General features: G+C 67.6%; 47 protein-coding genes (2 of these 47 running past the window's edge). 22 read left to right on the forward strand and 25 right to left on the reverse strand.

Annotation, left to right across the window (positions count from 1 at the left end; translation table 11 throughout):
- From AZKH_RS22605 to AZKH_RS22660, 12 genes are all read left to right on the forward strand, one after another.
- On the forward strand, positions 1-1,505 hold the 3' portion of the coding sequence (locus tag AZKH_RS22605) for a hypothetical protein (protein ID WP_015438133.1). Its footprint begins 937 nt before the window's first position; only the last 1,505 of its 2,442 coding nucleotides appear in the window; its start codon lies off the left edge, out of view; it ends in the stop codon at positions 1,503-1,505.
- A 12-nt stretch (positions 1,506-1,517) separates the two neighbouring features.
- A complete protein-coding gene (locus AZKH_RS22610; RefSeq protein WP_015438134.1) occupies positions 1,518-2,456 on the forward strand; it encodes a hypothetical protein in 939 nt (312 codons plus the stop codon).
- A 9-nt stretch (positions 2,457-2,465) separates the two neighbouring features.
- A complete protein-coding gene (locus tag AZKH_RS26455) occupies positions 2,466-4,982 on the forward strand; it encodes a hypothetical protein (RefSeq protein ID WP_015438135.1) in 2,517 nt (838 codons plus the stop codon).
- Between the two features lie 18 nt (positions 4,983-5,000).
- Positions 5,001-6,737: a hypothetical protein gene (locus AZKH_RS22620; RefSeq protein ID WP_015438136.1), complete on the forward strand. Its 1,737-nt coding sequence runs from the start codon at positions 5,001-5,003 to the stop codon at positions 6,735-6,737.
- Positions 6,734-8,635 (forward strand): hypothetical protein, encoded by a 1,902-nt coding sequence (locus AZKH_RS22625; RefSeq protein ID WP_015438137.1) that lies wholly within the window; start codon positions 6,734-6,736, stop codon positions 8,633-8,635. Before AZKH_RS22620 ends, AZKH_RS22625 begins: the two co-directional genes overlap by 4 nt.
- A 2-nt stretch (positions 8,636-8,637) precedes the next feature.
- Positions 8,638-10,278, forward strand: coding sequence for a hypothetical protein (locus AZKH_RS22630; protein WP_015438138.1), 1,641 nt, complete (start codon positions 8,638-8,640; stop codon positions 10,276-10,278).
- The gene (locus tag AZKH_RS22635; RefSeq protein ID WP_015438139.1) at positions 10,275-12,278 is read left to right on the forward strand and encodes an ATP-binding protein; all 2,004 of its coding nucleotides are present in this window, start codon (positions 10,275-10,277) and stop codon (positions 12,276-12,278) included. The genes AZKH_RS22630 and AZKH_RS22635 overlap by 4 nt, the downstream gene beginning before the upstream one ends.
- Positions 12,275-14,557: a DUF4157 domain-containing protein gene (locus AZKH_RS22640; RefSeq protein WP_015438140.1), complete on the forward strand. Its 2,283-nt coding sequence runs from the start codon at positions 12,275-12,277 to the stop codon at positions 14,555-14,557. The genes AZKH_RS22635 and AZKH_RS22640 overlap by 4 nt, the downstream gene beginning before the upstream one ends.
- Positions 14,538-17,969 carry a DUF4157 domain-containing protein gene (locus AZKH_RS22645; protein ID WP_015438141.1) on the forward strand — a complete coding sequence of 1,144 codons (3,432 nt, stop codon included), beginning with the start codon at positions 14,538-14,540 and terminating at the stop codon, positions 17,967-17,969. The genes AZKH_RS22640 and AZKH_RS22645 overlap by 20 nt, the downstream gene beginning before the upstream one ends.
- 214 nt (positions 17,970-18,183) lie before the next feature.
- Positions 18,184-18,690 (forward strand): hypothetical protein, encoded by a 507-nt coding sequence (locus AZKH_RS22650; RefSeq protein ID WP_015438142.1) that lies wholly within the window; start codon positions 18,184-18,186, stop codon positions 18,688-18,690.
- A gap of 43 nt (positions 18,691-18,733) precedes the next feature.
- Positions 18,734-19,450 (forward strand): hypothetical protein, encoded by a 717-nt coding sequence (locus AZKH_RS22655; RefSeq protein ID WP_015438143.1) that lies wholly within the window; start codon positions 18,734-18,736, stop codon positions 19,448-19,450.
- A gap of 116 nt (positions 19,451-19,566) precedes the next feature.
- Positions 19,567-20,118, forward strand: a complete 552-nt coding sequence (locus AZKH_RS22660) for a DUF4410 domain-containing protein (protein WP_015438144.1) — start codon at positions 19,567-19,569, stop codon at positions 20,116-20,118.
- A gap of 90 nt (positions 20,119-20,208) precedes the next feature.
- Here the strand turns inward: AZKH_RS22660 and AZKH_RS22665 are convergent, their stop codons facing one another.
- Positions 20,209-20,598 carry a cytochrome c5 family protein gene (locus AZKH_RS22665; RefSeq protein WP_015438145.1) on the reverse strand — a complete coding sequence of 130 codons (390 nt, stop codon included), beginning with the start codon at positions 20,596-20,598 and terminating at the stop codon, positions 20,209-20,211.
- 270 nt (positions 20,599-20,868) lie between these two features.
- Between AZKH_RS22665 and AZKH_RS22670 the strand changes: the two genes are divergently transcribed.
- Complete coding sequence (locus AZKH_RS22670; RefSeq protein WP_015438146.1) at positions 20,869-21,216, forward strand: gamma-glutamylcyclotransferase family protein; 348 nt, start codon at positions 20,869-20,871, stop codon at positions 21,214-21,216.
- A 127-nt stretch (positions 21,217-21,343) separates the two neighbouring features.
- On the opposite strand, the gene AZKH_RS22675 is transcribed toward AZKH_RS22670, so the two are convergent.
- Positions 21,344-21,595: a hypothetical protein gene (locus tag AZKH_RS22675; protein ID WP_015438147.1), complete on the reverse strand. Its 252-nt coding sequence runs from the start codon at positions 21,593-21,595 to the stop codon at positions 21,344-21,346.
- Between the two features lie 221 nt (positions 21,596-21,816).
- Here AZKH_RS22675 and AZKH_RS22680 point away from each other — a divergent pair, with 221 nt between their 5' ends.
- From AZKH_RS22680 to AZKH_RS22695, 4 genes are all read left to right on the forward strand, one after another.
- Entirely contained in the window at positions 21,817-23,190 is a 1,374-nt protein-coding gene (locus AZKH_RS22680) for a tryptophanase (RefSeq protein WP_015438148.1), read from the forward strand.
- Between the two features lie 108 nt (positions 23,191-23,298).
- On the forward strand, positions 23,299-24,663 hold the full coding sequence (locus AZKH_RS22685; protein ID WP_015438149.1) for a Fic family protein: 1,365 nt from the start codon (positions 23,299-23,301) through the stop codon (positions 24,661-24,663).
- A 61-nt stretch (positions 24,664-24,724) separates the two neighbouring features.
- Positions 24,725-25,642, forward strand: a complete 918-nt coding sequence (locus AZKH_RS22690) for an ROK family protein (protein ID WP_015438150.1) — start codon at positions 24,725-24,727, stop codon at positions 25,640-25,642.
- Complete coding sequence (locus AZKH_RS22695; protein ID WP_015438151.1) at positions 25,639-26,307, forward strand: MOSC domain-containing protein; 669 nt, start codon at positions 25,639-25,641, stop codon at positions 26,305-26,307. Before AZKH_RS22690 ends, AZKH_RS22695 begins: the two co-directional genes overlap by 4 nt.
- A gap of 9 nt (positions 26,308-26,316) precedes the next feature.
- Here the strand turns inward: AZKH_RS22695 and AZKH_RS22700 are convergent, their stop codons facing one another.
- The 10 genes from AZKH_RS22700 to AZKH_RS22745 all read right to left on the reverse strand — a co-directional run bounded on the left by AZKH_RS22700 (position 26,317) and on the right by AZKH_RS22745 (position 36,389).
- Positions 26,317-28,488, reverse strand: a complete 2,172-nt coding sequence (locus tag AZKH_RS22700; protein WP_041656501.1) for a primosomal protein N' — start codon at positions 28,486-28,488, stop codon at positions 26,317-26,319.
- 472 nt (positions 28,489-28,960) lie between these two features.
- Positions 28,961-30,031 carry a uroporphyrinogen decarboxylase gene (gene hemE / locus AZKH_RS22705; protein WP_015438153.1) on the reverse strand — a complete coding sequence of 357 codons (1,071 nt, stop codon included), beginning with the start codon at positions 30,029-30,031 and terminating at the stop codon, positions 28,961-28,963.
- A gap of 147 nt (positions 30,032-30,178) precedes the next feature.
- The gene (locus AZKH_RS22710; RefSeq protein ID WP_015438154.1) at positions 30,179-30,757 is read right to left on the reverse strand and encodes a HupE/UreJ family protein; all 579 of its coding nucleotides are present in this window, start codon (positions 30,755-30,757) and stop codon (positions 30,179-30,181) included.
- 153 nt (positions 30,758-30,910) lie between these two features.
- Positions 30,911-31,600, reverse strand: a complete 690-nt coding sequence (gene ureG, locus AZKH_RS22715; RefSeq protein ID WP_041656503.1) for an urease accessory protein UreG — start codon at positions 31,598-31,600, stop codon at positions 30,911-30,913.
- Positions 31,597-32,277 carry an urease accessory protein UreF gene (locus AZKH_RS22720; RefSeq protein WP_015438156.1) on the reverse strand — a complete coding sequence of 227 codons (681 nt, stop codon included), beginning with the start codon at positions 32,275-32,277 and terminating at the stop codon, positions 31,597-31,599. The genes ureG and AZKH_RS22720 overlap by 4 nt, the downstream gene beginning before the upstream one ends.
- A gap of 166 nt (positions 32,278-32,443) precedes the next feature.
- On the reverse strand, positions 32,444-32,971 hold the full coding sequence (gene ureE / locus AZKH_RS22725; RefSeq protein ID WP_015438157.1) for an urease accessory protein UreE: 528 nt from the start codon (positions 32,969-32,971) through the stop codon (positions 32,444-32,446).
- A gap of 10 nt (positions 32,972-32,981) precedes the next feature.
- Entirely contained in the window at positions 32,982-34,685 is a 1,704-nt protein-coding gene (ureC, locus tag AZKH_RS22730; RefSeq protein ID WP_015438158.1) for an urease subunit alpha, read from the reverse strand.
- Positions 34,685-34,990, reverse strand: a complete 306-nt coding sequence (locus AZKH_RS22735; protein ID WP_015438159.1) for an urease subunit beta — start codon at positions 34,988-34,990, stop codon at positions 34,685-34,687. Before AZKH_RS22735 ends, ureC begins: the two co-directional genes overlap by 1 nt.
- Positions 34,991-35,186: 196 nt before the next feature.
- Positions 35,187-35,489: an urease subunit gamma gene (gene ureA / locus AZKH_RS22740; RefSeq protein ID WP_015438160.1), complete on the reverse strand. Its 303-nt coding sequence runs from the start codon at positions 35,487-35,489 to the stop codon at positions 35,187-35,189.
- 27 nt (positions 35,490-35,516) lie between these two features.
- Positions 35,517-36,389 carry an urease accessory protein UreD gene (locus AZKH_RS22745; RefSeq protein WP_015438161.1) on the reverse strand — a complete coding sequence of 291 codons (873 nt, stop codon included), beginning with the start codon at positions 36,387-36,389 and terminating at the stop codon, positions 35,517-35,519.
- Positions 36,390-36,656: 267 nt separating this feature from the next.
- Between AZKH_RS22745 and AZKH_RS26460 the strand changes: the two genes are divergently transcribed.
- From AZKH_RS26460 to AZKH_RS22770, 5 genes are all read left to right on the forward strand, one after another.
- The gene (locus AZKH_RS26460; RefSeq protein ID WP_015438163.1) at positions 36,657-37,952 is read left to right on the forward strand and encodes a diguanylate cyclase; all 1,296 of its coding nucleotides are present in this window, start codon (positions 36,657-36,659) and stop codon (positions 37,950-37,952) included.
- Between the two features lie 66 nt (positions 37,953-38,018).
- Entirely contained in the window at positions 38,019-39,365 is a 1,347-nt protein-coding gene (locus tag AZKH_RS22755) for an outer membrane beta-barrel protein (protein WP_015438164.1), read from the forward strand.
- A 22-nt stretch (positions 39,366-39,387) separates the two neighbouring features.
- Positions 39,388-39,783, forward strand: a complete 396-nt coding sequence (locus tag AZKH_RS22760; protein WP_015438165.1) for a hypothetical protein — start codon at positions 39,388-39,390, stop codon at positions 39,781-39,783.
- 6 nt (positions 39,784-39,789) lie between these two features.
- A complete protein-coding gene (locus AZKH_RS22765; protein WP_015438166.1) occupies positions 39,790-41,760 on the forward strand; it encodes a methyl-accepting chemotaxis protein in 1,971 nt (656 codons plus the stop codon).
- A 104-nt stretch (positions 41,761-41,864) separates the two neighbouring features.
- Positions 41,865-42,767, forward strand: a complete 903-nt coding sequence (locus AZKH_RS22770; RefSeq protein ID WP_015438167.1) for a YihY/virulence factor BrkB family protein — start codon at positions 41,865-41,867, stop codon at positions 42,765-42,767.
- A gap of 32 nt (positions 42,768-42,799) precedes the next feature.
- Here AZKH_RS22770 and urtE read toward each other — a convergent pair whose 3' ends face one another.
- The 13 genes from urtE to mnmE form a co-directional block, all read right to left on the reverse strand.
- The gene (gene urtE, locus AZKH_RS22775; RefSeq protein ID WP_015438168.1) at positions 42,800-43,492 is read right to left on the reverse strand and encodes an urea ABC transporter ATP-binding subunit UrtE; all 693 of its coding nucleotides are present in this window, start codon (positions 43,490-43,492) and stop codon (positions 42,800-42,802) included.
- Positions 43,493-43,877: 385 nt separating this feature from the next.
- Positions 43,878-44,732: an urea ABC transporter ATP-binding protein UrtD gene (urtD, locus tag AZKH_RS22780; protein ID WP_015438169.1), complete on the reverse strand. Its 855-nt coding sequence runs from the start codon at positions 44,730-44,732 to the stop codon at positions 43,878-43,880.
- A complete protein-coding gene (urtC, locus tag AZKH_RS22785; RefSeq protein ID WP_015438170.1) occupies positions 44,729-45,955 on the reverse strand; it encodes an urea ABC transporter permease subunit UrtC in 1,227 nt (408 codons plus the stop codon). Before urtC ends, urtD begins: the two co-directional genes overlap by 4 nt.
- Before the next feature lie 7 nt (positions 45,956-45,962).
- Positions 45,963-47,576, reverse strand: a complete 1,614-nt coding sequence (urtB, locus tag AZKH_RS22790) for an urea ABC transporter permease subunit UrtB (protein WP_015438171.1) — start codon at positions 47,574-47,576, stop codon at positions 45,963-45,965.
- Between the two features lie 195 nt (positions 47,577-47,771).
- Positions 47,772-49,025 (reverse strand): urea ABC transporter substrate-binding protein, encoded by a 1,254-nt coding sequence (urtA, locus tag AZKH_RS22795; protein WP_015438172.1) that lies wholly within the window; start codon positions 49,023-49,025, stop codon positions 47,772-47,774.
- A 236-nt stretch (positions 49,026-49,261) separates the two neighbouring features.
- Positions 49,262-50,506 carry a sigma-54 dependent transcriptional regulator gene (locus AZKH_RS22800; protein ID WP_015438173.1) on the reverse strand — a complete coding sequence of 415 codons (1,245 nt, stop codon included), beginning with the start codon at positions 50,504-50,506 and terminating at the stop codon, positions 49,262-49,264.
- Between the two features lie 9 nt (positions 50,507-50,515).
- Positions 50,516-52,630 carry an ATP-binding protein gene (locus AZKH_RS22805; RefSeq protein ID WP_015438174.1) on the reverse strand — a complete coding sequence of 705 codons (2,115 nt, stop codon included), beginning with the start codon at positions 52,628-52,630 and terminating at the stop codon, positions 50,516-50,518.
- Positions 52,627-53,226, reverse strand: coding sequence for a DUF4390 domain-containing protein (locus AZKH_RS22810; protein WP_041656505.1), 600 nt, complete (start codon positions 53,224-53,226; stop codon positions 52,627-52,629). Before AZKH_RS22810 ends, AZKH_RS22805 begins: the two co-directional genes overlap by 4 nt.
- Complete coding sequence (gene rsmB, locus AZKH_RS22815; RefSeq protein ID WP_015438176.1) at positions 53,186-54,466, reverse strand: 16S rRNA (cytosine(967)-C(5))-methyltransferase RsmB; 1,281 nt, start codon at positions 54,464-54,466, stop codon at positions 53,186-53,188. Before rsmB ends, AZKH_RS22810 begins: the two co-directional genes overlap by 41 nt.
- An 84-nt stretch (positions 54,467-54,550) precedes the next feature.
- Entirely contained in the window at positions 54,551-55,414 is an 864-nt protein-coding gene (gene speE / locus AZKH_RS22820) for a polyamine aminopropyltransferase (RefSeq protein ID WP_015438177.1), read from the reverse strand.
- 112 nt (positions 55,415-55,526) lie between these two features.
- A complete protein-coding gene (locus AZKH_RS22825) occupies positions 55,527-56,300 on the reverse strand; it encodes a TSUP family transporter (RefSeq protein ID WP_015438178.1) in 774 nt (257 codons plus the stop codon).
- A gap of 75 nt (positions 56,301-56,375) precedes the next feature.
- Complete coding sequence (locus AZKH_RS22830; RefSeq protein ID WP_015438179.1) at positions 56,376-57,050, reverse strand: bacteriohemerythrin; 675 nt, start codon at positions 57,048-57,050, stop codon at positions 56,376-56,378.
- 205 nt (positions 57,051-57,255) lie between these two features.
- Positions 57,256-57,671: the final stretch of a tRNA uridine-5-carboxymethylaminomethyl(34) synthesis GTPase MnmE gene (mnmE, locus tag AZKH_RS22835; RefSeq protein WP_015438180.1), read on the reverse strand. The gene runs 940 nt beyond the window's last position; only the last 416 of its 1,356 coding nucleotides appear in the window; its start codon lies beyond the right edge, outside the window — the gene reads right to left on this strand; its stop codon occupies positions 57,256-57,258.

The raw sequence follows: 57,671 nt of genomic DNA on the forward strand, positions 1-57,671 counted from the left end.
CGCTCTTCGCCCTCCCCGAGTCCGAAGACGACCAGATCGCGGATCTCGTGCCCGAACGCTGGCCGCGCCGCTCCGAAGCCGCCGCTTTTTCCGCCGAAGTCTCCGCCGGCCTCCGCTTCGTCCGCCATCGCGACGGCCACCCGCGTACGCTGACCGAAGACGGCCCGATCCGCCTCTACCGGCTCGCGCAGGCCCGTTTCGCGCCGTCCGGCACGGTGACGCTCTCTGAAATCCTCGACTCGGCGATGCCCGACACGCTGTGGGACCGCCTCTATCTCGATGCTTGCCTCCCGCCCGGCTGCCGCATCGACCTTGCCGTGCAGGCGGGCGATGACCGCGAAGAACTGCCCGTCGAATGGATCGCGCAGCCGCCACCGGTGCGGACGCCGCGCCCGTCCGAACTCCCCTTCGCGCCCGGCCGCGCGCCGACGGACGACCCCCACGCGGGCCTCTACGAGCTGTTGATCCAGCGCGGCAACGGCGCGGTGCGCGAGGTGCGCGGACGCTATCTGCGCCTGCGCATCACGATGCACGGCGACGGCCGCCACAGCCCGGCGATCTTCGCGCTGCGCGTCTACTACCCGCGCTTCTCGTGGCAGACGCACTACCTGCCCGACCACTTCCAGCAGCAGGAACGCCCGCTGCCGCTGGAGGATGCCGACACGGTCGCCGCCAATGGCGCCGACCTGCGCGAACGCCTGCTCGCGAGCTTCGAAGGCGTGATGACGCCGCTCGAAGACCGCATCGCCGCCTCCGAGGTCCTGCTCGACCCGGCCGCAACGCCGGCTGCGCGCCTGCACTGGCTCGCCGGCCTGCTCGGCACGACACTGCCGCGCCACTGGCCCGACGCCCGCCGCCGCCGCTGGCTCGCCTCGCAGGGCGCGATGCAGCAGACGCACGGCAGCTATCGCGGCCTGCTCCTCGCGCTCGACATCCTCACCGACGGCGCCGTCGCGCGCGGCGCGGTGATCCCGGTCGAGCACTTCCGGCTGCGCCGCACGATGGCGACGATCCTCGGCATCGACATGGACGACCGCGACCATCCGCTGACGCTCGGCACCGGCCTCTCCGGCAACAGCATCGTCGGCGACAGCCTGATCCTCTCCGACGACCAGGCGCGCGAATTCCTCGCGCTGTTCGCGCCGGAAGTGGCCGAGCGCAGGGGCGAGGCGGCGGTCGTCGAGCGCTTCTTCGACGAGGCTTCGCGGCGCATGACGGTGATCCTGCACGGGCCGGCGAAAAACCTCGCCGCGGTCGTGCGCGACGCCCTGCCCGCGCTTGTGCCGGCCACCGTGCAATGGGCGATCCGCACCAGCGACCACCCCTTCGTGCTGGGCCTGTCGCCGCTCTTGGGCATCGACACCTGGCTGGAAACCCAGCCGCCACCGGGGCGCGTCGTGCTCGACCGCACGCGCCTCGGCCGCGGCGATCTGCTGCACAACCCGGTCGCCCTCGATCCCGAGCACGCCGTGCCGATCGACGCGACCGCCGGCGAAGGACACTAAAGGAGGAAGGGCATGAGCGAGCCCGACGACAACTGCGACGCAAGCCTCGCCGGCGACGGCCGCTTCGAGGAGGCGCTGAAGCGCGTGAGCTACGAGCCCGGCATGCTGCTGGGGCTGGAGGCGACGCGTGCCGAGCAGGACTACCATCGCCGCCGCGCGACGCGCCACGGTTACTGGCTGCACGGCGCAGGCACGGTGGCGGGGCTGCGCGTGAGCCTGCGCGCGGAAGACCCCGGCAACGACACCGACAACGTGCGCGTGCGCCTCGTCGTGAGCCCCGGCGTCGGCGTCGACGGCCTCGGGCGCGAGCTGAGCGTCGCCGAGCCCTACTGCGTCGACCTCGGCGCCTGGCTCACCGCCCAGCACGAGGACGAGGCGCTGTGGGGCGCGCTGATCCGCGACGGCTACGCCGAGGCCGACAACCTGCTGTGGCTCAAGGTCACGATGCGCTACCAGGACTGCAATAGCGGCCTGCAGCCGGTGCTCGCGACCGAGGTCAATGCCGGCACCGACCCGGTCCAACCCAGCCGCGTCGCCGACTGCGTGCTCTTCGAGCTCGTCGCCGAACGCCCCGCCGACGCACCTGCCGAGGAGCACCTCTTCGCGGCCCACGCGCGGATCAGACCGTACGGCGAGATCGAGGCGAATCTCGGCGAGCGCGAGCGCGCCCAGGTCGACGCTGCCACCGGCGCCGCGCGCAGCCAGCTCGAACTCGGCGCGCGCCTGCTGCATTCGCTCGGCGACGACAACCAGGCGCTGGTCGCCCGCCAGGCCTTCCTCACCGACCCGGCGCAGCTCGCGCGCACGCTGCTGGCGCGCATCGCGATCCGCCTCACGCCGCCCGCGCCCGAGCCGGACCTGATCGTCAATCCGCGCCGCATCGAGGTCGACAACCTCGTGCGCCCCTTCCTCTTCAACGCCGCGGCGCTCGCCCGGCTGATCCGCGCGTAAGGAGCCGCCATGGCCAACATCCGCTTCACCCCGCTCCGGATCGGCACGACCAACGCGGCCGGCGAACGCATCTCCAGCATCGACCCGCTGCTGTCGCGCACGAACTACTTCGACGGCCAGCTGCTGAAGGCCTCCGACCTCAACCGCGACCAGATCTACCTCGACGAGCGCCTGCTGGAGCTGGGCCAGGTCTTCGGCGCCGGCATCGTGCGCGGGCTCGACCTCAGCCTGCAGTCCGGCCACCTGCTGCAGGTCGCGCCGGGCATCGCGATCGCGCCGTCCGGGCGCGTACTGCAACTCGCGAACACGCCGCTGACGATCGACCTCCTCAACAGCGGCCTGATCGCGACGCTCAACGACGGCCGTTTCCGCAGCTACGCGCGCGGCCTCTACGCGCTCGCGCTGACGCATGCCGAGGTCGTCGACGGCGTCGCCGAAGCCTTCCCCAAGGACCTCGCCGCGCCGCGCGTCCCGCACGTCGCCGCGTGGGCCGAGGGCGTCGAGCTGCGCCTGATGCCGCTGCCGCTGCCGTTGCCGCGTCAGGACGAGATCGCGGTGCGCGCGACGCTCGCCCGCGAGTTGCTCTCCGGCGGCGAACGCCTCGCGCTGCCCTCCGACGACGCCGTCGCGCTGGGCCTGATCGCGGTCGAACGCGGCCGCGTCCTGTGGCTCGACCGCGGCCTGCTGCGCCGCCCGCAGCGCGCGCTGAACACCCCCAACGCGATCCAGCAGGATCTCGCGGCGCACTACCAGGAGCTGATGCAGGCCGTGCTCACGGCGCGCCAGAGCGCCGGCCTGCGCGGGGCCTTCGCCGCGAGCCAGTACTTCCGCGTGCTGCCGCCCTGGGGGCCGATCCCGCAGGATTGCATCGATCCGGTCGGCGGCCGCCAGCAGTTCTTCCCCAAGGATTACGAAGTCAGCATCGCGCCGGTGCGGCGCAGCGAACTCGAAGCGGTGCTCGCGGACTCCGCCCACCTCGCCCCGATCGACCTCGAACGCGACGCCGACTGCGACGTGATGGTGCTGGTGCCGATGAGCGACACCGCCTTCGCGCTGCGCGCCCGTCAGCTCGAGGCACCCGCCGAGGTCGTGCCGCGGTCCCTCGGCCGCCTCGCGCGGCTCGACCGCCTCGCGCTGCGCATCCTGCCGCAGCTGCCGATCCACCGTATCGACACCGATGCCGACGTCTGGCGCGCGATCTGGGCCGACGTGAATCCCGCCGAGCTGATGTTCGTGCGCCGCCCGCCGCGCACCGCGGAGACCGCCGTCAGCGCCGTCGTCCTCGCGCTCGGCATGACGCTGCCGCCGCCGGGCTCGGCGCTTCCGCCCGATGCCGCGCTGCTGGAAGAACAGCTCGACGCCGCGCTCGAAAACGTCGACGCGGCCGAAGAGGCGCGCGGCGCGCTGGAGGCCGAGATCGCGCGTCTCAAGGTCCGCATCGCCGAGCTCGAAAAGGCCGTTGCGGCCGGGGGCGGTGACCAGCGCCTCACCGATGCGCTCGCCGAAATCGAACGTCTCAAGCTCGCGCTCGCCGCGGCGCAGAAGGAAATCGAGACCCTTAAATCCGACGACCGCAACGCCGCGGTCCTCGCCAACGCGCTGGAGGCCGCCAGCGACCGCATCGACGCGCTGAAGGCCGAACTCGACGCCGCGCGCGCCGAGATCGAGCGCCTGAAGACCGCCGCCTCCCCGGTCGACGAGACCCTGAAGCAGCGCATCGAGGAACTCGCCGCGGCGCTCGACGCGGAACGCGCCAAATCCGCCACGCTGGAGCAGGACAAGGCGACGCTCACCGCCCAGCTCGACGCCGCGCGGCAGCGCATCGGCGAACTCGAAGCCGCACTCAAGGACGCGCTGGCGAAGCTCGAAACGGCCGGCGGCACCGACGCCGACCTGCAGGCCGCACGCGACGAGATCGCGAAGCTCAAGGCCGAACTCGACGCGGCGCGCGCCAGCCTCGAAACCACCCGCGCCGAACTCGCCGACACGCGCGCGAAGCTCGACGCCAGCCTTGCCCGCGAAGCCACTGCACTCGCGCGTGTCGCCGAGCTGCAAAATGCGCTCGCCGCGGCGAACAACGAGATCGCGACCCTGCGCGCCCGCGTCGCGGAACTCGAAATCCAGCTCGCGGACGCCAACGCCGCGATCGAGAAACTGAAGATCGAGGCCGCACAGGCGAGCAACCTCGCGATCGAGCTGACGCTGGAACGCCTCGCGCGCGCCCGCGGCGCGGACGATGCCGGCGTCAAGGCCGCCCGAGGCGCGGATTCGCTGATCGGAGGCGTTGAACCCGCGCGCATCGCCGCGGTGCAGATCGTCGGACTTGCCGACCGCCGCCTCGACCCCGCGCTGTGGCCCAGCACGCTCGCGATCGCGCGCGCCGGCCTCGCGGGCTTCGAAAAGATCCGCGACCGCCTCTTCGACGCCGCCGGCGCCATCGACTTGCCGAAGTTCTTCCTTGAGGAAGGGCAGAACTTCGGCCTGTCCGGCACGCAGCTCGAACTGTGGAAGCGGGTCGCGGGCTGACGAACCAGGGAGCACATCATGGCCACCCCGTCCTTCCTCTCGCCCAGCCTGCTGGCCGCGCTCGCGTTGCGCCCGGCGCTGACGCTGCTGCCGCGCGTGCCGGTCGACATCCGGCTGCACGAGCCGGAAAAGCGCCCCGACGACCCGCGCCGCCTCAACCTCTTCCCGGGCCGCGCGCTCGGCGAGCGCGAGTTCGAGCGCCTGCAGGCCTACGTCGACGACCGCGTCGCGCCACTGCTCGCGAGCCTCGAACCGGGCATCGTCGAAGGCCTGCCCTGCGCCTTCTTCGGCACCGGGGCCGACACCCGCGTCCGCGTCCAGCCTGGCCTCGCGGTCGGCGCCGCCGGCCAGTTGATCCGCCTCTTCTATCCGCTCGACCAGGCCTGGACCGACCTCGCCGCCCAGGCCGAGCGCGACCAGGACGCCCCGCTGCGCGACGGCCTCTTCCTCGTGACGATCCGCAGCGCCGTCGAGCCGATCGACGACCCGACCGACCAGGAGCCCTGCACCCGCACCGAGCCCGACCCGCTGCGCGAGCGCCGCATCGAGACCGTGAGCCTCCTCGGCCTGCAACGCATCGCCGGCAGCCCGCGGCTGATGGCGATGCCGCAACGGCAAGCCGCGAACCGCATCGGCGCCCGGCTGCTGCGCGAATCGCCCTTCCGAGCCGACAGCGGCGCCGTGCCGCTGGGCCTCGTCAAGGTCGTCGGGAAGCTCCCCGTGTGGTTCGACCCGCTCGCGGGGCGCCTCCTCGCCGAGCCGGACGCCGCCGCCCACACGCTGCTCGCCCACACCGTCGCGGCGCTCGAAGCCTGGCAGCGCGATCACCCCGCGCCGCTGCCGAACGTGCCGACCCAGACGCTGCCCGAACTCCTCGGCCTCGACTACCTGCCCGCTGCAGGCCCGCTCCCCGCCGCACTCCTGCGCGACCCTGCGGGCAAGACGCCCAGCCTCGCCTTCCTCCCCGCCGACCTGCAGGTCGAACTCGCGCCGGTCCCCGCAAACACGATCGAAGGCGTCGTCGCCGACGAGCTCTCGCGCGGCGCCGTGGACCTGATCCACGGCCTCGGCGAACGCATCCGCCTGCTGCTCGCGATCCCCGATCTCGACTACCGCCGCGACCTCTTCGACCTGCCGCAGCGCGACACGCAGCTCGAAGACGAACTCTTCCGCCGCGGCGAAGCGGCCGCGCGTACTTTCCAGACGTGGAAGCAGCAGTGGTTCGCGCTTTTCAACGGCCTCACGCCCGAGCAGCTGAAGGCCTTGCGCGCGCCGATGCCGCGCGCCATCGCGCCGCGCGACCCCGACCTCTACCGCGACGACCTCGTCACCGCCCGCCGCGCGACGCTGCCGGCAGCAACTGCCCCCGCCCTCGCGACCCACGCCGTCGCGCTGCCCGCTGCACCGCTGCCCGAGCCCTACGCGAGCCATGTCGCCGACCGCCATCCGCCCCCGCCGGACTACTCGCCGGTCGAAGACACGCAGCCCGGCGACCCCGGCCTCTTCCGCCAGCGCGAGGACCTGCGTGAGGACATCCGCCACCTCGAAGCCGCGCTCGACAAGAGCTTCCGCCTACTCGAAGAGGTGAACGACTTCCTCGGCCTGCAGCGCCAGCAACTCGACACGCTCACCGTATCGCTCAGCACGCTCGCCGGCGGCGTGCCCGGCGACGGCCTCGGCGCGAAGCTCGTGCGCTGGACGACGAAGGCGCAGTTCGTGCCGAAGGTCGCGACGACTCCGGAGAATCCGACATGAGCGACATCCTCAACCGCTTCACGGCCAACTCCGCGGAATTTAGCGAAGTGAAGCTCGCCGCCGCCACACCGGTGCTGGACGCAAGAGCCGGGGCGATTTCGGGCGCCGTGCAGATGGAGCCGACGATCTCCGCTGCGAGCCTCGCCGCGCTCGCAGGCTCCTTCCAGGTCGCCGCCGAACCGAGCGAGCCGCTGACCGAGCCCGTCTTCAGCAAGGCCACGACCGCCGCGAAAGGCATGCTGTCGCACGTCGACGTGATCCGCGACAGCTTCCTCAACGTCCGGCGCGACCTCCTCGACCTGCGCGACAAGGCCAATGCGCGCCAGAACCAGGCGAAATCGCTGATCGACCGCGTCTGCGACTTCCTCGACGACTACCTGAAGCCCGAGGAGCTGCGCCGCCTCGGCGCGATCGACGACGTGATGCAGGCGCCCGCCTTCCGCCTCTTCGTCGCACCCGACCTGCACAATGCCGACGGCCTGCTGCTGCGCCCGCGGCTCGACCTCGCGATCCCCCGCCCGGGCGACGACGCGGGCGACGGTCTCAAGCACAACGACGAATCCGCGCTCTTCTCCGCCGGCAAGGTCGTCGCCGACGACATCCGCAAGATCGAGGCCCTGCGCGGCGCGCTGACGACGCTGCGACGCCGCCACCAGCAGGCGCTCAATGACCTGCGCGCCCGGCTCGCCGCCCTCGAAGCCGACATCCCGGCCGGGATCCGCGAGCTCGACGTGCGCGAGCGCGCCCGCGTCGAAGCCCTCGACGACTATGCCGTCGCCCAGCGCCTCTTGGCCGAGCACTGGCGCGAGATCGAGGCCGCCTACGCCGAGCGCAAACGCGTCATCGAAAGCCACCGCGGCCTCTTCTACGTGAAGGTGCGCGAAACCCCACTTGGCCGCACATTGCCCGATCCACTGGACCTGCGCCCCGCATCTCCGGACGACCTCGTCCCCGGCTGCGCGAACCGCGAGACCTCGCTCCCGGCCGCGCTGGCGCCTTTCATCGAGGCCGTCTACGACATCCCCGCCGGCGACTGGGCCACGCTGCGCCCGCTCGGCCACCTGCTGCCCGGCCGCGCGATCCTCGCCGGCCTCGTCGACACGCGCCGCCAAAAACTCGCGCTGCGCCTGAACCGCAGCCCCACCGCCGATACCCCGGTGCTCGCATCGCTGATCCAGCAGAACCACGCCCTCGTGCGCGACCTCGCCGCCCGCCCCTTCAACGCCAGCGCGCTGTCCGAACTGCAACGCCAGGGCAGTGCGATCCTCGCGCTCGACGACCTTCTCGCGATCCCCTCGCCGCTGCTACGCGACCCGGCGCGTGCGCTGCACCAGCGCCTCGACGCCGCCGCGGGCTGCATCCTCGCCCGCCTGCGCACGATCGCCCCGTCGATCCGACTGCAATGGTCCGCCGCGGCCGAAGCCAACCGCCTCGCCGTCGAGACGCCCGAAGGCTGGCCCGGCCTTGCCGACGCCGAGGAGCGCGACTTCAACGGCATCCGCACCCTCGTCGAGCTCGTCGCCTGGTGGTTCCGCCAGATCGACACTGACGCCTCCGCCGGCAGCCGCACTGCGATGAGGAACCTCGTCCGCGCCTGCCTGCTGCTCGCCGCGAGCGACGATCCGCAGCAACTCGTGCAGGGCCGGCTGCAGACGATCCCCGGCCGCTTCCGCCTCGGCGACGCGCTGCGCCTGACACTCAACCGCGAAGCCGCCCCCGGCACGCTGCTGCAGCTCTTCGACGACAGCCAGCGCGTCATCGCGACGCTGCGCGTCGACGACCACGACGACCAGGGCACGGTCGCCTCCGTCGCGAGCATCCTCGACCCGCAGCTCGAACGGAATCCGGCAGCGATACTCAACACCGCGCTGCAGATCAGCGGGCTCAACCGGGGCTGACGATGAACACCGGCGACATCCGCGTCGGCCGCGTCCTGCTGCGCGGCACCGCGTCCGCGATCGACGCCGCACGCGCGACGCTCCCCGCCGCGCTTGCCCGCGCGCACTGGTCCGATGTCGCCGACGACGCGATCGTCGTCGTCCGCCGCGTCGCGGTCGCCGGCACTGCCGCCGAGCTGCCCGCGCGTGCGGCCGCGGCCACCGAGCACCTCGCCCGCCGCGCCGCCGACCCCTGGAGCTCCGCCGCCGACGCCGCCGACGCCGTGCGCTTCCGCAACGCGCTCGACTACCGCGCCTGCCTCGTCCGCGACCTCCTCGCCGGCACCGCGCACGGGCGCTGGCTGTGGCGCCATCGCACGGCCCTGCTCGCCCGCCCCGCGGCGGAAGCGCTCGCGGAGCTGCTCGGCGAGGATGCGTTGGCGCTGCCGGCCCTCCTCGAACGGCCCGCGCTGCGCGACAGCCTCCCGGCCCTGTGGCGCACCCTCGACGCCCCCGCCGCCCGCAGCGTCCTGCACGCCATCGGCACCACGACCGGCTGGCAAAGCGCCATCACAGGCGCGCTCGACCCGACCCCGCACGAACGGAGGGCGGGAGCGCGCAGCGCATCCCGCCGCCCGGCGCTTGAGGCCCCACCCAATACTCGGTCGACGGCCCGAGCGCCCGAACCAGTCGCGCCAACACAGACGGCGGACTCCGTGTTCCGCTCCGCTGCCCTACGCGCTGCACCCCTCCGCGACCTACCCTCGACCGACCCGCGCGTCGTCCTGCAGGCGGTGCTCGCGCTCTGGACCCACGCACCCGCCGCGTTGGCGAGCGCGAACGCCGCCGAGACCCTGCGCGCCGCCGCCGAGACCCTTCTCGCCCCGGCGGCCACGTCGACACCGAACAGACACCTCGATCGGCTCAGCCACGCAGGACGCGGCCATCACCCCGCCGACGCGCAAGCGCCCGACCCGACGCAAAACGCAGCCCTTCGGGCTCCTGCCACCGCGGTCAGCGCTCACCCGACGGTAGCTCCATACGATCCGTTCGCCAGTACCGACACACCCCCGGACAACACCCCGCCCGTCGCCCCCCGTGACGCGTCCGCGCCCCACCGTGTCTCCTCCGTCGCGGCCTCGTCCGCGACCCTTCCGCCCGCCGCGGACCATGACTTCCACACCCGCGGCGGCGGTTTCTTCTTCCTGCTCAACGTGCTGGACCTTCCCGCCCTGCGCGACTGGCGCGCCCGCCTCGACGAGCCTCAGGCCGGCTGGCGCGAACTCGTCCGCCTCGCGGCCACGCTGGGCTTCACCCCCGACGCGCCGCTCGCAGCCTTCCTCGCCGACGCCTGCGCTCTCGCGCCGGACGACGGCTCGCCCGACAAGCCCGCGACCACGCTCACACGCCTGCCCCGCGGCCCCGAATCCGGCATCGTGCTGCACACAACATTGCGCCACTACGGCGAAACCGCGCTGCGCGCCGCGCTCGCCGAGCGCCCGGCGCACGTGATCGCAACGCGCAGCCACGTCGACATCCATCTGCGCCTCGCCGACGTGGACCTCGACATCCGCCGCCCCGGCCTCGACCTCGACCCCGGCTGGCTGCCCTGGCTCGGACGCGTCGTGCACTTCCATTACGACAGCGGAGGTTTCACGTCATGAACACACCCGCCCCGCCGCTCGACGGCCCCCGCCTCTCGCGCGCCTTCGTCCACGCCGGCATCCTGCACTTCGCGAAGCTCAGCCTCGGCACGCGCTCCGCGGTGTTCGACGCGCTGGCGTCGAGCGGCGGCGCCGACGATCTCGCGACCCTGCTCGACACCCCGCGCGAAGACTGGCCGGCCGCCTGCCAGGCGCTCGCCCAGCTCGCCCCGCAATTCCGCGGCCCGCTCGGCCGCCTGCTTGCCGACCTCAAGCTGCAGCTCCACGAATGGTTCGCGCTCGCGCTCTGCGGCGAGAACGAATCGAGCTACCTGCTGAACCTCGCGGTCGCCGAGCTGCAATCCCCCGGCGCGGTCCGCCCCGGCCTGCACCTCGTCGCCGCCCTCGGCGAACCCCTGTTCGGCACGAACCTGCCCCCGCTCGCGCTGCCCAACCACCGCCTCGTCCGCGCCGGCATCCTCGAAGTCACCGGCGAGGGCCCGATGCCCACCCGCAGCCTGTCGATCGCGCCCGAGCTATGGGCCCTGCTCTGCGGCGACACCAGCGCGTGGCAACACACGTCGCCGCTGCCCGTCACCGACGCCGTGCTGCCGGAAAGCTACTGCGACCAACTCCCCTCGCTCGCCGGCATGCTGCGCGGCGGCATCACCCGGCACGTCGTGTTGCGCGGCTCACGCGGCGCCGGCCTCGAAGCCGCCGCCCGCCTCGCCACCGCCGTCGGCCGCCCGCCGCTGCAGATGGAAGCCGCGACCTGGGCGCGCAACCCCGCGCTCGCCCCCGCTTGCCGCTACGCCGGCTGGATGCCGGTGCTGACGCTGGACCTCGGCCCCGGCGAACGCCACACGCTGCCCGCCACTCCCGCGCTCGCCGTGCCGATGCTGATCGTCACCGGCCGCGACGGCGCGGTCGAAGGCCCGCTGCTGACCGAGATCGACCTGCCGCCGCTCTCCCCGCAGGAGCGCCACGCCGCCTGGCGGGCCGCCCTCGCCGCGAACGACGCGGGGCTCGCGGAAGCCGATCTCGGCCGCGAATTCGCCGACCACGCGCTCCTCGACGGCCCGACCGTGCACACCCTTGCCGAACGCGTGCGCCTCGACGCCCAGGTCCGCCGCGAAGCGCCCGGCCTCGCCCACCTGCGCCGCGCCCGTGCCGGCTTCGGCAGCGAACGCCTGCGCCAGCTCGCGCAGCCCGTGACGCGCGAAGTCGGGCCCGACGCGCTGGTGCTGCCGGACGAACTCGTCGAACGCTTCGGCGCCCTCGTCGCCCGCTGCCGCCAGCGCGAAAAACTGCGCGACGGCCTCGGCGCGAGCCTCGCCGAGCCCGCACCGGGCGTCCGGGCGCTCTTCGCCGGCGACAGCGGCGCCGGCAAGACCCTCGCCGCAAGCCGGCTGGCGACACTGCTCGGCGCCCCGCTCTTCCGCGTCGACCTCTCCGCGGTGATGAACAAGTACATCGGCGAATCGGAGAAAAATCTCGGGCGCCTCCTCGACGAAGCCGCCGCGCTCGACGTGCTCCTGCTGATCGACGAAGCCGACAGCCTCTTCGGCCGCCGCGGCGAAGGCAAGGAGACCGGCGAGCGCTACGCCAACATGCTCACCAACTTTTTGCTCACGCGGATCGAACAGCATCCGGGCATCGTGGTCCTAACCACCAATACCCGCGGCCGCATCGACGCGGCCTTCACCCGCCGCTTCGATACCATCATCGAGTTTCCACCGCCGGGCGTGGCAGAACGCTTGCGCATCTGGCAGTCGCACCTGGGTCAGCGCTCCCCCGACGCGGCCCTGTGCCGCCACCTCGCAAGCTACTGCACATTGCCCGGCGGCCATATCCGCAACGCCGTGCTGCAGGCCGCGGCCCTCGACCCCGCCGCACCGGACGACGGCGACGCCACCCGCCCGATCGCGCCCGAACAGCTCGTCGCCGCGCTGATCGAGGAATACCGCAAGATCGGCCGCACCCCGCCGCCGCAACTGATGCACGCGAGGAGCAGCGCGTGAGCAGCCTCGCCCCCGGCGGCACGCTGCGCCGCAAGCCCCCGCCCTCGCCCGCACCCGAAAAGAAGGCGGGCGATGCGCCAAAGCCGAAGGCCGGCGAAGCAAAACCCGACGGCGCCGCCAAACCCCAGGGCAAGGAGGGCGACAAGAACGCAGCCAGCGGCAAGGGTGCAAAGCCCCCCGGCTACTTGCAGGCCAAGCTCGCCGTCAGCCAGCCCCAGGACGCCGCCGAACAGGAAGCCGACAAGGTCGCCGGCGAAGTCCGCCGCGCGATGCGCTCGCCGGCGAACGTGTCGGCAAGCGAGCCGTCGAAGTGTCCGAGCTGCGGCGGCGCGGGCCCGCGCGGCAGCCTGGAGCCGGCAATCACGCCGCCGAAGAAGGAGGTGCTCGCACCGAAGCTGATGCGCGCCGCCGCAACCGAAGCCCCGCAATCCGTCGCACCCGGCGCCGGCCCCGCTGCGAAACCCGCGTCGAAGGCGCCCGACGCCCTCGCCGGCCAGGAAGTCCCGCCCGAAACCGAGCAGCGCATCGGCGCCCGCCGCGGCCAGGGCGCACCGCTCGCGCCGGACCTGCGCGCCCAGCTCGAAGCCAAGCTCGGCCGCGACCTCTCCGCAGTGCGCATCCACACCGATGCCGAAGCCGACGCGATGTGCGTCCAGATGCACGCACGCGCCTTCACCGTCGGCAACGACATCTACTTCTCGGCCGGCAGCTACGCCCCCGACAGCGACGCCGGCCTCGAACTCCTCGCCCACGAGCTCGCCCACGTCGGTCAGCAGGCCGAAGCCGGCGGCCCGCAAAGCGCCGCGCCCAAGCTGCAGCGCGACTTCTGGGACGACCTCTTCGGCGACAGCGGCGCGCCCGCCGACCCGATGGCCGGCTGCCGCAAGGAACTCGACGAATCCGAAAAATGGGCCAAGGCCGGCCCCTACCCGGCGGCGCCGCAGGGCATCATCGGCGCCGCGGGTTACGGCGGCTTCGACGCCCAGTACCGCCCCGACGCGGTCGAAGGCGAGGGCGTACTCGACATCAAGCAGGGGGTCGCCGCCGAATTCAAGGACACCCTCGTGCAGAACGCCGGCGTCGTCACCCCGCACCCGGACCTCCCGGCCACGCCGGAGATCACCGCACTCGCCAACCGCGTCAACGGAATCCCCGTCGCGATCGTGCGCAACGCGCTGCTGTCGCTCTACCAATGGACGCCCGCGGAACAGGCGCCCTGGCTTGCCAACCTGAAGTCGCTGATCGAATCCACGTGGAGCGGCAAGCACAGCTTCTTCCTCAACAAGCCGCGCTGGACCTGGCTGGGCGCCGACGTGAAGGTGGCCCTCGACATCGGCCAGCGCGCGAAAGCCGCCGGCGACCACATGACCGCGGAGATCTACAAGACGCCGCCCGGCGAGAGTCTGCGCACCTTCGACATCTCGCACGAAGTCGCTCCCGGCAGCACCACCGACCCGCGCGACCAGACGATGCGGCTCGCGAGCACGACCACGGGGCCGAAGGAATACGACCTGCTGCGCGAATCGGTCGAATTCGGCTTCAACTCGGATGCGCTGACAGGCACTGCGGTCGGGAAACTCAACGACTTCATCGCGCGATTCAATGGTGCGGTCGGCAACGCGGCGCACCAGGAAGTCCGCGTCGAGATCGTCGGCCACACGAGCGCTTCCGGCGACGAGAAATACAATCACGACCTGTCGGAGCGGCGTGCCAACGCCGTGCGCGACCACCTCGCCAACAACGGTTTCGCGAACACCGCCACGCGCGTGACCATCACGCCGCGCGGCGAAACGGAGGCCGACCAGACGCAGCCGAAACTCGCGACCGACCAGCGCGCGGACCTCATCGTCGACGGCGGTGAACGCATGATCACCGCCGCGCACGAGTGGGGGCATGCGTTCGGCGTGGACGACGAGTACGTCACCGGCGGCACCAACATCGGCGATCCGGTCGACCACGACGCGATGACCAAGGCAATGACCGACGCCAACGGCGTCCATCTGCCCGGCGCGATCAAGGAACACAACGGCGGCATCATGTCCTTCGGCACCGAGGTGCGCCCGCAGCACTACTCGACCTTCCACCACGCGCTCACGACCGTCACCGCGCAGTCGCCCTGGTCGCTGGGACTCCACAAGCCGAAGTGGCAGGTCGCGATGGAATGCGGTGCGCCTTCGCCGAAGGGCGACTGGCCCACGCCGACCCCGAGCCCGCCGACGCCCGCTACCCCACCGGCGAGCCCCGTGCCCGGCAGCGACAATGGAAGCGCTGTCGCCTAAATTCGCCCGCCGGCCGAGCGAACGGCCGGCGCCGGAAACGTCTCGCGCCGCCTCGCGCAATCCGGCGGCGCGCGCGCAGGGCAGCTCGCCAGCGGCAACACCCGCCCCGCCGCCGGCGCTGCCCGCCTATGCGCAACCGCCGGCACGCATCAGCCAACCCGGCGAAGGCATCGAACGCGAAGCCGAACAGCGCGCCAACGCCGTCGCCCCTCCGAGCACGCCCGACCCGACACCGCAGAGCGCACCCGGCGCAGCGGCGAGCGCCGCGCCTGGCGAGGCGGGCGGTACCGGCCCGACTCCCTCTGCCGCGCCCGCGACCCGCCCGGCGGCACCGGCGCCAAGCGCCTCCTCGCCGGCCAGCACGACGACGCCTTCGCCCTCCGCAGCAGGCGCCCCCGCATCGGCGCTACCCGCCTATGCGGCAAGCCGTGTCGACGACCGCCGGGGTCGCGGCGAACCGATCCCGAAGGACGCCCGCAGCGCGCTCGAAGGCCATTTCGGCCGCGACTTCGCCGACGTGCGCATCCACACCGACGCCGAAGCCGCCCGCCTGACCGCCGCCCTCGGCGCCCGCGCCTTCACGTCCGGCCGCGACATCTACATCGCCCCGGACGCCTACGCCCCCACCACCGCCGAAGGCCGTCACCTCCTCGCGCATGAGCTCACCCACGTCGTGCAGCAGGACGGCCAGGCCGCAGCGGTCCTCGCCCGCGCCGTCGACCCGACCCTCGACACCCGCTTCCACGAAACCGACCGCACGCCGGCGGCGCAGACCGCGCTCGAACGCCTCGAACTGCCGGCCGTCAAGGCGCGCCACCTGCCGCTTTACAACGGCCTCGCCTCCGCCAACAATCTCAAGCGCGTGCGCGGCTATGGTCGCGAAGGCGCCGACCAGCGCGCCGTGTGGAACGGCCTGCAAGTGCCCGCCGACGCCGTGCGCACGAAGCTCGGCGAACGCAACATCCCGGTCCCCGCCGACGCCAGCGGCCGCATCCGCCTGAAGCCCCATCGCGGTGCACGCCTCACGTCGAAGAGCCTGTCCGAGCTTCAGACGATGCTCCGCATCCCGAACTGGGACCGCAACGGCCGTGCGATCCCGCAGTTCCAGGTCGACCACATCGTCGAGCTGCAGGTCTCCGGCCAGATGGGCTCGGGTGTCGGCAACAGCGTGCAGAACATGGAGCTCCTCGACCAGCCGTCGAACTCCAGCTCCGGCGGCACGATCCGCAGCGGGATCTACAGAAAGGTCGACGCCTACCTCGACACCTTCGACCCCAAGCCCGACCGCGGCACCGTGCTCCGCCAGCACGACGTCGTCTTCACGAGCGCCGCCGCGACCGGCGCGGGCTCGGCGGCCGGCGCCTCCGCCTGGTGGACCAAGACTGAGATCGAGGAAGCCGAACCGCTACGCAGCGCGAGCCCGCCGAATCCGACCGAAGACGGCGTCGCCCAAGGCACGGCCGGCGAGTTCATCCTCACCTCCGGCCCCGGCGGCATCACCGTCGGCCGCTTCCGCCACAGCCCGGGCAGCGCGCCCGCGATCGGCACGACACAGGCGCGCGCGCTCGCGGGCCTGCGGATCACCGCGATCAACCTCACCGACACCGCCGGCACGCCCAGCGGCCCCGTCGGCTCGCTCGCCGCCGAATGGGACCTCCCCGCCGATTGGCAGCCCGAAACGCCCGCCGTCACGATCTCGCTCGCCGGCGACGGCGAATACCGCGGCTACCCGTCCGCGATGCCCGCACTCAACGTCACCTACCGCCACCTGAGCCCGGTCAGTTTCGCGAGCGTCTCGACCGAGGACGGCGAACTGTCCGCCGAAGGCACGCTGACGCCGTCGATCCCGATCTTCAACGCCCCGATCACCGTGCGCCTGCGCGGCCGCGACCTCAGCTTCTCGCTCGACTACGGCCCCGAGCAGATCAGCCTGCCGATCCCGCGCACGACGATCGACGACGCCTACGTCAGCGTCTTCTACTCCACCGCCCGCGGCTTCGGGCTCGGCGGTCAGGTGCTGTTCTCGATCGAAGGCGCCGGCAGCGGCGAACTCGCGGCCTCCGTCTCGACCGCCGGCGGCGTCCAGTTCGAAGGCGGCTTCACCTTCGAGCGCTCGCTCTTCGACCGCGCCCGCGTGCGCGCGTGGTGGCGCGACGGCGCGCTCGGCGCCGAAGGCACGATCGGCATCGACACGCCGGATAAGATCCGCGGCATCAAGAGCGCCACCGCGACCGTCAGCGTCACCGAAGGCGCGTGGAGCTTCACCGGCAGCGCCGAACTCTCGGTCCCCGGCGTCAAGGAAGCCGGCATCTCGATCACCCAGGGCGAAACCGGCCTGACGATCGCCGGCGACGTGGCCCTCGCCGCCAACCCCGCGATCCGCTCCGGCTCGATCCATGTCGAATGCAAGAAGGACGAAGGCGACTGGAAAGTCTCCGCCACCGGCACCGCGCAGCCCGCGATCCCCGGCGTCGACTCCGAGCTCACCGTCACCTACGACGACGGCGCCTTCGACGCGCGCTTTTCCGGCGCCTTCGCGCGCGGCATGCTCTCCGGCCAGATCACCGTCGGCGCCACCAACCGCAGCGTCGGCGAGGATGGCCAGCCCAGCGGCGACGCCGCCCCCAACGCCCCGATCATCGTCTACGGCAGCGGCTCCGCGACCGTGCAGATCGCGCCCTGGCTGCAAGGCACCGCCGGCATCCGCCTCGACCCCAACGGCGAGATCACGGTCTCCGGCGAAATCGCCCTGCCCAACCAGCTCGAAATCTTCTCCAAGCTCGAATACGACAAGCGCATTTTCGGCCTCGCGACCCAGATTCCGATCATCCCCGGCATCGTCGCCGAAGTCGGCGGCAATCTCAGCGCCAACGCCAGCATCGGCCCCGGTGCGATCGACCAGCTCCGGATCGGCATCGAATACAACCCCGCGCACGAGGAAAACACCCACGTCACCGGCGACGCCCACCTCAACGTCCCCGCCCAGGCGGGACTGCGCCTCGGCGCCCGCGCCGGCATCGGGCTGGGCATCACCGGCGCCAGCGCCACCGGCGGCCTCGAAATCGGCGGCACCCTCGGCATTTCCGGCGCGGCCGAAGCCGGCATCCACATCGACTGGATGCCCTCGCAAGGCCTCGCAATCGACGCCGAAGCCGCCCTGCACGCCCAGCCCACCTTCCGCTTCGACGTCTCCGGCTACGTCGCCGTCACCGCGCTGGGCGCCAGCCTCTACGACGAACGCTTCGAACTGGCCGCCGTCGAACTCGGCTCCGGCCTCGAATTCGGCGTCCGCTTCCCCATCACCTACCGCGAAGGCGAACCCTTCAACGTGTCGCTGGACGATCTGGAATTCGACGTGCCGGACGTCGATCCGGCGGCGCTCGTCGATCAGCTGGGGGCGCAGATTTTCTGAGCCTTCGAATTTCCTCTTCTCCAGCTCTCCAGCCCGCCCAGCCATTGAATCCCGCCGACATCCAACAGAGGCAATGGCGATATTTTGTCGCTATGCCAGTGGCGTGGCCGAATGTTACAATTCGTATCAATGACTTAACTGTCATGTCGCGTCGCGCGAAGTGCCCGGCAATGCGCTCCGTACGACGATCTGCCATCTGTCACGAGAATAACAAGTGAGAAGAGTCTTCCTGCTTTTTCTAGTCGCCAATCTGTTCGGCTGTGCGACTTACAAGCCTGTTCCCGAGGGATATACCGGGGCAGTCGCAAAGGTCACCGATAGCGGTTACTCCGAAAACGGATATTCCGAAGGCGGCTCAAAGGCACAACTCTTCGCGCTGACCGAAATCAATGACCACCGCATCATGAACAGTTTTTGGGCTTCTGCGAACGCGAGCCACGGCCAGGGGTTCGCGCTGACGATCGTAATTTCCGACCGCCAGGTTCCCGCTGAGCCAATGAAGGCAACATTGAGGGCCAGTCACACGACGGCGGCGCCGATCCATGCGATCGCAAGCCAGCTGGCCGGAACGTTCTACTCGGTAGAAGGAACCGTGGACTTTTCCCCGAAGCCCAACGGCAAGTACGTCGTCAAGGGTGAATTGAGGAAGGGAGGTTCCGCGGTCTGGATCGAAGATGCCGAGACAGGGGAGCCTGCTACGGAAAAGATCGTTGAGAAGTGAGCCCCAGCGACCTATGCCTCCTTCCCTCCATCAGGAACGTAACATGATCTCCGCCATCAGGCAGTTCTTCTTAATTGCAGCCATCCTTGTCGTGACCGGATGCGCCGGGCCTGTCAGAAAAATCGATACTTCTCCGGGCGCGCTGGCAGATGTGAAGACCGTCGCGGTCATTCGCGCCCCAGAACCCAAGACCTATACGGTGATGAATTTCGGGCATCCGGGAATCGCATTTGGTCTGGTGGGCGGTTTGGTGGCTGCCGCCGATCAAAGCAGCAAACAGGAGCGACTTACCAAGGCCATCAAAGAGAAGGCGCCGGCACAAACCGCAGACGCCTTGGCTGAAGGTATCGCGGGGCAACTTCAGCGCCGGGGATTTGATGCGAGAGTGGAAGACGGTCCTTGGGAAGAGAATGACGGCAAATTCAAGCTTGAGTTCGACAAAATCACTTCAAGCGCAGACGCGGTACTGGTGGTGACGCCGACGATGGTCGGATTCATCGCTACTGGTGTCACGAGCGACTATCTGCCGACCGTCACGGCCATTATCACGCTCCTTGGAAAGGACAGGAAGGAACAGCTCTACCGCGGCTTTCATGCTGCAGGTTGGCAGCCCAAGGCAGAGGGCTGGCGATATTCCCCGCCCACGGAAACGTTCGGCAACTTTGATGCCCTCATGGCAGATCCTACAAAGACAGGCCTTGCATTGGCCGGCGCGGCCAGGGAAATCGCATCAACAGTGGCAGACGACCTCAAGAGGTAACAGCACGCGCCGATTCTGTCATTCCATGCCATTCGCCTTCCGCAGCCTGCTCGGGCGGCAATGTGCCGACTGCTATAGCCGCCATCGGGCCTCACTCAATCTCTCTGCTATCAACCATGTTTAGATCGATTATTCGGGCTCTCATTTTCTTGTCGCTTGCCACGTTGCTGATTTCCTGCGGTTCCAGTCCAAGCAAGCAAGTCAGCGCAGAGGCAGCACCTCATCAGAAGAAATACAAGCTGGCCTATATCGCCAATGTTTCCGTCACCTTGCTTGACGACAATCCTGACGACAGGAGATTGAGGGATAAGAGGAATTTCGAAAGCAGAATCCCCTCACTCATCAAAGGAAAACTTCAGGAGGAGGGATTTACCGTCCTTCCTGAAAATCCGGAAACGGGGGACGGACTGATCGCGATCAACGTGAAGGTCACATACGACCCGGGCAACCGGGCCATCCGCTCGGTTGCCGGCATGTTCGGTGCTGGCAAAGGAACGATCGAGGCCTACATCGAAGGCATCGACCAGGCGACTGGAACCGTTGTCGCCAGTACGACAGAGACCAACACAAAGAGAATCGGCGGGTTCGGCGGGAATTTCTACGATATGGCGGAAGACACCGTGGAAGATGCTACGGATGACCTGACGCAAGACCTGTCTAATCTTTAATGTCAGGACAGACACGTCGGGGGAAAGGCTCAGCCCTTTCCCCCGACGTGCGTGCTCCCCTTCTTGCTGCGGCGAGCTGGCGCTAAAGCCTCACTCCGCCTTCGACACCATGTAGTCGACCGCCGCCTTCACTTCATCATCCGTCAATGCAGCACTGGCACCGCGCGCCGGCATCATGCCCTTCTGGCCGGTGAAACCTTCGAGCGCGTGCTTGTAGAGCACATCCTTGCCCTGCGCGATGCGCGGCCCCCAGTCGGCCTTGTCGCCCACTTTCGGGGCACCGCCGACGCCCGCTGCGTGACAGAGCGAGCAGACCTTGTTGAACACGCCACTGCCGGCCGAATTCGCCGCGGCAGGCGCTGCGGCGGCAGGCGCCGGCGCACTTGCAGCAGGAGCCGCTGCCGGCGCTGCGCTCTCCTTCTGCCCACAGGCGGCCAGCAAGACGGTCAACGAGGCGGCGACGATCACGGATGCTTTCATTGCAAGGAATCTCCTTTGTTGTGGCCAGGAGAGCAACTCCCCCGGAGTAGAGGGCCCGATCCTATCGCCACAAGCAGCCGCGATCATTGACCACGCTCAAGGACATATTTGCCCAAACACATTGTTTAGCAAATTGCTTTGCTCAAATTCATACAGTCTTCGCAGGCAGGTGTCGCCATGTTTGGTGATGCGCCTGGGAGCAGCTTGCGACCCCGTCCGCCTCCATGCACACTGGATACATTCTTCGCCGCTCACACAGGACATAAGCTCATGCCACTTCTCTTTTCCTACGGCACCCTGCAACAAGAGAACGTTCAACAGGCAACCTTCGGTAGATTGCTCTCCGGGAGGTCCGCCGAGTTGGTCGGGTACTCGCTTTCGATGATCGCCATTGACGATCCTGAAGTCGTAAAGACAAGCGGAAAGACTCACCACCCGATCGTCGGCTTCACCGGCGTCCAGCATGACCGAGTCGCCGGAACGGTGTTCGATGTCACGCAGACCGAACTCGAGCACGCCGACAAATATGAGGTTGCCGCCTACAAGCGCGTTCTCGCGCCGCTCACTTCGGGAGAAGAAGCCTGGGTGTACGTCGATGCACAAGTGCTGGCTCGATGACCCGGCACCGGCCGATCCACGAGCGGCGTCTTTACAGGCGACCGGAGTCGCAGTATCGCGACGGAGCGTCGCGCCGCGATGGAAAACCTGATGCAGGCCCAAGTGGTGAAGCTCGCGCGGCGGTGATTCACGTCGCCGCTTCCACCGCCACCGGCCGTCTATCGACGAGACTGGCGGCAAAGAACGCCTTCCACTGGCCGGGCGCCGCAGCCCAGAGCTGTTGTTCGCTGTCGGCGCGCGCACCTTCCTTGCGATAACCGCCCCATGCGACGAGTGCGCCGCAGGACGTGATCTCGAGCCTGTCCGCGTAGACGAAGACCGGTTCGCCGTCGCCCGTCACGCACCAGTAGTGGATGCCATAGTCGTTTGCTGAGCTCATGATTGCCTCCGTCGCGCAGCCAACCCCTGCGACAGGTCCGCCGCGCTTGCAGCCTCACTTCCTCTTCCAACAATAGGTCGGAAACGGGGGGCCGACCACCGTCTTTCTGCGCAATGCGTGCATTGCCGGAATATTCTCACGCGTTGCAAATAAGCGACACCACGCCGATTTTCGCGGTGCTAGCGTTGCCCCTCACAGGAACCAAGACGAGGAGCAAGGCGATGCCCAGAACCCAGATCGAACCCTTCCGCATCAAGAGCGTGGAGCCGATCCGCATGACGAGCCGCGCCGAACGGGTGCAGCTGCTCGACGAAGCCAGACTCAACGTCTTCCAGTTGCACGCGGACGACGTGCTCATCGACTGGCTGACCGACTCGGGGACCGGCGCCATGTCGTCGCGCCAGTGGAGCGCGATCATGCTGGGCGACGAGAGCTACGCGGGTGCCCGCAGCTTCTACCGCGTGCAGAACGTGGTCCGGCAGATCACGGGGATGGAGCATTTCGTGCCGACCCACCAGGGCCGGGCGGCCGAAAAGGTGCTGTTCATGGCGGCCTGCAAGAAGGGCGAGCTCGTCCCCAACAACTGCCACTTCGACACCACGCGCGCGAACCTGGAATACCTCGGCGTCGAGGCGCTCGACCTCGTGATTGCCGAAGGACTGCAGCCGAATCTCCTGCATCCGTTCAAGGGCAACATCGACCTCGCACGCGTCGAGGCCGTGCTCAAGGCCGAAGCCCACCGCATCCCCTTCGGCATGATCACCGTCACCAACAACACGGGCGGCGGCCAGCCGGTGTCGCTCGCCAATATCCGCGCCTATGCCAGGCTGCTCAAGCAGTACGGCAAACCGCTGATCATCGACATCTGCCGCTTCGCCGAAAACGCGATGTTCATCAAGATGCGCGAGCCCGGGTACGAGCACGCGCGCATCGCGGACATCGTGGCCGAAATGCTGTCCTACGCCGACGGCTGCACGATGAGCGCCAAGAAGGATGGCATGGTCAACATCGGCGGCTTCATTGCGCTGCGCGACGACCGCTGGCTCGACGACATCCGCAACAACCTGATCATGATGGAAGGCTTCCCGACCTACGGCGGCCTGGCGGGGCGCGACCTCGAGGCGATGGCGGTCGGGCTCGAGGAAGGGCTCGACGAGGACTACCTGCGCTACCGGCTGCGCACCGCCGAATACCTGGGCGAGAAGCTCGACGCGGCGGGCGTCGGCTTCGTCCGCCCGACCGGCGGGCATGCGGTGTATCTCGATGCGCGCACCGTGCTGCCCCACATGCCGGTCGAGCACTATCCGGCGTGGGCGCTCGGCAATGCCTTGTACCTCGAAGGCGGCATCCGGGGCGTGGAGGTCGGCTCGGTGATGTTCGGCAAGCGCCTCGACGACGGCACCGAAACTTTCCACAAGATGGAACTCCTGCGCCTCGCCTTCCCGCGCCGGATGTACACCCAGTCGCACTTCGACTACGCGGCCGAGGTGATCGCCGAGGTCAAGGCGAAAGCCGCCGAGATCCGCGGCGTGCGCATCACGAAGCAGCCGAAGTACTTGCGCCACTTCACGGCCGAATTCGCGTGGGTCGAGTGAGCTGGCTGGCGTCAAAGCCTACTAAATTAATATCAAATTAGTAGACATTGGCATTCATCTCCCCTACGCTGGCAATGACTACTAAACTACCCGCAAATTAGTAGACGGATGCACCTGCCACTCACCCCGCCGGACCTCACCGCCTTGCTCGCCGGCCTCGCACCGGCGGACCTCGCCGCGCTGTTCAACCGCCCGGAACCACCGTCTCCGCTGGTCGACGGGCGCTATCTGCACTGGGACGAACTGCGACATCGCGAACCGCCGGCCGGGCTCACGCACGAACACTGGTGGGTGCGCATCAAGCTTGCCCGCCAGGGGCTGTACAAGACGCTGCCGCTGCTCGACCGCGACGGCCAGCCTTTCGTCCTCGGCGTGCCCGAGCCGATCCAGATCCACCTGCACCACATCGACCGCGACGCCGCCGGCCAGATCGCGACCGCCAGCCCGATGCACGGCGAACATCGCGACCGCTACCTGATGCACTCGCTGATCGAGGAGGCGATCACGTCCAGCCAGCTCGAAGGCGCCTCGACGACCCGCCGCGTCGCCGAACAGATGCTGCGCGAGGGCCGCCGGCCGCGGGACGCGAGCGAGCGGATGATCTTCAACAACTTCCGCGCGATGGAGATGATCCGCGAGCGGCGAGACGAAGCGATCACGCCGGCGCAGGTGCTCGAACTGCACCGCATCGTCACCGAAAACACGCTCGATGACCCCGCCGACGCCGGCCGCCTGCGCCGCGACGACGAGGTCACGGTACGCGAGGTGCGCGACAACACCCTGCTCCACCAGCCGCCGCGCTGGCGGGAGCTGCCCGAGCGCCTCGAACGCCTGTGCGCCTTCGCGAACCAGGCCGAAGACGCGAGCCCTTACGTCCACCCCGTGCTGAGCGCGATCCTGCTGCACTTCATGCTCGGCTACGACCATCCCTTCGCCGACGGCAACGGACGCACCGCACGCGCCCTTTTCTACTGGGCGATGGCGCGCAGCCGCTACTGGCTGGTCGAATTCATCTCGATCTCGCATTTCCTGCGCCAGGCGCCGTCGAAATACGTCCGTGCCTACCTCCACACCGAGACCGACGACAACGACACCAGCTACTTCGCGATCCACCAGCTCGACACCATCCGCCACGCAATCGCCGCGCTGCACGACTACCTCGCCCGCACGTCGAGCGAGCAGCGCCAGACTGAACGGCTCCTCGCCGGATCGCTGCGCAGCCGCCTCAACCACCGCCAGATCGCCCTGCTCACTCACGCGCTGCGCCACCCGGGCGAGGAATACCGCATCGACAGCCACCAGCGCACGCACGGCGTCGTGTACCAGACCGCCCGCAGCGATCTGCTCGCGCTGGAGTCCTTGGGACTGCTGCAACGCTTCAAGGCGGGCAACGCGTATGTGTTCGCCGCAGTCGAGGACTTGCGCGAGCGCATCGCCGAACTCGCGGCAAGCTTCGAGCGGCCGGGCACGTGAAGCCGCTGCCCACCCCGCCTCAGGCATAATCGACATTCACTCGCACCGGCCCCGCGCTCCCATGTTTCGCATCGGCATCGACCTCGGCGGCACCAAGATCGAACTCGTCGCGCTGGACGCCGGCGGGCGGGAGTGCTTGCGGCGGCGGATCGCGACGCCGCAGGGCAACTATCCGGCGACCGTCGATACCCTCGTCGGCCTCGTCCATGAGGCGGAGGCGGCGCTGGATGCACGGGCCACGGTCGGCATCGGCACCCCAGGTTCGCGCTCACCGCTCACCGGGCACATGCGCAATGCGAACTCGACCTGCCTCAACGGCCGGCCGCTGGCCGAGGATCTCTCGGCGCGGCTCGGGCGCGAGGTGCGCACCGCCAACGACGCGAACTGCCTCGCCGTGTCGGAGGCGACCGACGGCGCCGGCGCGGGGGCGGACGTCGTGTTCGCCGTGATCCTCGGCACCGGGGTCGGCGGCGGCATCGTCGTGCGCGGACAGCTGCTGCAGGGCGCGAACGCAATCGCCGGGGAATGGGGCCACAATCCGCTGCCGCCGGCGCCGGACGACGACTGGCCGGCGCCCGGCTGCTACTGCGGCCGGCGCGGCTGCATCGAGACCTGGTTGTCGGGCCCGGGCATGAGCGCCGACCACCAGAAACACACCGGCCGCAGGATGAGCGCGGAAGCGATCGCGCAAGGGGCGGACGCGGGCGACGCGGGCTGCGAGGCGACGCTGCAGCGCTACGAGGCGCGGCTCGCGCGCGGACTCGCCGGCATCATCAACGTGCTCGACCCGGACGTGATCGTGCTCGGCGGCGGTCTCTCGCGGCTCGAACGGCTCTACCGCAACGTGCCGCAACGTTGGGCGCCGCACGTCTTTTCGGATTCCATCGTCACCCGGCTCGTGCCGAGCCTGCATGGAGACGCGTCGGGCGTGCGCGGCGCCGCCTGGCTGTGGCCGCAGGGCACGGAGAACTCCCTATGATTTCGCATCTCGACCAACTCTTCATCGGCGCCCTGCGCCCGCTGCCCCCGGAAGGGCAGATGACCGGCATATACAAGAGCCCCATCGACAGGCCCGTTGGCGTCGGCGCCGAGGGGCTCGTCGGCGACTTCCAGGGCGACCGGCGCGTCCATGGGGGCAGCGAGAAGGCGGTGCACCACTACCCCGCCGAGCATTACACGCGCCTCGCGCAGCGCTTTCCCCACCGCGCGGTCATGCTGCAGCCGGGCACGCTGGGCGAGAACCTGTCGACCCGCGGCTGGACCGAGGAGACGGTGTGCATCGGCGACGTGTTCCGCGTCGGCAGCGCGCTGCTGCAGCTGAGCCAGCCGCGCAGCCCGTGCTGGAAGATCGACCACCGGCTCGACGCCGAAGGGGCATCGCTGTTCGTCGCGCACGAGGGGATCACCGGCTGGTACTACCGCGTCCGCGAAGGGGGCGCGATCGCGCCCGGCGACGCGATCGAACTCGTCGAGCGCCCCAACCCGGATCTCAGCGTCGCGACTTACTGGCGCGCGACGCTGGAGCACCGTCCCGAACCCGCAAAGCTGCGCGCAATGGCCGCGGCAGCCGGGCTTGCGCCCGACAAGGCGCAGCGGCTCGCCGAGCGCGCCGCGTGGCTGGAGAGCCATCCCGCGGGCAGCTGAGGCTCGCGCTCACACCTCCAGCGGATCGACGTCCAGCTGCCAGCGCAGCTCGCGCCCGGTGCGTTGCGCGCGCAGGATCTCGATCCAGCGCCCGAGAAATCCCTGCAGCAGCGGACGTTCGTCGGCCTCGACGAGCAGTTGCGCCCGCTCGCGCCGCGCGAGCCGCGTCAGGCGCATCGGCACCGCGTCGAACACGCGGATGCCCGCCGGCGCCATGTCCTGCGCGAGACGGCGCGCGTGGGCGAGGAAGTCCATCGCGTCCTGCAGCATCGGTGCGTCGGCGCGCAGCATCGCTTGGTAGGTGAAGGGCGGAAAGCCCGCGGCCCGGCGCTCGTCGAGCGCGCTCGCCGCGAAGGCGTCGAAATCGTGCTTTACGAGGCAGCGGTACAGCGGATGCTCCGGGTACTCGGTCTGGATCAGCACTTCGCCCGGCAGGTGCGCCCGCCCTGCCCGTCCGCCGACCTGCATCAGCTGCTGGAAGAGGCGCTCGGGCGCGCGGAAGTCCGCTGCATGGAGCGAAGCGTCCGCACCGATCACACCGACCAGCGTGAGCTTGGGGAAATCGTGGCCCTTCGCCATCATCTGCGTGCCGACGAGGATGTCCGCCTCGCCGTTGGCGATCTGCGCGAGCATCTCCTCCCACTGGTTGCGGGTACGCGCGGAGTCGCGGTCGACGCGCAGCACGCGGGCGTCCGGGAAGAGCTCGGCAAGCCGCGCCTCGATGCGCTGCGTGCCGCGGCCGAAGGGCTGGATGTCCTGGTTGCCGCAAACGGGGCAGCTGCGCGGCACCTCGGTATCGCAGCCGCAGTGGTGGCAGCGCAGACGCCGGTCCGCGAGATGCACGACGAGGTTCGCTGAGCAGTGCGGGCAGCGGCTCACCCAGCCGCAGGACGGGCAGGACAGCACCGGCGCGTAGCCGCGGCGGTTGAGGAAGACGAGGCTCTGCTCGCCGCGGGCGACGCGTTCGCCGATCGCGGTCTTCAACTGCGGACTCAGGCCCTCGTCGAGTTTCATGCGGCGCGTGTCGATGCGGCGGACCTTGGGCAGCGTGCTCGCGACCGCGCGGGCATCGAGCCGCAGGCTGCGATAGCGCTCGGCGCGCGCGTGATGCCAGCTTTCGAGCGAGGGCGTCGCCGAGCCGAGCACGACCGGTACGCCGCGCTGCCTCGCCCGCCACACGGCGACGTCGCGTGCCGAGTAGCGCACGCCTTCCTGCTGCTTGTACGAGGCGTCGTGCTCCTCGTCGACGAGGATCAACCCGAGGCGCGGCAGCGGCGCGAACACCGAGAGCCGCGTGCCGAGCACGATGTCCGCCCGCCCTTCGAGGGCCTGCACGAAGCCGCGCGAACGCGCCCCTTCGGCGAGCCCCGAGTGCAGGCTCACGACGCAGGCGGCGGGAAAGCGGTTCGCGACGCGCGATTCGAGCTGCGGCGTCAGCGCGATCTCGGGCACCAGCATCAGCACCTGCTGTCCGGCCGCGAGTGCCCGCGCGGCAAGGCGCAAATAGACCTCGGTCTTCCCGCTGCCGGTGACGCCCTGCAGCAGCCAGGACACGAAGCCGGCGGGTTCGGCGGAAATGGTATCGACCGCCGCGCGCTGGCCTTCGGTCAGTTCGGGCTGGTTCGCCGCCGGCGTGGCCGGGCTCGCGGCGCGCACCGGCTCGATCCAGCCGCGGCGCAGCGCGTCCGCGAGGGCGCCACCGTCCGGCAGTTCGCGCGCAACGCTACGGCGGATCACGCCGGCATCGCGCAACTGTGCGAGCAGCGACAAGGCGCGGCTCGCGCGGCGCGTTTCGGCGAGCGCCGCATGGCCTTCCGGCGTGAGGTCGAGCAGCGGATCGCTTTCCCGGTCGCTGACCGCGTCGGCCCGGCGCAGCCCCGGCGGCAGCGCCAAGGCGATGACCTCGCCGGGCGGGGCGTGGTAGTAGCGGGCGACGAATCCGACCAGTTCCAACCAGTCCGCAGGCAGCGGCGCGACTTCGCGCTGGATGTGGCACACCGCTTTGAGGCGTGCGGGGGCGACATCCGAATCGGCCGGCAGGGCGACGATCACCCCACTCTTTTCACCCTTGCCGAAGGGTACCCGAACGCAGCGTCCGACATCTTCTTCGCATACGTCTTGTGACGTGTAATCAAAGAGTTGCGGCAACGGAACGGGGAGCGCGACGCGAACGATGGCCATCCGGGATTTCGACGTTTAACTGGAACCTGTTTTGTATCAGAAACTTAGCGATGTTTGTTAAGCCGATACCTGGGAAATTCGGTTAAATCTTTGCCGCAAAACCCTTCCGCTGCTTGTCCACAATTCCTGTGGATAACTTTGTTGATAGGGTGGGTGAAAAGTGCCAAACCCAGCGTGGGCACAGGCTTTCTGTCACATTGCCTTAACAATGGGCGAAAATTTTTTCCTTTTTTTTCAATGGCTTATTTATCTAGGTGAATAACCCCCACTCCCGTGCATCATGACACCCTCGGAACTGCTCGGTGTGCATAAGTCAAGCTGACAAAGCAAGTTTTTCTGCTTGACAAGACATCGTCAGTCAATCTCTTTGAACTCGGCTGCACCGGATCGGTGCCAATCCGGTCAGTGAAAAACAGAACCCCGGCGGGGCGCATCGCGCCGGCCGCCGGGGTTCGATGACGGGAAAGTCCGGTCAGTTGCCGCTGCGGATCTTGCGGCTGTGCTCGTGGACGGTGTCGACCAGCACGGAGACCGACTCGGGCGGCGTGAACTGCGAAATGCCATGGCCGAGGTTGAAGACGTGGCCGGGGTGGTTGCCGAAGGAATCGAGCACGCGCTTGGCTTCGCGGGCGATCGCTTCCGGCGGCGCGAACAGCACGTTCGGGTCGAGGTTGCCCTGCAGGGCGACCTTGTCACCGACGAGCTTGCGCGCGCGGCCGATGTCCATCGTCCAGTCGAGGCCGACGGCGTCGCAGCCGATGCCGGCGATGTTCTCGATCCACAGGCCGCCGCCCTTGGTGAACACGATGTTCGGCACGCGCTCGCCTTCGCGCTCCTTGATCAAGCCATCGACGACGCGCTTGAGGTAGGGCAGCGAGAACTCGTGGTAGGCGGCTTCCGACAGCACGCCGCCCCAGGAGTCGAACACCATCACGGCCTGCGCGCCGGATTCGATCTGCGCGTTGAGGTAGGCGACGACGGAGTCGGCCGTCACGGACAGGACGTGGTGCAGCAGGTCGGGGCGCGAGTAGGCCATCGCCTTGACCTTGCGGTAATCGTCGGACGAGCCACCTTCGACCATGTAGCAGGCGAGCGTCCACGGGCTGCCGGAGAAACCGATCAGCGGCACGCTGCCATTCAACGCACGGCGGATCTCGGCGACGGCGTCCATCACGTATTGCAGCTCGGCGTGCGGATCGGGGATCGCGAGGTTGCGGATCTCCCATTCGTCGCGCAGCGGGCGCTCGAAGCGCGGGCCCTCGCCTTCGGCGAAGTACAGGCCGAGGCCCATCGCGTCGGGCACGGTGAGGATGTCGGAGAACAGGATCGCAGCATCGAGGTTGTAGCGGGCGAGCGGCTGCAGCGTGACCTCGCAGGCCATCGTCGGGCTCTTGCACAGGTTCAGGAAGCTGCCTGCGCGCTTGCGGGTCTCGCAATACTCGGGCAGGTAGCGGCCGGCCTGGCGCATCAGCCACAGCGGCGTGTATTCGGTCGGCTGGCGCAGCAGGGCGCGCAGGAAGGTGTCGTTCTGCAGACGGCTCACGGTTACGTCCTCAAATCAGCCCGGTGCGGGCGCAAACCGTAATTATCCGCGTTTTCCGCGGTCATGCCGACCCTTGCATGTCGAAAACCATGATTGAGGACTGGTTTCTACGACCCGTCGCGCCCGAACGCATGCGACGAAGCGCAATCAGCTCGCGAGCAGCACGAGGCCGGTGCCGGCGATCAGGCTGCCGAGGACGCGCTGCGCGGCACGGCCCACCGCCGAATCCGGCATCCAGCGCGCCAGCAGGAAGCCCGCGCCATGAAGCATGAGGCTCGCCGACACGAAACCGGCCGCATACATCAGCATCGATGCGTGGCCCGACTCGACCTCATGCGCGTGGCCGTGGAAGAGCGCGAACGCCGCGACCAGCGGCAGAGCGGCCCCGGGCGGCAGCTTCGCGACGAAGGCGATCAGCAGGCCGAACACGAGAAGGGATGCCGCCACACCCGTTTCGACGTTCGGCAATACCAGGCCGGACGCCGCAAGCAGCGCGCCCCCGATCATCGCGACGACGAAGCTGACCGGCAGCGCCCAACGAAGCGCGCCGCGCTGACGCGCCGCGAACAGACCGACCGCCAGCATCGCCAGCAGGTGGTCGATGCCGCCGATCGGGTGCGCGAAGCCGGCGAAGAAGCTGTGTTCGCCGTGACCGCCGTGCGCCATGGCGGACCCGGCCGCGACGGAGAGGACCAGTGCGATCGGAAGACGACGACGGAAGCTCATGACGATATCCTTGATATGGCTGATTGGACGATGGTTGACGGTAGAAGAGCAATCAAGATGCGTGCCAAGACCCGCAAGGCCTGCGCATGCGCGCCGGGACGGACGGCATCATGCGTCGCCGGTCAGCGGTCTTCCAACTTGGCGTCGGGGCGGTCACTTATTTTCCACCTGAGTTGCCACCTGAGTTGCCACCTCACTTTCCACCCCTGTTGCCGTCTTCGACGGGCCACGCAGCAGCCCCTGGCGCTCGATGAACTCGATGATCTCGGCGAGCCCCTGCCCCGTCTTCAGGTTGCTGAAGATGAAGGGCCGCTCGCCGCGCATCTTTTTCGCGTCGCGGTCCATCACTTCGAGGCTCGCGCCGACCAGCGGCGCGAGGTCGATCTTGTTGATCACGAGGAGATCGCTGCGGGTGATGCCGGGCCCGCCCTTGCGCGGGATCTTGTCGCCCGCCGACACGTCGATCACGTAGAGCGTCAGGTCCGACAGCTCCGGCGAGAAAGTCGCCGCGAGGTTGTCGCCGCCGGATTCGACGAAGATGATCTCGACGCCCGGGAAGCGCCGGATCAGGCGGTCGACCGCCTCCAGGTTGATCGACGCGTCCTCGCGGATTGCCGTGTGCGGGCAGCCGCCGGTCTCGACACCGATGATGCGCTCGGGTTCGAGCGCCTCGTTGCGCACGAGGAACTGCGCGTCCTCGGCGGTGTAGATGTCGTTCGTGACGACCGCGATGTCGTAGCGTTCGCGCAGCGCGCGGCACAGTGCCAGCGTCAGCGCCGTCTTGCCCGAGCCGACCGGCCCGCCGATGCCCACGCGCAAAGGTTGGGATGCGCTCGAAGTCATGATCTGAAAAGCCTCGTGTATTGGGTTTCGTGCCGGCTGCTCGCGAGCGCGAGGCCGGGCGTGAAGTTGCTCCATTCGCCTTCCGGCAGCGCGGCGGCCTGCACCGCCAGCGTTGGGATGCGCGCGCCGAGCGTCGCGAGCAGCCGCTGGCCCGCAGATTGCCCGAGCGGCACCGCCTTCACGGCCGCCATCACCTGGTTTTCGAGCCAGGCCCACAAGTAGGCCGGCAAGGCCATGTCGACGGGAATCCCCCACGCCGCGGCCGCCGCACTCCACGCTGCGGGGAAAGAAGGCGTCTCCACCGCCAGCAGCCGCGCCCGCCGGCCCGGCAGCGCCGCGAAGGCGTCAAGATCGGCGAGCAGCCGCACGAGCGAATAGCCCATCTGCACCGTCTCGGCGCGCAGTTCATCAGTCTCGCGACTCGCGAGGAAATCGGCATTGAGCGCGGCGACCTTGGCATCCTCCTCCTCGTCCCAGGCACGAATCAGCTCCGCGACGAGCGGCGCCTCGAAGCGCGCCAGGTTCCATTCGAGGAGATCCCCGATCCAGCGCGCCGCGGCCGCCTCGTCCCGCACCGCCCCCGACTCGACCGCCCACTCCAGACCCTGCGAGTACGTATAAGCGCCGACCGGCAGCACGGGACTCGCGAGCTGCAGCAGGCGAATCAGTGGCAGCATGACACGGCCCTCCCCAACAGCACGGCCAAGCAGCCACGAACGGCGCAGCCCCCCGACGGGGGATGTTTCGCACCGAGGCCTCCGCCACGCGTCGAACGAGGCGCGGAACATCCCCCGGCGGGGGGCGGTTTTCCGGGAAGCCGCATCCGCAGCAGCACGGCCACGATCACGCCCCGCCCATCATGTGAATCCGCGCCCCACTCCCATCCCCCGGATGCTGGTGCCCGTGTGCATAAGCCCCCGCCTCCGGCTCGAAAGGCGCACATAGCGCGGAAACCCTCGCCCCAAGCCCGACCAGCATCCCTTCCAGCACATGATCTGCCTGGATCCGCAGCCATCCCCCCGCCGCATCCGACCCGACCTCGACCGCAACATGACGGTTGCCCAGATGGTAGGCCGTCCGCGCGAGCCCCAGCGCATCCACACAGCGCGCCTCCAACAAATCCTCCGGCGCCGCGACGACCTCGACGATGCGCCCGTCGTTGCCGACGAGCTTCTGCCCGCCGCGCAGGATCGTGCCGCGCGGCAGGAACATCCCGACCTCCTCGCCCGAAGCGAGCTTCGCGCGCAGGCGGCTCTTCGTGCGATAAGAAAAATCGAGCTGCAGGCGTTCGGTCGCGGGCTCGGAGCCCTCGTACAGCGCTTCGAGGAGCAGCATCGTCTTCGCCGGCGCAGTGGAATGGTTCTCTGCCATCGCAAACCTCTCAGAACAGGAAGTAACGTTGCGCCATCGGCAGCACGTCCGCGGGCTCACAGGTCAGCAGCTCGCCATCGGCGCGCACGACATAGGTCTCGGGATCGACATCGATCACCGGCGTCGCGCCGTTGTGGATCATGTCGGCCTTGGTCACGCTGCGGCAGCCGCGCACCGCCTCCAAGGGCTTCGCGAGGCCCAAGGCCGCGACCGCCGGATTCGCCAACGCCGCCTGCGACACGAAAGTCACCGAAGTCTTCAGCCCGCCCGCGAAAGCGCCGAACATCGGCCGGTAATGCACCGGCTGTGGCGTCGGAATCGACGCGTTGGCATCACCCATCGCCGCCGCGGCGATCATGCCGCCCTTGAGGATCAGCGAGGGCTTCACGCCGAAGAAGGCCGGTTTCCACAGCACCAAGTCCGCGAGCTTGCCGACCTCGATCGAGCCGACGACGTGCGCAATGCCGTGCGTGATCGCCGGATTGATCGTGTATTTGGCGACGTAGCGCTTCACGCGGAAGTTGTCGTTGTGCGGCGAATCCTCGGGCAGCGGCCCACGCTGGACCTTCATCTTGTGCGCCGTCTGCCAGGTGCGGATCACGACCTCGCCGACGCGGCCCATCGCCTGCGAATCGGACGACATCATCGAGAACGCGCCGGTGTCGTGCAGGATGTCCTCGGCCGCGATCGTCTCGCGGCGGATGCGCGACTCGGCGAAGGCGACGTCCTCGGCGATCGCCGGGTCGAGATGGTGGCACACCATCAGCATGTCGAGATGCTCGTCGATGGTGTTCACCGTGTAGGGGCGCGTCGGGTTCGTCGACGACGGCAGCACGTTCGCCTGGCCGACCGCGCGGATGATGTCCGGCGCGTGGCCGCCGCCCGCCCCTTCGGTGTGGAAGGTGTGGATCGTGCGGCCCTTGAAGGCGGCGAGCGTCGTCTCGACGAAGCCCGACTCGTTGAGCGTGTCGGTGTGGATCGCGACCTGGACGTCCATCTCGTCGGCGACGGTCAGGCAGTTGTCGATCGCGGCCGGCGTCGTGCCCCAGTCCTCGTGCAGCTTGAGTCCGATCGCACCCGCCGCGACCTGTTCGCGCAAGGGCTCGGGCAAGCTCGCGTTGCCCTTGCCGAAGAAGCCGAGGTTCATCGGGAAGGCGTCGGCCGCCTGCAGCATGCGGTGGAGGTGCCACGGCCCCGGCGTGCAGGTCGTCGCGAAGGTGCCGGTCGCGGGGCCTGTGCCGCCGCCCAGCATCGTCGTCACGCCGCTCATCAGCGCTTCGTCGATCTGCTGCGGGCAGATCCAGTGGATGTGGCTGTCGATGCCGCCGGCCGTCAGGATCATGCCTTCGCCGGCGATGATCTCGGTGCCGGCCCCGATCGCGATCGTCACGCCGGGCTGGATGTCGGGGTTGCCGGCCTTGCCGATGCCATTGACGCGGCCGTCCTTGATCGCGACGTCGGCCTTGACGATGCCCCAGTGGTCGACGATCAGCGCGTTGGTGATCACGGTGTCGGCGACCTCCGCCGCAACCTTCTGCCCCTGCCCCATGCCATCGCGGATCACCTTGCCGCCGCCGAACTTCACTTCCTCGCCGTAGATCGTGAAGTCGCGCTCGACTTCGATCCACAGCTCGGTGTCGGCGAGCCGCACGCGATCGCCAACCGTCGGGCCGAACATTTCCGCATACGCGCGGCGCGAGATCTTTACGCTCATCACAGAGTCCCCATCACGTCGCCGTTGAAGCCATACACCTTGCGCTCGCCCGCCAGCGCGACGAGCTCGACGGTACGCGACTGCCCGGGCTCGAAACGCACCGCGGTGCCGGCCGCGATGTTGAGCCTGAAGCCGCGTGCCGCCGCCCGGTCGAAGGCGAGCGCCGCGTTGGTTTCGGCGAAGTGGTAGTGCGAGCCGACCTGGATCGGGCGGTCGCCGGTGTTGGTCACGCTCAGCGTCAGCGTCGGGCGGCCGTCGTTGAGTTCGATTTCGCCATCGGCGACGAGGTATTCACCGGGAATCATCAGTCTTCTCCTGAATGCCCATTAGATCGTTCATGGAAGGCAGGCGTAGCGACCGGCATGCCGGGTGTTTGCGGAGCGAGCGAGGACTGTCTGAGCGCAGGCGCGGAAGCGCGCCGCACCGCGAGTTCCGCAGCCCGCGGAGCAAATTCCCGGCGTGACGGTCGCGGGCAGCCACAAAGGACACACCCCAAGCCCCTCAGACGATCGGGTTATGCACGGTCACGAGCTTCGTGCCGTCCGGAAAAGTCGCCTCGACCTGGATCTCCGGGATCATCTCCGGCACCCCTTCCATCACGTCCTCGCGCGTCAGGATCGTCGTGCCCTCGCTCATCAACTCGGCGACCGTGCGGCCGTCACGCGCCCCTTCGAGGATTGCGCAGGAGATCAGCGCGACCGCCTCCGGGTAGTTGAGCTTCAGGCCGCGCGCCCGGCGCCGCTCGGCGAGCAATCCGGCCGTGAACAGCAGCAGCTTGTCCTTTTCGCGTGGAGTCAGTTCCATTCTTGTTGTCCTCGTTCAGGTGTTCTTTCAGGTGTTCCATATGCGCGGCACGCGCATCGGCAGCCCGGCCACCGCCGGCCGGATCGCGTCCCACAGACGGATGAACCACTCGCGCCCCGGCTCGCACGCCGGCCCCAACCAGCGCGCGACCAGGAGTCCCGGCAGCAGCGTGACTGCGCCCTGCCCGACCGCCGGCCCGATCTCGCGGCAGCGATCGCGCAGCGCCGTGTCGCACTTGGGCGACGCGACCAGCAGGCTCCCGACGACCGGCTGCCCCGCCAGCCCGACCGGCGAATCGAGCAGTGGACTGCCGCCGGCGATACGCCCGCGTTCCAACCATAGCGGCTTGCCGTCGCGCCGGATACGGGTCGCGAGCGCCAGTTCGCCGCGGCGGAAGCGTTCGCCCGAGCCGGTGCGGCCGAAGCACAGCATCTCGGCCCCGACGAAGCAGGCGTCGCCGGCGAGTTCCACTTCAGTTTCGAGACGCCCGCAGGCGCCGTCGAAGACGATGCTCTCCTGCGGCAGCCATTCGCAGATTCCGCGGTCTGCGACGGCGATGCGTTGCGCGAGCTGCGCCGACGCCCCCGCGCTGCGATACCACTTGCCGGCCCCCGGCGTCGTCAGCAGCGCATGCGCACCGGCGCCGACCGACACGTCGATCGCCAGCGAATCGCCCCCGGCGATCCCCGCCGGCGGATGCAGCACGATGCCATGGCAGACACCCTCGCCTTCCGGATACAGCGCCTTCTGCAGACGCAGCGGTCCCCGGTGGCTGCGGCGCACCAAGACGGTGCGAACATCCCGCCGCTCGAAATGCAGTTCGAGCTCGGCACGCCATTCCGATACCTCCCGCTCCGATACGACGACAGCCCGGGACTCTACGAATTCGTCAAGAAACATACGCATGACAATAACCTAGCAAGCGGCGGGCCATTTTCGCCGGAATCTGAACATTTTTGATTTCGCTCATTTTTCCTGGCCGCCACGACGGGTATAGAGGCTATGCCCTTCGACTTATGCTCCACTCGACGAAAACGATGCCCCGTCATGGTGCATCGCCGGAAAGACCGGTGCGCAAGCCATTTTCGCCCGCAGCATGAACCGGAATTAATCCAAGTCCCCACTGACATTGGTGATAATAAACAGTAACAAAATCGGGGAGGCACGATGTCGTATAGAACGTTGCCGCGGGCGTCAGCAAACGACAACCCGGAACAGCTGTTACGGTTGTTCAACTTTCTGGTCGTCACCTCCTTCGTGGTGATTCTCGCCGTCGCCGGGACTGCCATCTACTGGATATACAGCTCGGCCATGCTGCACCGGACCGAGACGGCCGTCATCGGGATCGCGAAGGCGGTGATGAGCGCCGAGGTCGATAGCCTGCTCACCGAGGACGGGAACGGCGCGCTGCGGATCGCGATCGCGCCGGACGACATGCGCCAGGTGGACGCCCACCTGCGGCGCTATCTGAAGTTCTTCAATCTCGCCAAACTCGCGATCTTCGACGCCGATCGCCGGGTCGTCTATTCGACGGTGCCCACCGAAATCGGGCGCACCGAGACCGACGCAACGGCGCTGAACGATGTGCTCGAGCACGGGAAACCGCGCGCCGAGGTTCGCGGCAAGCTGGAGCCGGGCGAGCTGGGCAACGCGCTGCCGACCGAACCGACGCTCGTCATCGAGTCGCATTACCCGATTCTCGACGCCCGCGGTCATTCGCTCGGCGCCTTCGAAGTGTACGTCGATGTGAGCGACACCCAGGACGAGATCGTCCGCGTGCTCACACTCTCGCTCGGGGCCTTGTCGCTGGTGCTGGCGATCTGCCTGTTCAGCCTGTATCGCCCGATGAAACGGGGCACCGAAAAGATCATCGCCGCGAACGCGAACCTTGCCGAGCTCGCGACGCGCGACCACCTGACCGGCCTATTTAACCGGCGGCATATCGCCGACCGCGTGAAGCAGGAATTCAATCGCTGGCGACGCGGCAGCTCCACTGCCGGCATGCGGCCCGGGATCGGTTTCATCATGGCCGACATCGATCACTTCAAGAGGATCAACGACAGCTATGGCCATGCGGTGGGCGACGAAGTGCTGCGTGAAGTCGCTAACCGGATCCAGGAAGGCCTGCGCGAATACGACATGCTCGGACGTTACGGCGGCGAAGAATTCCTGGTGATGCTGCCGAACTCCGATCTCGCCGCCGTTGCCCTCGTCGCCGAGCGCCTGCGCTGGGCCGTCGGCAGCCGCGAAATCATCCTCGCCAGCGGCGAGGCACTCACGGTGACGATCAGCATGGGCGCAGCCTGCGCCGTCGATGGCTCGCTCGCGGAGCAGGAAGTGATCCACCAGGCCGACGTCGCCCTCTACCGCGCCAAGGAGTTGGGACGCAACCGGGTCGAGGTTTACGCGACTCCGGCCGATGCCGCCCACTCGACGCCGTCCCTGCGCCCGCAGTCGTTGTGACGCTCTTCCGACCGCCTTGCCGGTCTCCCCATCCCTTTTCCCCGAACTCGACCAAGGGTTGACCCAATGAATCATCCACGCCCGTTCCGCCTCGCCACCTTTGCCAGTTCCGCCGTACTGCTTGCCGCCTTGTCCGGCACCGCCTGGGCGGCCGACGCCGGCGATGAGGCGAGACTGAAAGAACTCGAGAGCAAACTCGAACGCAGCCTGCAGCTGATCGAAGCGTTGCAGAAGAAGGTCAGCCAGCTCGAGAATGCGGCAACCGGGAATGCCGCCGCCGGCGGCCAGAGCGCGCCGGCCGTGCAGGAAGCGAAGATCGAAGCCCTGCAGCAGCAGGTCGCGCAGCTCGGCACCGGCTTGAGTTCGCGCGGCGACTCGGCAGGGCTTCCCGTGCACGGCTTCGCCGATGTCGGCCTCATCCGCTCCGGCCAGGACAATCCGACCGACGGCAAGGGCCGCAGCGGCTTCAACGTCGGTACGATGGATCTCTACCTTACGCCCCAGTTCGGCGACCGGGTGAAGACGCTGCTCGAGCTGGTGTTCGAAGTCGACGAGAGCGGCGGTCTCGCGACCGACCTCGAGCGCGCCCAGATGGGCTACACGTTCAGCGACGCCGCGACCGCCTGGGTCGGGCGCTTCCACACCCCCTATGGCGTCTGGAACACCGCCTACCACCACGGTGCACAGATCCAGACCTCGATCACGCGTCCGCGTTTCCTCGACTTCGAGGACAAGGGCGGCATCCTGCCGGCGCACACCACCGGCGCATGGCTGACCGGGGCCGTGCCCGCTGGCAACGGCCACGTCGCCTACGACGCCTACTTCGGCAACGCACCGGGTGTCGACAAGGAAGATGGTGAAGCGCGTGGCGCCCTGAACATGCGCATGGCGGGCCTGCCGCATTACGCCTCCACGGTCGGCGGCAATCTGCGCTACGAATTCGCGGGCGCCGCGGAAGGGCTCACGTTGGGCGTGCATGCGATCCGGTCGAAAGTGACCGTCGACGAAGACACAAACAGCCGCTCGAAGATGCTGGCCTTCGGCGGCTTCGGCATCTACGACACGGACAACTGGGAAATCCTCGGCGAATACTATCGCTTCAACGATCGCGACGAGAGCGGCGGGCCGCGGCATACGAGCACCGCGTGGTACACGCAGATCGGCTACCGGGTCGGCGAATTCACGCCCTACGCGCGTTACGAGAAGACCTCGCTCGATCAGTCCGACAGCTATTTCGCCAATCAGGAAAGCGGCCGCTCCTACCGGCGGACATCGCTCGGCGTGCGCTACGACCTGAACCCCAAGGCGGCGCTGAAAGCCGAGATCAACCGCACGACCAATCAGGACCTCGGCGCGGGCGTCTCGGATGACCGCTTCTCGGAAGCCCGTCTGCAGTACTCGGTCCGCTTCTAATCGCATCTCGGGAAAAGCTCACATGACCCTCCGCACAATTCTCGCCGCGGGTGCCGTTTGCCTGCTGACCCAGATCGCATCGGCCGCCGACCTGATCGTCATCGCCCACCCTGACGCCAAGATTACCGGCGCGGACGTTCAGGACATCTTTCTCGGAGCGAAGCAGTTCGCCGGATCGCTGAAGCTGACGCCCGTCGACAACGGGCCGGCGCAGGAGCAGTTCCTCAAGAAGGCGCTGCAGATCGATGCGACCAAGTACAACTCGGTCTGGACCAAGAAATCCTTCCGCGAAGGATTGAACCCGCCGCCGGTCAAGTCGGGCGACCTCGAAGTCATCGATTTCGTGCGCAAGACGCCCGGCGCCGTGGGCTACGTCACCAGTCCCGCGGACGGCGTGACCGTCGTCAACAAGTACTGAGCCGCCATGACAAGCCGCGCCAGCACCATCCGCTCCAAGATGCTGATTTCAGGAAGCGCGACCTTCCTGTTCGTGCTGGTCGCGACGATCGTTTCCTGGTTCGGCTACCAGACCATCGAACGCACGGGCATCGTCTCGCTCGGACACGCGAACCAGGCGATGTACTTGCAGATGCTGATCAAGGACGTGCATCAGTTGGTCAGCACCTCGGGCGCACCCGCGGTCCGCGCGCGCATGCAGTCTACGATCGGCATCCTCGACCGGAGCATGGCGCCGGACAGCCAGATTGACGATCCGATGCGCAGCGAAACCGCCAAGCTCGCGGAAGAATGGGCGCAGTTGCGCACGGACGCCACGGCCATCGTTTCCGCCCCCAAGATTTCGGAGGACGACGACGAAATCCTCGGCCAGGTGGTCAAGTTGATTGCCCGCATGGACGGCATGGCGGGTGAAATCGACGGACTGGCCGAAAAGTCCCGCGAGAGCGGCAGCGCGAAGGCTCGTCAAACCGTCCTGTTCGTCGGGGGCGTGTTCGGCGCCATCCTGATCCTCGTCGTGACCGTCTTCTGGCGGCTTCACGCGAGCATCCTCGGCCAATTGGGCGCCGAGCCCGCGCAGGTGAACGGCTTGGTGCGCCAGGTCGCCGAAGGGAACCTGATGCTCGACACCGAGGCGGTCGTCACCCGGAAAGGCGACCACATCCTCCGCGCCCTGTCCGAGATGGTCGGCCGCCTCAACGGCGTTGTACGCAGCGTCGACGACACGAACCTGCACATCGGCCAATCGACCTTCCAGATCGCCAACATGGCGTCCAAGGTCACGCGCACGACGAGCGAGCAGTTGTCGCGATTCGCCGACGTGAATCAGGCGACCGAAGAACTGCGACTCGTCGCCGGCCAAGTCCGTACGGTCGCCGAACAGGTACAGGCGCGAACGCTGGTGACGGAGGCGCGTGCCGAGGACGGAACCCAGGCCGTACGCCGGAATATCGACGAGATGACCGCCACCGCCGACCGTGCGAATCGCGCGGAACGCGAGATGTCGGAACTGGGCCGATCCGCGGAGGAGATCGACAAGATCGTCGCCAGCATCTCCGCCATCGCGGAGCAGACCAACCTGCTCGCGCTCAACGCCGCCATCGAAGCCGCGCGCGCAGGCCAGCAGGGACGGGGGTTTGCCGTCGTCGCCGACGAAGTACGCAAGCTCGCCGAGCGCACGGCCGGGGCCACCGGGGAAATCGCCGCCATCGTCACGACGCTCGCAGCGCAGATCGAGCGATGCAAGGAAACGATGAACGAGGTGGTGGTCAGCGTGGGCGGTTCGCAGGCGCAGTCCAGGCGAACGGCAAGCGCGATCGAGCAAATGGTGTGCGAAGTGCGCGAAACCGACCGCGCCAACCTGCAGATTGCCGGGATCGTGCACGATCAGATCACGACCCTCGCCCATCTCGACGAGCGGCTGGCCAACCTCGCCCGGACGCTCGCGGAGAGCAACGAGAAGGTCGGCATCACGGGCGCGATCACCCAGGATCTGTATCGCGCGGTCGAGCTCTTGATGACGCGGATGGCCTATTTCAAGTTCTCGCGCATCCATACACCTCAGCGGGCCGAACACGAAAATCGCCAGTTCCCGCGAATCGACCACAGCATGGAGGTCGAAGTGGCGATCGGCGACAAGACGATCGATGCCGTCGCCCGCGACTTCAGCCTCGGCGGCTTGTGCCTGCGCTCGAGCGCGCCACTCGAGACACCCGACCGGGAAGTCTTCGAACTGCATATCCGCAAACCTGCAGCCGATCTCGAAGCGTACCGCACTCAGCGACCGGCACGGCTCGAGGGGCATGTCGTCTGGCGCAGCCGCGACTCGGAGGGAATCCATCTGAGCGGTGTCGTCTTCGATAGCCCGCCGCATGTCTGCGCCCGGGAACTGGCCGACTGTTTCGCCTTCTACAACACCGTCCCGAACTTCTCGGGGTAGGACGTAATGCGTTTCCAGACGTCTGGACGCCCCATCTCGCCCGCTTATGGGTGTAGTCTGACGCTGCCCTTGAGGCACGTCCCGCTACAGGCTTCCGTCGATCGATGCCGCCCAGCCACGCCACCCAAGCCATCCTGCAGCACCCCGTCGCGTTTGTCGTACGGACGCTGACGGCGTTTCGCGCCAATCAGGGATTGTTGCTCGCGGGTGCGGTCGCGTATTACGCGCTGCTGTCGACGGTCCCGCTGCTGATCCTGATCGTGATCGCGTTGTCACATATGGTCGATCAGCGCGAACTCCTGCAAACCCTGGGCCACTATCTTGAATGGCTGCTGCCGGGACAGTCCGATGCGATCGTCGCGGAGCTGTCGAACTTCCTCGCGCACCGCGAGGTCATCGGTTGGGTCTTGCTGGCGACGATGTTGTTCTTCAGCTCGCTGGCCTTCACGGTGCTCGAAAACGCGATGTCGGTCATCTTTCACCACCGGGTCGCGATCAAACGGCGCCATTTCCTCGTCTCCGCGCTGCTCCCGTATGGCTATATATTGAGCCTCGGCGTCGGAATGTTGCTGATCACGCTGGTCGCAGGCGGCCTACAGGTCATCGGCCAGGAACAGGTGGAGTTGCTCGGGCATGTCTGGTCGCTCAGCGGCGTGTCGGGCGTGCTGCTCTATCTGCTCGGCTTTGCCGGCGAAGTCTTCGTGCTGGCCTCGATCTACCTCGTCATGCCCGTGGGCCGCCTGTCACTGAGGCACGCCCTCATCGGTGCGGTGACGGCGGCGCTGCTGTGGGAGCTCACGCGTCACGTGCTGGTCTGGTATTTCGCGACGCTGTCGCAGATCAGCACCGTGTACGGTTCGCTGACCACCGCCATCGCGGTCCTCCTCAGCCTGGAAATTGCGGCAACCTTTCTGTTGCTGGGCGCCCAGGTGATCTCCGAATACGAGCGCACCGCCATGGGCACTCCCGGCGCTGCTACGCAGCCCTTTACGACGGCCCAACGCTGACGGGCATTTGACCGAGCAGCAGGTCGGCAGGCTCACACGGCCAAGGCCCCGCGCACGCCGTCCGCGTCCATGCTCGCGCCTTCCCCGCGCATCACGATCTCGCCGCGTTCCATCACGAGATACTGGTCGGCGAGCGAGCGCGCGAAGTCGTAATATTGCTCGACGAGCAGGATCGCCATCTCGCCGGTCTCGGCGAGGCTGCGGATGGCGCGTTCGATGTCCTTGATGATGGAGGGTTGGATACCCTCGGTGGGTTCGTCGAGGATCAGCAGTTTCGGGCCGAATGCGAGCGCGCGGCCGATGGCGAGTTGCTGTTGTTGGCCGCCCGAGAGGTCCCCGCCGCGGCGGCCGAGCATCTGTTTGAGGACGGGGAACATGTCGAAGATGCGGGCGGGCAGTGGCGTGCCGCGCGGGCGGGTGGCGAGGCCCATCAGGAGATTTTCCTCGACGGTCAGCCTGGGGAAGATCTCCCTTCCCTGTGGCACATAGGCGATGCCGGCGCGGACGCGGGAATGAGACGGTGCGCGGGTGATGTCCTCATCGCCGAAACGAACACTGCCGCTCGCCGCCGGCACCAGCCCCATCAAGGTCTTCAGAAGCGTGGTCTTGCCGACGCCGTTACGCCCAAGCAGCGTCGTGACCTTGCCGAGCGGGACTTCGAACGACAGCCCGCGCAGGATGTGGCTGCCCCCATAGTACTGGTTGAGGTTGTCGACTTTCAGCATCTCGATCCGCCTTCAAAAACACCGTCCGATAAACCCCCGCCGCCAGCCAGATGTACGGGGCGTTTGCGGAAGGGCGAGGACTGTCTGAGCGCAGGCGCGGAAGCGCGCCGCACCGCGAGTTCCGCAGCCCTGGAGCAAATGCCCCGTGCAGCTGGCGATTACTCCCACGGTCTTCGGACATTACCTCTCAATCCACGCCGGAAAAATCCCGCGCATTCCGCTTGTGCTGCTAACTGCCGGCCACAGGGGGAATTCCCTCCGCGGGCTGCGGAACTCGCCTCGTGCCGCTCCCGCGGCACTGGCTCAGACAGTCCTCGCCCGCTCCGGGAACACCCCCTATGTCCGGCTTGGCGGTGTTGGTTGTCGACGGCTGCATTCTTTGTTTTTACCTTCCCAGATACACCTCGATCACCCGCGGATCATCCTGCACTTCGGCCAGCTCCCCTTCCGCCAGCACCGATCCCTCGCACAATACCGTCACCTTGCCGCCCAGCGCCTCCACGAAGGCCATGTCGTGCTCCACGACCACCAGCGAATGCTTGCCGGCTAGACTCACGAACAACTCCGCCGTCCGCTCCGTCTCGTCGTCGGTCATGCCCGCGACCGGCTCGTCCAGCAACAACAGCTTCGGCTCCTGCATCAGCAACATGCCGATCTCCAGCCACTGCTTCTGGCCGTGCGACAACAATCCGGCCTGCCGATCGGCCTCCTTGTCCAGGCGGATCTGGCACAACACCTCGGCGATGCGGTCGCGCTCGTCGTCGATCAGGGACGCGAACAGCGTCCGGCGCACACGCTTGTCCGCCTTCATCGCCAGTTCCAGGTTCTCGAAGGCCGTGTGCTGCTCGAAGATCGTCGGCTTCTGGAACTTGCGGCCGATGCCGGCATGGGCGATCTGCGGCTCGGTCAGGCGCGTGAGGTCGATCGTCTGGCCGAAGAAGACCTCGCCCGAGTCCGGGCGCGTCTTACCGGTGATCACGTCCATCATCGTCGTCTTGCCGGCGCCGTTCGGGCCGATGATGCAGCGCAGCTCACCCGCGTCGATCGCGAGGCTCAAGTTGTTCAGCGCACGGAACCCGTCGAAGCTCACCGTGATGTCCTCCAAGTAGAGGATCACCTTGTGCGACAGGTCCAGCTCGTCGGACGACGCGACACGCCCACTTGGAGCGCTCCCGCTCCAGTTGCCGCGCTGGTCGTCGCTTTCCATTTCGACGCGATCGAGGTCGGTGACGGTGCTCATGCGCCCGCTCCTTTCGCCGCGGAGATACTGTCGGATTCGATCTGCGGCACGGGGGATTTCGTGTCCTTGCGCATTTCCACGGCCGGCTTCGTATCCGCGGGGGCAGGTGCGACGGGCGGAGCGTCCTTCTTTGCACGCAGCTTGCGCCACAATCCGACAACGCCGTCCGGCAGGTACAGGGTCACCGCGATGAACAGGAAGCCGAGGAAGAAGGGCCAGTATTCCGGGAAGGACACCGTGAACCAGCTCTTCGCGAGGTTCACGATGCCCGCGCCGAGCACTGCGCCGACGAGCGTGCCGCGTCCGCCGACGGCGACCCAGACCGCGATCTCGATCGAGTTCGCGGGGCTCATCTCGGACGGGTTGATGATGCCCACCTGGGGCACGTAGAGCGCCCCGGCGAGCCCGCACAGCACGGCCGACAGCGTCCACATGAAGAGTTTGTAGTGCAGCGGGTTGTAGCCGATGAACATCACGCGGCTCTCGGCATCGCGGATCGCGGCGAGCACGCGGCCGAAGCGTGAGGTGACAAGGTAGCGCCCGAGCAGGATGCTCGCGACGAGGAGCGCCGCGGACAGTGCGAAGAGCGTCGCGCGCATCCCGGGCGAAGTGATGCTGTAGCCCAGGATGCGCTTGAAGTCGGTGAAGCCGTTGTTGCCGCCGAAGCCCGTCTCGTTGCGGAAGAAGAGCAGCATCGCGGCGTAGGTCAGGGCCTGCGTGATGATCGAGAAGTACACGCCCTTGATGCGCGAGCGGAAGGCGAACCAGCCGAAGACGAAGGCGACCAGCGCTGGCGCGGCGACCGCGAGGAGGAGCGCGCGCAGGAAGGAGTCGGAGCCGGCCCAGTACCAGGGGAGTTCCTTCCAGTCGAGGAAGACCATGAAGTCCGGCAGGTCGGCGCCGTAGCTGCCGTCGTGACCGATCTGGCGCATCAGGTACATTCCGAAGGCATAACCTCCGAGCGCGAAGAAGAGGCCGTGGCCCAGACTCAGGATGCCGGCGTAGCCCCAGATGAGGTCCATCGCGACGGCGACGACCATGTAGCAGAGGATCTTGCCGAGGAGGCTCACCGTGTAGGCGGACAGGTACAGGGGGTGGGATTCGGGCAGCAGGGCGTGGGCGACCGGTACGCCGATCCAAGTGATCGCGGCGAAGACGGCGAGCGCGATCCAGCCGGCTCGCGGAGTGCTCTGCAGCAGTCTTAGCGTCAAGGGGGTGCGCATTTGCGCCTCAGCTGTCCGCGAAGCGGCCCTTCAGGGCAAAAATCCCCTGCGGGCGCTTCTGGATGAAGACGATGATGAATACCAGCACCAGGATCTTCGCGATCACCGCGCCGGCCCAGCCTTCCAGGAATTTCCCGACGATGCCCAATCCCAGCGCCGCCCACACGGCGCCTGCGAGCTGGCCGACGCCGCCGAGCACGACGACCATGAAGGCGTCGACGATGTAGCCCGTGCCCATCGCGGGGCCGACGTTGGCGATCTGCGACAGCGCGAGTCCGCCGAGCCCGGCGACGCCGGAGCCGATTGCGAAGGCGAGCGTATCGACGCGCGCGGTGGGCACACCGACGCAACCGGCCATCGCGCGGTTTTGCGTCACCGCGCGCACGAACATGCCGAGGCGCGTCTTCTGCATCATCAGCCAGATCAGGATCAGCACGAACACCGCGAAGCCGACGATCACGATGCGGTTCCACGGCAGCACGACGCCCGCGGCGAGTTCGATGCCGCCGGACATCCACGTCGGGTTCGACAGTTCGACGTTTTGCGGGCCGAAGATCACGCGCGCGGCCTGGATCAGCACCAGCGACAGGCCCCAGGTCGCGAGCAGGCTTTCCAATGGGCGGCCGTAGAGATGGCGGAGCACGAGGCGCTCCATGACGACGCCGACGGAGGCCGCCGCGAGGAAGGCGACGGGGATTGCTGCGGCGACGTACCAATCGACGTAGCCCGGCAGATGGCTGCGGAAGAAGCCCTGCACGACGAAGGTCGCGTAGGCGCCGACCATCAGCAGCTCGCCGTGCGCCATGTTGATCACGCCCATCACGCCGTAGGTGATCGCGAGGCCGAGCGCCGCAAGGAGCAGGATGGAGCCCAGCGACAGGCCCGAGAACAGCGTGCCGATGCCCTCGGCGACGGCGATGCGGCGGTCGATCGCGTGGATCGCCATGTCGGCCGCGGCGCGTACTTCCGAGCTCGGTTCGACCCACTCACCGTCGCGCTTTTCCAGCAGGCCGGCGAGCAGGTTCTTCACTGCCGGGTCGGACGATTCGCCGAGCGCCTCGGCGGCCTTCAGGCGTTTCGCCGCGTCGCTGGACGCGAGATTCACGCGCGCGGCGGCACGCCCGACGATGCCGCGGATCTCGTCGTCGGATTCATTCGCGAGCGAGCGTTCGAAGACCGGCAGCAGCGATTCGTCGGCGTTGTCCGCGAGCGTGCGGGCCGCGGCGAGCCGGTCGCCGCGCTCGCCCGACGTGAGCGTCGCCGCGGCGCGGGCGGTCGCCAGCGCCCGGCGCACGCGGTTGTTCACGGTGATCAGATCGACGGATGCGGGCGCGGTATCGAGCTTCTCGCCGTTCGCGGCGGCGGTGACGGCCTCGCCTTGCACGACCACGACCCGCCCGCCGGCGATGCCGAGCGCACCGCCTTCGAGTGCATCGAGCACGCGCCGTGCATCGTCCCCCCCGGCCACGCCGAGCGCCTCGATGGTGTCGATCCGGTGCTGGAAATCCCCGGCAAGGCCCGCCAGCGCGGTCTCGTCCAATGCGGCCCAAGCCGGCCCGGCAAGCATCGCCAGCAGCATCGCGACACCACAGATCAGTCGTCCGGATAACCGTCGCACCATGGCCCGTCCGCCGCGTGGCGCCCCGCGCTAGCCGGGCGCCTGAATTCGAAAAAAGCGGGGCCGACCGAAGCCGGCCCCAAGATGACACGAGGAGTGATGGCTCGCAGTGCTGCAAGCGGATCGGTCGATCCGCCCCGGGTCATGCCAGCCGCTGACCCGGAATGTCTCCTCCATCCCCTCGTCCTTTTTTGTCTCTCAAAGCTTCTGCTTGCCCTCGTTGCCCGCGATGAACGGACTCCACGGTTGGGCACGAATCGGTTCCTTGGTCTTCCACACTACGTCGAACTGTCCGTCGGCGCGCACTTCGCCGATGTACACCGGCTTGTGCAGGTGGTGGTTGGTCTTGTCCATCGTCAGCGTGAAGCCCGACGGTGCCTTGAAGGTCTGCCCGCCGAGCGCGGCGATGACCTTGTCGGTATCGGTCGACTTGGCCTTCTCGACGGCCTGCTTCCACATGTAGATGCCGACATAGGTCGCCTCCATCGGATCGTTGGTCACGACCGAGTCCGCGTTGGGCACGCCGTTCTTCTTCGCCCAGTCCTTGTACTTCTTCGCGAAGGCGTCGTTCTCGGGGTTCTTCACCGACATGAAGTAGTTCCACGCCGCGAGGTGGCCGACCAGCGGCTTCGTATCGACGCCGCGCAGCTCTTCCTCGCCGACCGAGAAGGCCACCACCGGCACGTCGGTCGCCTTCAGGCCCGCGTTGCCGAGTTCCTTGTAGAAGGGCACGTTCGAGTCGCCGTTGATCGTCGAGATCACCGCGGTCTTCTTGCCCTCGGCGGCGAACTTCTTGATCTTCGCGATGATCGTCTGGTAGTCCGAATGACCGAAGGGGGTGTAATCCTCCATGATGTCGGCATCGCTCACGCCCTTGCTCTTCAGGAAGGCGCGCAGGATCTTGTTCGTCGTGCGCGGATAGACGTAGTCGGTGCCGAGCAGCACGAAGCGCTTCGCCCCGCCGCCTTCGGGGCTCATCAGGTATTCGACGGCCGGGATCGCCTGCTGGTTGGGCGCCGCGCCGGTGTAGAAGACGTTCTTCTCGAGCTCCTCGCCCTCGTATTGCACCGGGTAGAACAGGAGGCCGTTCAGTTCCTTGAACACCGGATTCACCGACTTGCGCGACACCGAGGTCCAGCAGCCGAACACCGCCGCGACCTTGTCCTGGCTGATCAGCTGCCGCGCCTTCTCGGCGAAGAGCGGCCAGTTCGATGCGGGGTCGACGACCACCGGCTCGAGCTTCTTGCCCATCACGCCGCCCTTGGCGTTGATCTCCTCGATGGTCATCAGCGCAACGTTCTTCAGCGCCGTCTCGGAGATCGCCATCGTGCCCGACAGCGAATGCAGGATGCCGACCTTGATCGTGTCCGCGGCGTGGGCGCCGAAAGGCATGCCGATCGCGGCGATTGAAGCGGAAAGTGCGAGTGCTTGAACGAAACTGCGACGGTTCATCGACTGGCCCCCTTGTCGGAAATTGGTGCAACGCAAAGGCGTTGGCCATGTTCTATCGCAAGGGCTGTGCCAGACTATTAAATCTTTTTATTTTCAATGATTAAGGCTTCGCGAAGGGGAAGCCTGAAACACTTCCGACATAGCTTCCGCCCCGTCGTGAAGCATCGGCGGCCCAGCATGCACCATGCATGTGCATCGGTGCCGCCGGGAGCGAAAACTGCTACAAGACGGCTAGCTCAAGCCTCCTCGGAACGACGTCCGGCCTGCAGACCCAGTTGCTTGAGCTTGCGGTACAGATGGGTGCGCTCCAGGCCGCTCTTCTCGGCCAGTCGCGTCATGTTGCTGCCTTCGAGGCGCAGGTGGTGCTCGAAATAGAGGCGTTCGAAGGCCTCGCGCGCCTCGCGTAGCGGCTGGTCGAGCGACACCGCGACTGCCCCTTCGCTGGGCGGGATCAGCAGCTTGCGCACGTCGGTCGCATCGATCTCCTCTTCGAGCGTGCCGAGCGCGAGCGACTTCACTGCCGCGCGCAGCTCGGCATAGCCTCCGGGCCACGGATGCGCGCGCAAGGCATTGAGCGCCGCGCTCGCGAAACGGCGTCGCGGCACCTCGCCCGCCTCGACCAGATGCAGCAGGAGCTGCGAGGCGATCTCGGGCAGGTCGTCGCGCACGTCCGAAATCGACGGCGGCGCCAGGCTCACCTCGAACAGACGCAGCAGCAGCCCCTCGTCCCAGCCTTCGCGGACCAGTGCTTCCAGCGTGTGATCGGTCGCGACGACGAGCCGCAGGTCATAGCGCTCCAGGCGCTCCAGCGCGAAGGCAAGATTCTTCTGTTGCGTGCGCGACAGCCGCGACAGCTCCGGCGCGAAGAGCACACCGGCCTGGCAGGTCTGCAGCTGGTTCACGTCCAGCGGCACGGACACCGTGGACAGATCGAGCCACGAGGTCCCCTTCGCCTGGAAGCTGCGTGCCGCGAGTTCCGCGAGACTGCCCGCCCCGACACGCAGCAGCAGCACGCGCGAAGTCGCGACCATCTGTTGCACCAGGCGCTGCAGCTCGCGTAGCGGCGCCGAGCGCGAAAACGCGGCGAGGGTCAGGGGTGCCGGCACCCCCTGCACCGCGGGGCGCTGCAGGCCGCGTTTGACGGCCGCGAGGAGCTTCTGCAGCCCGATCGGCTTTTCGAGGTAGTCGATCGCACCGATGCGCGTCGCTTCGACGGCGGTATCGATCGTGCCGTGTCCGGACATCATCACCACCGGCATATTGAGCTGGCCGTTCGCCGACCACTCCTTCAGCAAGGTGATGCCGTCGGTGTCCGGCATCCAGATGTCGAGCAGCACCAGATCGGGCCGGCGCGCGTTGCGCATTGCCCGGGCGGCTGCCGCGTTTTCCGCGAGCAGCACGTCGTGCCCTTCGTCCCTCAGGATCTCCGACAGGAGTTCCCGGATACCGACTTCGTCGTCAACGATGAGTATGTTTGCCATGTGTCGCTTTCACTGGTCGGCGCCCGCCAGCCGCAGGCGAATGCGGACTTCGGCGCCGCCGGATTCACTGTTCAGCAGGCGAACCTCGCCGCCGTGTTCATCGACGATCTTCTTGACCATCGCCAGACCCAGGCCCGTACCGCGACTCTTGGTCGTGAAATAGGGTTCGAAGGCCCGTGCCTGGATCTCGGCCGGGAAGCCCGGTCCGTTGTCGCGCAGCACGAGCATCGCCCGATCCCCTTCGAGGCGGGTCACCAGCGTGACCTCGCCGTCCTCCCGCCCGGTGAGCGCATCCTCGGCATTCTGCAGCAGGTTGTGGATCACCTGCCGCAGCTGGCTCGCGTCGCCGGCCACGAGCGGCAGGCTGCGCGCGAGCTCGGCCCGGATCATCACCGGCGAGCTTTCATACAGGTTCAGCACTTCGGTGATCAGCGCATTCAGATCGAGGCGGCCGATCACCGGACTCGGCAGTTTGGCGTAATCGCGGAAATCATTCACCAGATTCTTCATCGACTCGACCTGGTTCACGATCGTGCGCGTCGCCCGCTCGAGGATCTCCTGCCCTTCCGGGTCCAGCCGATCGGCGAGCTTGTACGCCAGCCGCTCGGCCGACAGCTGGATCGGCGTCAGCGGATTCTTGATCTCGTGCGCGAGCCGGCGAGCGACTTCAGCCCAGGCCGCGGCGCGTTGCGCGGTGATCAGGTTGGACAGGTCATCGAACACCACCACCAGACCGCCGCCCGAGGCCTGCGGCAAACGCGCGCCGTGGATCAGCAGGGTCTGCGGCGGACGGTCCTCGAGCTTCAGCTCGAATTGCTCGTGCCAGTCGCCCTCGTTCTCGGCGAAGCCCTTCACCAGAGCGTCGCGGAAGGCATGATGACGCGGCCACGCTGCCAGCGCGATGTCCTCGAAACCTTCGAGCTCGTCGTGCAGGATCTGCATCGCGCCGGCGTTCGCGGCACGCAGCTTGCCGTCGGCGGCGAACGCGAGCACGCCCGTCGACAGGTTCGCCAGCACGCTTTCCAGGTAGGCCCGGGCCGCCTCCACGGCGCCGCGGTTGCGCTCCGCGAGATCGCGCGCCTCGACGAGCTGACGCGTCATGCGGTTGAAGGATTGCGTCAGCACGCCGAGCTCGTCGCGCGCGGGCAGGGCCTGGCGCGGGCTGAAGTCGCCCTGCGCGACCGCCTGCGTCCCTTCGGCGAGGATCAGCAAGGGCGCGGCGAGCCGGCGCGACAGCACGAAGGCGACGGCGACCGCCGCGAGCAGCGCAAGGAGCAGCGTGAGCGTGAGTGTCAGCGTGTAGATGCGCGTGAGGCCGGCGCGTCCGAGCGTGAGCTGCTGGTACTCGCGGTAGGCCTCCTGCACCGCCTCGGCATTGCGCGTGAAGCTTTCCGGCACGCGCTGCGTGAGCTGCAGGTAGCGCGTTTCGGTGCTCAGCAGCCGAGACGGGATCGGCACGACCACACGGATCATCATCCCCTCCCCCGGATGGGTATCGACGGAGTGGTAGCGCTGGGTTTGGCGCGCTTCGCGCAGCTGCGCCGGGCCCGGAACCTCGGGCATGAAGCTGTCGAGCGCATCAGACGCCGTCACAAGAACCTGGCCGTTAGGCCCGATCACGGTAGCCGAACCCACCCCGACCTGCTCGCGCTTGCGGTTCAGCAGCGTCGGGGGCACCGGGTCGACCATCTCCAGGTCCAGCGCCATGTCGCGCGCCTTGTCGCTGACCTGGCCGACGAGATATTCGAGCGCGTTCTGGCCCAAGGCGATACCGCCTTCGAGCGCCGAATCGACGCGCACATCGAACCACGAGTCGATGCTGCGCACGACGAATTGCAGCGAAACGCCATAGATCAACACGCCCGGCACCAAGGCTATCAGTGCGAACATCAGCAAGAGGCGGTACTTCAGCCGCGAGCCGAACTGGCGCGCCCGATACTCGCGCCACAGACCGGAGAGCTGGTACGCGACGAGGCCGAGCAGGGCGACGACGATCGCGCCGTTGAAGGCGAGCAGATAAGGGTAGCTAGCGGCGAAGAGATCCGTGTTGGCGCTCGCCGACGCCAGCAGGAACAGCGAAATCGCCGCGATCGCCGCGACGACGAGCAGCAGCGCACGCTTCATCGCGGCGCCCCCGCAAGGAAGGTCCAGCGTGTCCAGTCGGTGCTCAGATTCCAGTCACGGCTGCCGATCGCGGTCACCTGGAAGGGCTTCGGCAGCAGGCTGGTATCGAGCTGGAAGCGCAGCGCAACGTTGTAAGAGGTGCCAGCCTGTAGCGCCGTGATGGGCGCAATCTGCCAGTTACGGATGCGCAGCATCGTGCGGACGGCCTCGTCCAGGGTCTCGAAGCTCTGGTGCAGACTGCCGACCGAGAGTCGATAGCTGCGCGTGATCGCGTTGTACGACACGCGGAAATTGAGCGTGCGGTCGGCGACGATCTCGTTCAGCCAGTACCAGCGTTCGCGTTCGACGATAAATTGCGCCGAGAAATACAGGGACACACCGCGCGACACGGCATCAACGAGTCGCGGGTTGAGCTCCACATCGATGTCGGCGTTGACGACATAACCCTCCTCGCCCGAAACGATTTCCGCGTAGCCGATGCGGCCCTCCGCGGCGATCGCGGCGAGTGGCAGCCACAGACAGAGCAAGGCCGCAGTGGCGACGGTGCGCAGGCGATCAAGCAGTTTTTTCGACAAGCGCGTAGTAGAAGCCGTCATGATCGGCGTCGGGGAGGAATTGGCGGTCGGGCTGCCCGTCGATATCGATCCGGCGGGCATCGTTGTGGCGGGCGCAGAAGGCGGCGATCTGGCGTGCGTTTTCGTCGTCGAAGACGGAGCAGGTGACGTAGAGCATCCGGCCGCCGGGCGCGAGCGTCGGCCACAGCGCGTCGAGGATCTCGGCCTGCTGCGCGGCGAAACGGCGAATATCCTCCGGGCGGCGCAGCCACTTGATGTCAGGATGGCGCCGCGCCACACCGGAAGCCGAACATGGCACGTCCGCGAGAATGCGGTCGAACGGCCGCCCGCCCCACCAGGCCGCAACGTTGCGGCAATCGGCGGTGCGCACCGTCGCCGCGAGGCCGAGGCGCGCGAGGTTGTCGCGGATGCGCTGTGTGCGGACCGGGTCGAGCTCCAGCGCCACTAGATCGACAGGCGCCATCTCCAGGATATGCGCGGACTTGCCGCCCGGCGCTGCGCAGGCGTCGAGCACGCGCTGTCCGGTTTCGAGTCCGAGCCAGCGTGCCGCCCACTGTGCGCCCGCATCCTGCACCGACAACCTGCCCTCGGCGAAGCCCGGCAAAGCCGTCACCGCAACGGGCGTGTCCAGCACCAGCGCGCCGTTATCCAGCTCGCGCACCGACAGTCCCGCTGCGCGAAGCGCCGCGACCGTGCCCGGGATGTCGGCACGCTGGCGATTGACGCGCAGCGCCATCGGCGGATGCATGTTGCCCCCCGCCAAGGCGGCTTCCCAGTGATCCGGAAAGGAGTGCTGCAGACGCTTGATCCACCACGCGGGATGCCGGTAACGCGCGGCGAGATCGCTCTCGACCGTCGCCGCAAGTGCGTCGCGATTGCGCAGGCAATTGCGCAGCACGCCATTGATCACCCCCTTCAAGGCAGGGATCAGCGACGCTGCAGCATCGACCGCCTGATCGACGACGGTATGGGCCTGCTGCGGATGGCTCTCCAGCCGGTTCAAGGCCACGAGCAACAGCGCGTGCAGTTCGGTCGGCAAGGGCTTGTGCAGCAGGCCTCGCAGCACCGCGTCGCCACGCCCGTACGCGCGCAGACAACTCCACACCAGATCACGCACCGCCCCGCGAGTCGCGTCCGGCCAGCGCGGATTGGCGTTCAAGGCCCCCTCCCAGGCGTCGGTCAGGTTGGCGCCTTCGAGCACGGCGGCGACCAGCTCCGCTGCATGGGCGAGGCTGTAGGCCAGGCTATCGATCGGAAGCACTAGCGGCTTTGCCGGGTAGGAAGAAGGTCTTGGGGCCAAGAAAACGATCCGTTCAGAGTGGGTGGACCGAGCCCCTTGCAGGACTCAGCGGAACATGTCGCGCAGGAAATTCGGTAATGCGAACTGCGCGCGATGCACCTCGCCATTGTAATACTGCAGAGCCCCGATGCCGCGTGCTGCAAGACCTTGATCCACATCTTCCGCATTCAGCGTAGTCGGATCGAGCGTGTCGGAGGCCACCCCAAGACCCCAGAGCGATCCATAGAGCGGGATGTACAGGAAATAGGGCGATACGTGCCGATAGATCGTTCTCAGGCGCGCCACGAGATCACGTACGCGGTCGCGCTGGAAGATCGGCGAACCGAGATGCAGCGTCAGCGCGCCGCCCTCGTTCAGCAGCGCCTTGCAGGCAGCGAAGAAGCTCTCCGTATAGAGCGCCTCCGCCGGGCCGACCGGGTCGGTTAGATCCAGCACGATCAGGTCGAAGCGCTCCGTCGGATTCACCGCCCGCTCCGCCACGTAGCGCAGGCCATCGCCGATCCGAAGTTCGAGCCGCGGATCGTCGAGCGCGCCGCGGTGCACCGCCTGCAGGTGCGCCCTCGCGATCTCTACGACCTTGGCTTCGAGTTCGACGATCACGGCGCGCTCGACATCCGGATATTTCAGGATCTCCTCCGCCGAGCCGCCGTCTCCGCCGCCGATGATTAACGCGCTGCGCAGCCCCGCATGCGCCGAGCCGGCAACGTGGATCAGGTTCTCGTGGTAGAAAAACTCGTCGCGTTCGGAAGTCATGAAGCTTCCGTCCAGGCAGAAGAGCTTGCCGAGTTGCGGCGTATCCCAAACCTCGTAACGCTGATGGGCAGTCTCCCCCGCTTCGAGAAGGCGCCCGCCGCGCAGGCCGAACCGGACGTCGTCGTTCAGGGCTTCGTAAAGGAAAGGATCCTTCATCTCGACGCTCCTCGGTTTCGCTGTGGATGTGACAATCGGCACGGCCGGCGGTTTTCGGCGTTGGCGGAGGCCGAGCGGACAACGCGATGTTCCACGTGAAACATGTCTCGCGTTAGTGCGCCATGAGATCCCAGCCCATCTTCGCAATCAACACGCAAACGACGAACAAAAACATCTTGCGCACGAAGCCCACGCCATGACGCAGCGCGAGGCGGGAACCCGTGATCGCGCCCGACAGATTGCAGGTCGCCATGACCGCTGCGGCAGACCATAGGATCGGCACGTTCAGCGCAAAGAATGCAATTGCCGCGATATTTGTCGCGACGTTCAGGATCTTCGCCGTCACGGAGGCGCGCAGGAAGTCCATTCCCAGCACCCGCACGAAGAGGAAGATCAGGAAGCTGCCGGTGCCGGGACCGAAGAAGCCGTCGTAAAAACCGATGCCCAAGCCGATCGCCGTCGCAATGATTCGCGCACGGCGCCCGTCCGGGTGTTCCTGAGCCGAGACGCCGAAATCCTTGCGCGCAAAAGTGTAGGCGGCGACCAAGATCAAGAGCACGAGGATGACCGGCTTCAGCAGCGTCGGCGGAAGATAGGCGACGGCGCGTGCACCGCACCAGCTTCCGACCAGTGCCGCGATCGCCCCCGGTAAGGCAACGTGCCACGGCACGGCGACACGGCGCGCGTATTGCATCGCAGCGCTGCTCGTCCCGACCACGCTCGCCAACTTATTGGTGCCGAACAGGGTAGCGGGCAGCGTCTGGGGGAACGCTGCGAACAGGGCCGGGATCTGGATTAGGCCCCCTCCTCCAACCACCGCATCGACCAACCCCGCGAAGAAAGACGCAATTCCAAGGAGGAGCAAGACGGAGTCGAATTCGGGCATCTCGGTTCTGTTTCACGTGGAACAACGGTCGCGGGATCGCAATGATACCCGCGATGTGATCCTCCTTCGGCTCCGCTACGAGCCCGCGCACGAGCACCGGTTAAACGGATGCGAGCGTCTGTCCCCCTGGGGCGTACCGGGGAATCCTTCGCAACCGACGATATGTTCCAGCAGGACCTCGTACGCGATGAAGCGAACCAGCTTCACCATCGTCAGCGCGCCGTCGTGATAACGCTCGCGCCACCGTTTCGCCTCCGACAACATCCCTTCGTACGCCTCGACCTCGTCATCCGATAGCGGATGTCCGGCGCGTTCCAAGAGCTTGTGCTCCGCTTCGCAATGCGCCTCGAACGCCCACAACAACTCGTATAGACCCAACTCAATATCGTCGCGCGGCCTATCGCTCTGGATGTCATCAATCACCTGGTTGCACCGAGCAAACAACTCTCGGTGCTGATCGTCCACTATTGGATGACCCACCTCGAATGTCGCTCGCCAGACCAGTTGAGAGAGCCCTTCCTCGGGCCGACCGCGACTACTGCCCCCCCCAGTCTCCCGCGCCGCCTCCGCCGCCATCGCTCGCCTAAAACGCCATCGCATCCGCCACACGACGACTCCAGCCGACACCAGCAGGGCCCCGCTCAGCTGCGCGATCACATTCCTCAGCAACAGCACGGTCAGTACCCCGCCGACCAGATAGAGATGCGGAAGGGACTCGTACAACCAAGCCGGCTTGTATCCCGAAAACATCACCCTTTCCCTAATGCCTCAAGTCGTGTGAGGGCCGCGATGAGCCATTCCCACTACCGTCCTGGGGACTCCCAATTAATGCAAACCGGCTATCAATTTGTCATCATTTGAAGCGAGATGCAAGCCGGGAGGCAGGCGCGAGTGCGACGTAATTCACACCCATCATTGGGGAAACTGGCTGACGGGCGCCCTTGCGACGCCCGCCTCACTTGCCGATGCAGAAGCGCGAAAAAATGACGCCCAGCAGATCGTCGGAGCTGAATTCGCCAGTGATCTCGCCGAGGCATTCCTGCGCCTGACGGAGTTCTTCAGCGAAGAGCTCGAGCGCACCGCTCTGCTCGCCGGCAATCTCGACGTGTTCGAGCGCGCGCCGCAACGCGACGAGGTGACGTTCGCGCGCGAGCACGACGTCTTCCCCATGCGCATGCCAACCGGCCACGCGCAGCAGCTCGCTGCGCAGCAGGTCGATCCCCTGCCCGGCCTTCGCGGACAGGTGGAGCGCAATCCCGCCCCCGCCGTCGCGGCGTTCCGGCGCCTGTCCGCTGAGGTCGATCTTGTTGAAGACGGTGATACGCTCGACGCCCGTCGGCAGCGCCGCGTCGATCGTCGCGTCCTCGGCCT

The organism is Azoarcus sp. KH32C (assembly GCF_000349945.1).
GTDB lineage: Bacteria > Pseudomonadota > Gammaproteobacteria > Burkholderiales > Rhodocyclaceae > Aromatoleum.

What these genes read in the sequence shown, in the direction of transcription:
- AZKH_RS22720 (WP_015438156.1), bottom strand. Translation starts at nt 32,277, where the DNA reads ATGCTGCCACTGATTCGCCTGCTGCAGCTCGCGAGTCCCGTGCTGCCG.
- AZKH_RS22690 (WP_015438150.1), top strand. Translation starts at nt 24,725, where the DNA reads ATGTTTCGCATCGGCATCGACCTCGGCGGCACCAAGATCGAACTCGTC.
- speE (WP_015438177.1), bottom strand. Translation starts at nt 55,414, where the DNA reads ATGAAGGATCCTTTCCTTTACGAAGCCCTGAACGACGACGTCCGGTTC.
- AZKH_RS22745 (WP_015438161.1), bottom strand. Translation starts at nt 36,389, where the DNA reads ATGTTTCTTGACGAATTCGTAGAGTCCCGGGCTGTCGTCGTATCGGAG.
- AZKH_RS22810 (WP_041656505.1), bottom strand. Translation starts at nt 53,226, where the DNA reads ATGACGGCTTCTACTACGCGCTTGTCGAAAAAACTGCTTGATCGCCTG.
- AZKH_RS22620 (WP_015438136.1), top strand. Translation starts at nt 5,001, where the DNA reads ATGGCCACCCCGTCCTTCCTCTCGCCCAGCCTGCTGGCCGCGCTCGCG.
- AZKH_RS22770 (WP_015438167.1), top strand. Translation starts at nt 41,865, where the DNA reads ATGCCGCCCAGCCACGCCACCCAAGCCATCCTGCAGCACCCCGTCGCG.
- ureG (WP_041656503.1), bottom strand. Translation starts at nt 31,600, where the DNA reads ATGACTTCGAGCGCATCCCAACCTTTGCGCGTGGGCATCGGCGGGCCG.
- AZKH_RS22670 (WP_015438146.1), top strand. Translation starts at nt 20,869, where the DNA reads ATGCCACTTCTCTTTTCCTACGGCACCCTGCAACAAGAGAACGTTCAA.
- AZKH_RS22710 (WP_015438154.1), bottom strand. Translation starts at nt 30,757, where the DNA reads ATGAGCTTCCGTCGTCGTCTTCCGATCGCACTGGTCCTCTCCGTCGCG.
- AZKH_RS22755 (WP_015438164.1), top strand. Translation starts at nt 38,019, where the DNA reads ATGAATCATCCACGCCCGTTCCGCCTCGCCACCTTTGCCAGTTCCGCC.
- AZKH_RS22645 (WP_015438141.1), top strand. Translation starts at nt 14,538, where the DNA reads ATGGAAGCGCTGTCGCCTAAATTCGCCCGCCGGCCGAGCGAACGGCCG.
- ureA (WP_015438160.1), bottom strand. Translation starts at nt 35,489, where the DNA reads ATGGAACTGACTCCACGCGAAAAGGACAAGCTGCTGCTGTTCACGGCC.
- urtE (WP_015438168.1), bottom strand. Translation starts at nt 43,492, where the DNA reads ATGCTGAAAGTCGACAACCTCAACCAGTACTATGGGGGCAGCCACATC.
- AZKH_RS22655 (WP_015438143.1), top strand. Translation starts at nt 18,734, where the DNA reads ATGATCTCCGCCATCAGGCAGTTCTTCTTAATTGCAGCCATCCTTGTC.
- AZKH_RS22695 (WP_015438151.1), top strand. Translation starts at nt 25,639, where the DNA reads ATGATTTCGCATCTCGACCAACTCTTCATCGGCGCCCTGCGCCCGCTG.
- AZKH_RS22675 (WP_015438147.1), bottom strand. Translation starts at nt 21,595, where the DNA reads ATGAGCTCAGCAAACGACTATGGCATCCACTACTGGTGCGTGACGGGC.
- AZKH_RS22805 (WP_015438174.1), bottom strand. Translation starts at nt 52,630, where the DNA reads ATGAAGCGTGCGCTGCTGCTCGTCGTCGCGGCGATCGCGGCGATTTCG.
- AZKH_RS22630 (WP_015438138.1), top strand. Translation starts at nt 8,638, where the DNA reads ATGAACACCGGCGACATCCGCGTCGGCCGCGTCCTGCTGCGCGGCACC.
- urtA (WP_015438172.1), bottom strand. Translation starts at nt 49,025, where the DNA reads ATGAACCGTCGCAGTTTCGTTCAAGCACTCGCACTTTCCGCTTCAATC.
- urtB (WP_015438171.1), bottom strand. Translation starts at nt 47,576, where the DNA reads ATGGTGCGACGGTTATCCGGACGACTGATCTGTGGTGTCGCGATGCTG.
- urtC (WP_015438170.1), bottom strand. Translation starts at nt 45,955, where the DNA reads ATGCGCACCCCCTTGACGCTAAGACTGCTGCAGAGCACTCCGCGAGCC.
- AZKH_RS22830 (WP_015438179.1), bottom strand. Translation starts at nt 57,050, where the DNA reads ATGTTTTCGGGATACAAGCCGGCTTGGTTGTACGAGTCCCTTCCGCAT.
- AZKH_RS22765 (WP_015438166.1), top strand. Translation starts at nt 39,790, where the DNA reads ATGACAAGCCGCGCCAGCACCATCCGCTCCAAGATGCTGATTTCAGGA.
- AZKH_RS22625 (WP_015438137.1), top strand. Translation starts at nt 6,734, where the DNA reads ATGAGCGACATCCTCAACCGCTTCACGGCCAACTCCGCGGAATTTAGC.
- AZKH_RS22735 (WP_015438159.1), bottom strand. Translation starts at nt 34,990, where the DNA reads ATGATTCCCGGTGAATACCTCGTCGCCGATGGCGAAATCGAACTCAAC.
- ureE (WP_015438157.1), bottom strand. Translation starts at nt 32,971, where the DNA reads ATGGCAGAGAACCATTCCACTGCGCCGGCGAAGACGATGCTGCTCCTC.
- AZKH_RS22760 (WP_015438165.1), top strand. Translation starts at nt 39,388, where the DNA reads ATGACCCTCCGCACAATTCTCGCCGCGGGTGCCGTTTGCCTGCTGACC.
- urtD (WP_015438169.1), bottom strand. Translation starts at nt 44,732, where the DNA reads ATGAGCACCGTCACCGACCTCGATCGCGTCGAAATGGAAAGCGACGAC.
- AZKH_RS22635 (WP_015438139.1), top strand. Translation starts at nt 10,275, where the DNA reads ATGAACACACCCGCCCCGCCGCTCGACGGCCCCCGCCTCTCGCGCGCC.
- AZKH_RS22680 (WP_015438148.1), top strand. Translation starts at nt 21,817, where the DNA reads ATGCCCAGAACCCAGATCGAACCCTTCCGCATCAAGAGCGTGGAGCCG.
- AZKH_RS22665 (WP_015438145.1), bottom strand. Translation starts at nt 20,598, where the DNA reads ATGAAAGCATCCGTGATCGTCGCCGCCTCGTTGACCGTCTTGCTGGCC.
- AZKH_RS22700 (WP_041656501.1), bottom strand. Translation starts at nt 28,488, where the DNA reads ATGGCCATCGTTCGCGTCGCGCTCCCCGTTCCGTTGCCGCAACTCTTT.
- AZKH_RS22685 (WP_015438149.1), top strand. Translation starts at nt 23,299, where the DNA reads ATGCACCTGCCACTCACCCCGCCGGACCTCACCGCCTTGCTCGCCGGC.
- AZKH_RS22800 (WP_015438173.1), bottom strand. Translation starts at nt 50,506, where the DNA reads ATGGCAAACATACTCATCGTTGACGACGAAGTCGGTATCCGGGAACTC.
- AZKH_RS22660 (WP_015438144.1), top strand. Translation starts at nt 19,567, where the DNA reads ATGTTTAGATCGATTATTCGGGCTCTCATTTTCTTGTCGCTTGCCACG.
- ureC (WP_015438158.1), bottom strand. Translation starts at nt 34,685, where the DNA reads ATGAGCGTAAAGATCTCGCGCCGCGCGTATGCGGAAATGTTCGGCCCG.
- AZKH_RS22825 (WP_015438178.1), bottom strand. Translation starts at nt 56,300, where the DNA reads ATGCCCGAATTCGACTCCGTCTTGCTCCTCCTTGGAATTGCGTCTTTC.
- AZKH_RS22610 (WP_015438134.1), top strand. Translation starts at nt 1,518, where the DNA reads ATGAGCGAGCCCGACGACAACTGCGACGCAAGCCTCGCCGGCGACGGC.
- AZKH_RS26455 (WP_015438135.1), top strand. Translation starts at nt 2,466, where the DNA reads ATGGCCAACATCCGCTTCACCCCGCTCCGGATCGGCACGACCAACGCG.
- AZKH_RS26460 (WP_015438163.1), top strand. Translation starts at nt 36,657, where the DNA reads ATGTCGTATAGAACGTTGCCGCGGGCGTCAGCAAACGACAACCCGGAA.